This window comes from Amorphoplanes digitatis (assembly GCF_014205335.1).
GTDB lineage: Bacteria > Actinomycetota > Actinomycetes > Mycobacteriales > Micromonosporaceae > Actinoplanes > Actinoplanes digitatus.
The window spans coordinates 4,224,114-4,280,258 of the sequence record NZ_JACHNH010000001.1 but is presented as its reverse complement, the minus strand read 5'-3'; the positions used below and the strand labels follow the sequence as shown (position 1 = coordinate 4,280,258).

Sequence of the window (56,145 nt, the reverse complement as noted above, 5' to 3'; positions counted from 1 at the left end):
GACCGAACTACCCGGCCCGAACGTCTTCGCCGACCCCGCCGGCCACCCGTTCTGCCTGATCCCCCGCCCACACTGGGCACCGCCGATCCCCCACGACTGAACCGGTGGCAGTTGTCAGATGACGCGCTCGAACGTGACCAGTAGACCCTCGACACCGCCGGGCCCAAGACGTCCCTTGACATCCGCCGAGGTGATCGCCTTGAGCCGCCAGCCTTCGCCGGCGTGTTGATTGAGGAGCTTCTCCAACTTCTCACCCGACATCTTGCCGCCGAGCATCTTCTCCCGGAGCTCCAGAACCTTGTACTCATATCGCTCTGTCATGCACCCATGGTGGCCCGTCGCCCCGGCCCGCGCAGCACCTCCGCACAGGGCCGGCGAGCAGCGCGGCCTCAACGGCATCGACGTCCTCAGGACTCCGCCGGTTCGAACCCCGCTCGAAGACCCTCGGCCGGCCGCCGCCGGCGGACGGTGATCAACTGCTCGGCGGCCAGTGGGACCAGGCCCGCCGCCAGTCCGGCGGCTATCCCGGAGAAGAAGAGGAGCCGTGACGGGAGCGCGACATTTCGTCAGTCATCGGGGCGACAGTCGCCGGAGATTGCCGGGCCGGCCGAGGGCGAGGAGTCGAATCCCGTCGAGCACGGAGTAGACAGTGTCTACGCGTGCTGGTAGACATTCTTCATGGCCGATCAGTTGCGGGCTCGCCTCGTCGAGACCGGTGTCGCGCTGGTCGCCGCGGAGGGCACCGAGTCGCTGTCGTTGCGGGAGATCGCGCGGCGCGCCGGGGTGTCGCACGGTGCGCCGCGGCGTTACTTCCCCACGCACCGGCATCTGCTGGCCGCCGTCGCCCGGGTCGGCTACGAGCGGCTGAGTGCGCGGATCGGCGCGCTCGAGGTCGACGGCGATCCGCGGGCCGGGCTGCTCGCGCTCGGGGGGCTCTATCTCGACTTCGCGCGCTCCGAGCGCGGCATGTTCGAGCTGATGTTCCGGCACGAGCTGCTGCGGGGTAACCAGGAGGGGCTGCGCGCCGCCACCAAGCCGCTCTTCGCCGTACTCGTGGATCTGGTCGGCCGGGCGCGGCCCGGCAGCCAGGACGCGACCGTCGTGGCCGGGGCGCTCTGGGCCAACCTGCACGGGCTCGCCCAGCTCTGGCTGTGGGGCAGCCTCCAGATGACCGTCGACACCGATGACCCCTGGCCGCTGCTGTGCGCGGCCATCGACTCCTATGTGGAGCGCTGACATGCTGACGCGGATCGCCCGGGCGATGCTGGTGCCGCTGTCCCGGGTGATGTTCCGGCCCACCGTCGAAGGCCGCGAGCACGTGCCCGGCCACGGGCCGGTCATCCTGGCCGCCAATCACCTGTCGGCGATCGACAGCTTCCTCATCCCGCTGGTGTCGCCGCGGCCGGTGGCGTTCCTGGCCAAGGAGGAGTATTTCACCCGGCCCGGCCTCAAGGGCCGGCTGCTGAGCACCACGCTGCTTGCCGTCGACGCGATCGCCGTGCCGCGCGGCGCGCACCGGGCCGCGCAGGCGGCGCTCGAGACGGCCCTGGCGGTGCTGCGCGACGGGCGGGCGTTCGGCATCCATCCCGAGGGCAGCCGCTCGCGCGACGGCCGGCTCTACCGCGGGCGCACCGGGGTGGCCTGGCTCGCGCTCGCCTCCGGTGCGCCGGTCGTGCCGGTCGCCGTCCTCGGCACCGAGCGGGTCCAGCCGGTGGGTGCCCGGCTGCCGCGACCCGGGCGGGTGACCGTGCGGTTCGGCGCGCCGTTGCGCTTCGCGCCGCCGGCGGGCGGCGCGGCCCGGGCCCGCCGCGAGGCCACCGACGCCATCATGGCCGCGATCGGCGACCTCTCCGGCCAGGAACACGCGCCCGGCTACAACGAGCTCTCCACGCCTAACTGATCACCGCAGGGCCGGCAGGACCTTGGCGCCGAAGGCGTCGACGAACGGCAGGAGGTCCTGGCCGACGTGGTGCAGGTAGACGCGGTCGAAGCCCAGCGCGGCGTAGCCGCGCAGCCAGGCGGTGTGCTGCTCCAGGTCGGCGGAGACGTTGACGACCTGTCGCACCTGCTCGATCGTCACGTGCTCGGAGACCACGTCGAAGTGCTCGACCGTCTCGGTGTCCCAGCAGACCGGCGGCGCGAAGACGTTGCTGCGCCACTGGTCGTGCGCGATGGCCTCGGCCTCTGCCTGCGACGGCGCCCAGCTCAGGTGCGCCTGTAGGCACACCGGGCCGCGGCCGCCCGCGTCCCGGTACGCCGCGATCATCGCGCGCAGGTGCTCCTCGGGCGCGTTCACCGTGACCAGGCCGTCGGCCCAGCCCGCGCACCAGGCGGCGGTCCGGGTGCTGACCGCGGCGCCGATCAGCGGCGGCGGCGTACCCGGGCGGGTCCAGAGCCGGGCGCGGTCGACCGTGACCAGGCCGTCGCGGGTGACCTCCTCGCCGGCCAGCAGGTCGCGGATGACGCCGACGCATTCGAGCAGCCGGGCCTCGCGGACCTCCTTGCGCGGCCACGGCCCGCCGGTGATGTGCTCGTTGCTGTTCTCGCCGCTGCCCAGGGCGGCCCAGAACCGGCCCGGGTACATCGCGCCAAGTGTGCCGATCGCCTGCGCGATGATCGCCGGGTGGTAGCGCTGTCCGGGCGCGTTGACCACGCCGAACGACAGGCCGGTGGCCTGTAGCGCGGCGCCGAGCCAGGACCAGGCGAACGCCGACTGCCCCTGCCGGGCGCTCCACGGCGAGAAGTGGTCGGAGCACATCGCCGCCTCGAAGCCGGCGCGCTCCGCGGCGACGACCGCGGCGAGGAGCTCGGCGGGCGGGATCTGCTCGTGCGAGGCGTGGATTCCGTACTGCGTCATACGCGTGATAAGTACCCAGGGGCCCATGGCGTCAACCGCCGTCGGCCATCATCACCGGATGACCCCGTTCCATCTCGACTGCGACACCGGGATCGACGACGCGCTCGCGCTGGCGCTGCTGCTCGGGCGCCCGGGTGCCGCTCTGGCCGCCGTCGGCACCGTCAGCGGCAACACCAGCGCCGGGCAGGCGGCGCGCAACACCCTCGACCTGCTCGCACTGGCCGGCCGCGACGACATACCGGTCGGTGCGGGCGCGCACCACCCGCTCGGCGGCAGCTACGCCGGCGGCGCGGCGCGGGTGCACGGCGGCAACGGCATCGGCGGGATCGAGTTGCCGCGCGCGGCCCGGACGCCGGCCGACCGCGACGGCGCCGACCTGCTGATCGAGACGGCCCGCCGGCACCCCGGCGAGCTGCGGGTGGTGGCCACCGGTCCGCTGACCAACCTCGCGCTCGCGCTGCGCCGGGAGCCGGGGCTCGCCGAACTGGTGCGGGACGTGACCGTCATGGGCGGGGCGCTGCGGGTGCCCGGCAACATCACCGGGCACGCCGAGGCCAACATCGCCAACGATCCCGTCGCCGCGGCCGAGGTACTCGACGCGGCCTGGCCGGTGACGCTCGTGCCGCTGGACGTCACCATGCGGCACCGCTTCGGCGAGCGGGACCGGGCCGTGCTGGCGGCGCACGGCACCGCGCTGACGACGGCGCTGGCGGCGATGCTCGTCGCCTACCTCGACCACTACGAGACCCGGTTCGGCGAGCGCGAGGTGCCGCTGCACGATCCACTCGCGGCGGGCATCGCCACCGGCGACCTGCGGCCCCTAGACGCGCCGATGCTCGGGCTGCGGGTCGGCCCGGACGGGCGGGTGACCGAGGACGCCGCGGCGCGGCGGCGCACCCGGGTGGTCCTGTCGCTGACCGGCGACGCCGCACCGGTGATCCGCCGGCTCGCGCTCGGAGTGTGACCCGGGTCACCGGAACCGAGCGGCGCCCGCGGACAGGACTGAGTGTGGACCTACCGATGAGAGCGCGGCTGCGGGCCGGCGACGCCGCGGCCTTCGGCCGGCTCTTCGACGAGCACGCGCGCACGGTGTACCGCCATGCCGTGCGGGTGACCGCCGATTGGAGCACCGCCGAGGACGTGGTGTCGCTGACCTTCCACGAGGCGTGGCGGCTGCGCGCGCGGCTGCGGCCCGACGGCGACAGCGTGCTGCCCTGGCTGCTCGGCATCGCCACCAACGTGCTGCGCAACACCTCCCGCGCGGCCCGGCGGCACCAGGCCGCGCTCGCCCGGCTGCCGCTGCGCGACACCGTGCCGGACTTCTCCGACGAGGTCGTTGAACGGCTGCGCGACGCCGAGCAGCTGCGGGCCGCCGCGGTCGCGCTGGGCCGGCTGCGCCGCCGCGAACGGGAGGTCTTCACGCTCTGCGTCTGGTCCGGGCTGGACTACGCGGCCGCCGCCGAGGCACTCGGCGTACCGGTCGGGACGGTGCGGTCCCGGCTGTCCCGGGCCCGGGTCCGGCTGCGGGCCCTCGCCGAGACCGAGTTGCGCAACGCCCGGCAGTCCGCACCGATGAGGCGGGAGACCACCCCATGAACACCGCACAGCGCGACGAACTCGCCCGCCTGCTGCCGCCGCCCGGCGACCCCGAGCTGTCCGAGGCGCGCGGCCGGGTGCTCCGGGACGCCTTCCTGCGGGAGATCGGCCGGCCGCGCCGGGCGCCGCGCCGCGTGATGGCGCTGGTGCCGGCGGGCGCCGCGGCGCTGGTCACCGTGATCTTCGTGCTGGCGGGCCTCGTGCCGCACGGCGGGACGTCTCCCGTGCCGGCGCCGAGCGCGACGCCGGCGGTCATCGCGCTGCCGCCGGTGCACGCCGCCGGGGTCGTCGCCCGCGCCGACGCGGCCGCGGCCCGGGCGTCCCTCCCACCGGCGCCGGCCATCCGCCCCGACCAGTTCGTCTACATCCGGAGCAGGATCGCCTACCAGCACATCGCCTTCGGCGGCCGGCGCTTCGACGGCGGCGTGAGCTGGCCGTCGGAGGGCGTCGTCACGCCCGCGCTAGAGACCACGCGCATCCGGGAGATCTGGTCCCCGCAGCAGGGCGACCGGGCGTTCGTCCACGACGGAGCCGAGACCTTCGAGGTGTACGACGCGACGCCGAACGGCGCCTACGCTAACCTGCCCGTCGAGCCGAAGCTTCTGCTGCGCAGGATCTACGCCGAGACCGAGACCGAGGACACGGGGCCGGAGGCGGACTACTCGGCGTTCGACTGGATCGGCAGCGCGATGCACGAGACCATCCTCCCGCCGCGGACCTACGTCACCCTCTACCGCACCGCCGCCCGGATTCCCGGCGTGGTGCTCGTCGACGACGCGGTCGACGGCGCGGGGCGGCACGGCACCGCGGTGGCGTTCGAGCATCTCGGCGAGCGGCGCGAATGGATCTTCGACCCGCGGACGTTCGACTACCTCGGCGAGCGCAGCTACCTGGTCGAGGACGGTGCCGGCGGTACGGCCGGCACGATCACCGGCCTCAGCGCCGTACTGGAGCGTGCGGTCGTCGACGGCAAGGGCGAGCGGCCGCGGTAGCGCTCGGCCGGACCGTGCGATCATGGCGCCGTGCCGACCGAAGAGTTCAGCAACTCGTTCCACGTCCACGCGCCCGCCGAGAAGATCTTCGCCCATCTGGCGGAGCCGGAGAGCTACATCGGCCTGTCGCCGCTGATCGTCGCCGTGCGCGACGTCCGGCGCGACGGCGGCGAGGTCTCCTACGTCTCGGTGGAACGGTTCACCTTCGGCCCGTTCAAATACGACAACCACATCAAGGTCACCATGACCTTTCCCGAGCCCGGCCGCCGGATCTTCAGCGACGTGGTGAGCCCGGGCCGGGTGCGCCTGACCGCCGCCGTCGACCTGGTGCCGGACGGCGACGTCACCGCCGTCACCGAGACCGTCAACGTCACGTTCCCCGCGCTGCTGCGCTCCTTCGTCGTCGGGCAGGCCCGGTCCGTGCAGCGGGCCAGGGCAGCCGAGCTCACCAGGCGGCTGTCCGCGGCGTGAGGGACTTGAGGAACGAGACCAGCGCGTCCCGGTACGGCGCGACGGTCGTCAGGTCGGCGTACTCGTCCGGGCCGTGCTGGCCGTCGCCGCCGGGGCCGAAGATGACGGCGTCGACGCCGCGGGCGTAGTAGAACCGCGCGTCCGCCGCGCCGTGCTTGCGCAGCAGCTCGCCGGAGAAGCCCGCGGACCGGGCCGCCTCGCGCAGCCGGGCCACCTCCTCGCTCTCCGGGTCGGCGTGGTGCGACGGGCCGAGGCTGTCGACCTCGGCACGGACACCGGTGACCGAGCGCAGGTAGGCCACGATCTCGTGCGGCGTGCGCCCGCTGAAGTCGGTGTCCTCGGGCGGGAAGCGGATGTCGAGCCACGCCGTCGCGTCGGCCGGCACCTGATTGACGGCGAGGTTGGCGGTCTCGATCCGGGCCACGTTGACCGTCGTGGCCCACTGCTCGGTCGCCGGAACCGGATAGCGCCGCACCAGCGCCTGCACCGCGCCGATCAGCGTCAGCAGGGCGTTGTCGCCCAGCCAGGGGTACGCGGCGTGCGCGGCGGCGCCGGTGGCGCGCAACCGCACCTGGCACAGCCCCTTGGAGTCGGTGACGACGCGCAGGCCGCTCTGCTCGCCGATGACCACGAAGTCCGCGCTCACCCCGGCCTCGATCTGGTGTGCGGTGCCATCGTAGCCGCCGACCTCCTCGTCGGTGACCAGTTGCAGGCCCAGCGGGTACGGCAGCGTCCCGGCCAGCTCCCGGAACACGTCGGCCATGACCACCGCCGCGACCTTCATGTCCTGCGCGCCGCGGCCGTAGAGCCGGTCGCCGTCGCGGCGGGCCTCGTAGGCTTCGGCGGGCACGACGTCGAGGTGGGCGTTGAGCAGGACCCGGAACACCGGGCGCGGGCCGGGCGTCCGGACCAGCGCGCTGGGCTTGCCGCGCGAGGAGAAGCGTTCCACCGTGAAGTCCGTGCCGACGACGTCGAGCACCAGATCGAGCGCCCGGGCCAGCTCCTCGGGGCGGTCCGCAGTGGACGGCACGGCGATCAGCTCGGCGGCCTTGGCGACCAGATCCATGCCGCCGACCCTACGCGACACCCGCGCAATTCGGTTGCGGGCAACAGCGGGGGCGGATAGAACTGCGGCCGAACCGACGTCGGAAAGGAGGGCCCGGACATGTACGCCGCACACACCGCGCCCGTCCACCGGTGACGGGCGCCTCCGGACGGAGAACGCCTTGACCCCGCACGACCTGACTCTGCGCCCGATCACCGGGCCGGAGGAGATCGACCTGTTCAACCGCCTGCCGTACGTCCTGAACGCCGAGATCCGCGGCGACCTCGAGGCGGGCCGCCGCCGTACCCGATGGCTCTGGGTCGCCCTGCGCGGCGACCGCGTCGTGGCCCGGGCCGCCTGGTGGTCCCGCCCCGGCGACGAGCATCCGCTGCTGATGGACGTCTTCGACGTCACCGACGGCATCGAGGACGGCGTGCGCCTGCTGGAGGCGGCGCTCGCGGCCCTCGTACCGCCGGGCGGCACGCCGCCCGGGTACGGCCGCTTCGTCCCGCCCGACTGGCGCGCGCACGACGAGTCGCGCCGGGCGGTGCGGGACCGGATGGCCGCCCTCGAACGCGTCGGCGCCCGGCTGTTCGTGGAGCGGCTGCGCCTGCACTGGCTGCCCGGCACGCCGGTGCCCGCGCCGAGCGGGCGGCTGGAGTTCCGGCCGCCCCGGGACGCGGCCGAGCTGATCGGCCTGATGACGCTCGTGCTCGACGGCACCCTGGACGCGCACAGCCGCGACGAGCTGCGCAGCCTCACCGCCCGCGAGGCCGCCGAGCGGCAGTACCGCGAGGAGCTCGAGCGCTATGCGAGCCCGCGCGACTGGTGGCGGGTCGCGACCCTGCCGGGCGGCGAGCCGGCCGGTTTCGTCATCCCGGCGCACAACGGCTACAACGTGATCATCGCCTACCTGGCGGTGCTGCCGGCGCACCGCGGCAACGGCTACATCGACGACGTGCTGGCCGAGGGCACGCGGCTGCTGGCGGCCGAGGGCGTGTCCCGAATCCGGGCGGCGACCGATGTCGGCAACACGCCGATGGCGAGGTCGTTCGCCCGGGTGGGCTACACCGTGTTCGAGCGCGAGATCGACATGACCTGGGGCTGACCTCCGCCATGCGGGACGGGCTACCCATATATCCTATGGGTTAGATAGAGTCGCGCGCATGATTGGACGGCGCACGATCGCAGCCCTGGTAGCCCTGACCCTGTCCGCCGTGTCGGCCGGCTGCGGCGACGGCGACGACGCCGCGTCCACCGACAGCGGGACGCTCCGCGTCGGCTATCAGCGGTTCGGCGGCCTGAGCCTGGTCAAGGCGAAGGCCGCCGCGCCCGGCGTCACCTGGTCGCTGTTCGAGAGCGGGCCCGCGCTGACCGAGGCGCTCAAGGCCGGCGCGATCGATCTGGGCCAGACCGGCGAGGCGCCACCGATCTTCGCGGCCGCCGGCAAGATCCCGTTCAAGATCGTCGGCACCAGCGCGCCGGTGCCGAAGGGCGAGGCCGTGCTGGTCAAGCAGGCCAAGGGCTACCGGACGTTCGCCGACCTGCGGGGAAAGACGGTGGCGCTGAACAAGGGCTCCAACGTGAACTGGCTCCTGGTCAAGCTCCTCGAGGCGAACCGGATGACCCTGGCCGACATCAACGTGAAGTACCTCAAGCCCGCCGAGGGCCGGCCCGCGTTCGACAACGACCAGGTGGACGCGTGGATCATCTGGGATCCCTACTTCGCGCTGGCCGAGCAGCCCGGCGTGCAGGTGCTCGCCGACGCCACCGGCCTGGCCAACAACCGGGAGTACATCCTGGTCTCCCCCGAGGCGGTCAAGAGCAAGTCCGCGCAGATCAGCACGTTCCTCTCCGCGTACCAGAAGACCACAGCATGGGGGATCGCCAACCCCGAGGAGCGCACGAAGGTCCTCGCGCCGGAATTGAAGATCGACGAGGCGGTGACGGCGCGGGCGCTGGCGCGCAGCGCCCAGCCGCTCGCGGCGCTGACCCCGGAGATCGGCGCCGAACTGCAGGCGATCGCGGACGGCTTCACCAAGCTGGAACTGATCCCCGGCAGCGTCGACATGAAGGCGCGCATCGACGACCAGTTCTCCACGGAGCTGCAATGACCGCGGTCGCGGCGCCGGCGGCGGTCGAGGCCGCCGCTCCCGTCGCGGCCCGGCGCCGCAGGCTGCGCTGGCAGCGGATCGTCAGCCCGGTCGCGATCCTGGTGATCTGGGAGGCGCTGTCGCGCGGCGGGGTGCTGCCGGCGGAGAAGCTGCCGGCACCCAGCACGGTCCTGCGGACCGGCTGGCGGCTCGCCGCGGACGGCACGCTGGGCGCGCACCTGCTGGACTCGCTGACCCGGGCCGCGATCGGCCTGCTCATCGGCGGGGTGCTCGCGCTGGTGCTCGGCGCGGCCGCCGGCCTGCTGCGCCTCGGCGACGACGCCATCGACCCGCCGGTGCAGATGGCCCGGATGCTGCCGCACCTCGCCCTGGTCCCGCTGCTGATCATCTGGGTCGGCATCGGCGAGTCGATGAAGATCACCCTGGTCGCGCTCGGCGTGTTCTTCCCGCTCTACTTCAACACGTACGCCGGCATCCGCGACATCGACGAGCGCCTGGTCGAGGCGGCCCGCACCTGCGGCCTGGGCACCTGGGCCCGGCTGCGGCACGTCATCCTGCCCGGCGCGCTGCCGTCGCTGTTCCTGGGGCTGCGCCTGGCGATCGGCGCCGCCTGGCTGAGCCTGGTCGTCGGCGAGCAGACAAACACCCAGAACGGCATCGGCTTCCTGATGATGGAGGCCCGCGAGTTCAGCCAGACCGACGTCGTGGTCCTTGGCCTTTTCGTGTACGCGGGCCTGGGTCTGCTCTCGGACCTGCTGCTGCGGACCGCGGAGCGGAGGACCCTGGCATGGCGGCGCGGGCTGCGGGCGGCATGACCCCGGTGGTGGTCCGGGCTCGGGGGGTGCGCCGCGCGTTCGGTGACGCGGTCGTGCTCGACGGCGCCGATCTGGCCATCGCGCCGGGCGAGGTGGTGGCGCTGCTGGGCGGCAGCGGGTCCGGCAAGAGCACCCTGCTGCGCATCCTGGCGGGCCTCGACCCGGAGGCGACCGGCGACGTTTCGGTACCCCGCGAGCACGCGGTGGTGTTCCAGGAGCACCGCCTGCTCCCCTGGAAGCGCGTCGCCGACAACGTGGGCCTCGGCGTCACCGGCGGCGACGTCCGCGCCCGGACGGCGGCGGCCCTGGCCGAGGTGGGCCTTGCCGACCGCGCCCGCGCCTGGCCGGCCGAGCTGTCCGGCGGCCAGTCACAGCGGGTGGCGTTCGCCCGCGCCCTGGTCCGCGAGCCGCGGGTGCTGCTGCTGGACGAGCCCTTCGGCGCGCTCGACGCCCTGACCAGGCTGAAGATGCAGGACCTCTTCGGCCGCCTGCGCGCCCGCCACGGCTTCGCGGCGCTGCTGGTCACCCACGACGTCGACGAGGCGCTGCTGCTGGCGGACCGGGCGCTGGTCCTCGACGGCGGGAGGATCGCCGACGAGCTGCCGGTCCCGCTCGACCATCCTCGCGCGCCGGACGATCCGGGCTTCGGCGCGCTACGGCGCCGGCTCCTGGACCGCCTCGGCGTGCCGCTGCCGGGCAACCGCTGACCCGTTCAGCCCAGCCACTGCTTGGCCAGCAGCTCGTAGGAGTGCACCCGGTCGGCGTGGTCGTAGGTGACCGTCGTGACGAGCAGTTCGTCGGCCCCCGTCGCCCGTTGCAGGGTGCGCAGCCCTTCGGCCACGGCCTGCGGCGCGCCGACGAACTGCGTCGCCACCCGGTCGGCCACCAGCGCCCGGTCCTGTTCGGTCCAGGCGTGCGCGGCGGCCTGCTCCGGCGACGGGTACGGCATCGCGCCCGCGCCGGTGCGCACGCTGCGCACCCAGAGCCCGTACGGGGAGGCGAGGCGGCGCGCCGTCTCGTCGTCGGGGGCGACCACCACGTCGGCCGAGACCATCACGTACGGCTCGGCGAGCCTCGCCGAGGGCCGGAACGCCGCCCGGTACGCCTCGACGGCCTCGAGCACCTTCGCCGGCGCCACGTGGTAGTTCGCCGCGAACGGTAGCCCGCGGGCACCCGCCTCCCGGGCGCTCTGCCCGCCGCTGCTGCCGAGGATCCAGAGCTCCAGGTCGGCGCCCTCCCCGGGCACCGCGCGGGCCTCGTTGCCGTCGTCGTCGGTGACCGGCCCGGCCAGCAGCGCGTCGATCGCGTCGAGCACCTCCGGGAAGTCCGGCGGCTCGGCGCCGGGCAGCTGGAGGAGCCGCTGAAACAGCGCCGAGCGCTTGGAGGCCAGCAGCGGCGCGAACGAGAACGGCCTCGGTATGAGCAGGCCGTCCACGACCCGCTCCTCGGCGGGCGGCGGTGGCGGGCCGTCCAGCTCGGTCAGCGCCTCCTTGCGGCGCTGCCCGGAGCGGCCCAGCCCGAGGTCGAAGCGCCCCGGATGGAGCGCGTCGAGCAGGCCGAACTGCTCGACGATGGACAGCGCGCTCTGGTGGCCGGTCTGCACCGCGCCGGAGCCGAGCCGGATGTGCCCGGTCACGGCCGCGATCTGGCCGAGCAGCAGGGCCGGCTGCGAGCTGGCGACGCCGGGGGTGAAGTGGTGCTCGGCCACCCAGTAGCGGGCATAGCCGAACTGCTCGGCGTGCCGGGCCAGGTCGAGGGTGCGGCGCAGGGCGTCGCCGGCGGTGCCGCCGGACAGCACCGGGGCGAGGTCGAGGATCGACAGGGGTACGGGCATGGCTACTCCCCTCCCAGCGGTCGGCTGGGTAGGCTCCGGCGCAGGACGGGCGCGATGTCACTCTGGAACAGCTCGAGGGTGGCGCGGTGCTGCTTCTCGGTGAGTCCGTCGCCGTCGGCGTGCAGGTGCATGACCTCGTGGCCGAACTCGGCGTGGTAGCGGTGCACCTTGTCGACGATCTGCTGCGGGCTGCCGACCAGGATGGAGCCGCGCTCGATGGCGTCCTCCAGGGTGGGGAAGACCGGGGTGAGCCCGAGCCGGGTGAAGGCCGCGAGGCGGGCGTCGAAGACGGGCCGGTACGTCTCGAGCGCCTCCTGCGAGCTCCGCGCCGCGTAGTAGCCGGCCGATCCCGCGCCGACCAGGGCCTTGGCGGGATCGTGGCCGTGGTATGCCCAGCGTTCGCGGTAGTGGCGGATCAGTTCGGCGTACGGCTCGATCGGGTTGGTGACGTTGGCCGAGAAGAGCGGGTCGCCGTACCGCGCGGCGAGCTCGACCGAGGCGCGGCTGGTGGCGCTGCCGTGCCAGACCCGGATCGGCTGCTGCAACGGCCGCGGCAGGGCCTCGGCGTCCCGCAGCGGCGGGCGGAAGCGGCCCTGCCAGGTCACCCGCGGCGAGCGCCACAGCTCGCGGAACAGCTCGTACGACTCGCGGTTGCGGTCCCACTGGTCCTCGGCGGTCACGTTGAACAGCTCGGCCTGCGCGGTGCCGTTACCCTTGCCGATGATCAGTTCGAGCCGGCCGTCGGCGAGGTTGTCCAGCGTCGCGTAGTCCTCGAAGGCGCGGACCGGATCGAGCAGGCTCAGCGTGGTGACCGCGGTGAACAGCCGGATCCGCGAGGTCCGCGCGGCGATGTGGCTCAGCACCACCGGCGGCGACGAGGAGATGAACGGCCGCTCGTGGCGCTCCCCCACGCCGTACCCGTCGAAGCCCAGCTCCTCGGCGAGCACCGCGTTGTCGACGACCTCGCGGAACCGCTGGCGGGTGGTCTTCGCCGGGTCCAGATGGGTGATCAGAGTGATCAGCAGAAATTTCAAGCCAGCCCCAGGTGTCCGCGCAGCGTCCTCCCTATTTCCTATAGTCAAAGTGGGAAATAGGCAAGGGCTTACGCGGTCAGGGGTGTGTGACGACCATGACGGGCCGGGTCGACCTCTTGATCAGTTCGAGAGGGACGCTGCCGAGCAACCGCTCGGCGACCGCCGGGCGGGTACTGGCGCCGACGACGATCAGGTCGGCCTTCCGCTCGTCCGCGAACGCCATGATGCCCTCCAGCGTGCGGCCGGAGCGCACCGCCGCCTCCGCCGCGATGCCCGCGGCGCTCAGCCGCCCCGCCGCCGCCTCGGCCGCCTCGCGGGCGCCCTGCATGAAGACGGTGCGCGGCGCCGCGGAGAAGCGCTCGAGTTCGACGTGGTCGACGGCGACCACGGCCACCGAGGCGCCGGTCTGCCGGGACAGCCGGGCCACCGCGTCGGTGATCCACGGCTGGTCGGCGCCGGGCTTGGTGGCCAGCACGATGAGCATGTCGTCCTCCGGTGCTCGGCGCGCCGGGACAGCCTCACGAGCGGCGCGTACTCCGACGATCGCATACCGTGAGGCTCTGGGCACGTCGACGTGGAGGAACGCGCTATGGCGGACGCGGAAACACCGGCCGGCACGCTCGACCGCGACCAGCCCGCCCTCAAGCGGGTCATCGGACCCTGGCTGCTGCTGCTCTTCGTGGTCGGCGACATCCTCGGCACCGGGGTGTACGCGCTCACCGGCAAGGTCGCGGCCGAGGTGGGCGGCGCGGTGTGGCTGCCGTTCCTGCTCGCGTTCGTGGTCGCGCTGCTCACCGCGTTCAGCTACCTGGAGCTGGTCACCAAGTATCCACAGGCGGCCGGCGCGGCCCTGTACACGCACAAGGCGTTCGGGGTCCACTTCCTGACCTTCATGGTCACCTTCGCCGTGATGTGCTCGGGCCTGACCTCGGCGTCCAGCGCGTCGAAGGCGTTCGCCGGCAACTTCGCCGAGGCCTTCGACCTGTCCCTCGGCGAGGGTGCCGGGCTGACCGCGGTCGCGGTCGGCTTCATGACCCTCATCGCCCTGATCAACTTCCGCGGCGTCGGCGAGAGCGTCAAGCTGAACGTCCTGCTCACCTGCGTCGAGCTGACCGGCCTGCTGATCGTCATCTGCATCGGCGCGTGGGCGCTCGGCGGCGGCGAGGGCGACGTCTCGCGGCTCGTCGAGTTCAACTCGCCGCCCGGCGAGACCGCGTTCTTCTCCGTCACCGCCGCCACCGCGCTGGCGTTCTTCGCGATGGTCGGCTTCGAGGACTCGGTGAACATGGCCGAGGAGACAAAGGACCCGGTCCGGATCTTCCCCAAGGTCATGCTCACCGGCCTCTGCGTCACCGGGCTGATCTACGTGCTGGTCGCGGTCTCGGCGATCACGCTCGTCTCACCCGCCGACCTGAGCGAGGGCGACGCGCCGCTGCTCAAGGTGGTCGAGGCCGGCGCGCCCGGGTTCCCGCTGACCGTCTTCGCGTTCATAACAATGTTCGCCGTCGCGAATTCTGCACTGATCAATATGCTGATGGCCAGCCGGCTGCTCTACGGCATGGCCAACGAGCGGGTGCTGCCGCGCGTGCTCGGCCGGGTGCACCCCACCCGGCGTACGCCGTGGGTCGGCATCGTCTTCACCACGCTGGTCGCGTTCGGGCTGATCTGGTTCGCCGACCTGACGGCGCTCGGCGGCACGACCGCGCTGCTGCTGCTCTGCGTCTTCACCATCGTCAACGTCGCGGTGCTCATCCTGCGCCGCGACCGGGTGGAGCACCGCCACTTCCGCGCGCCGACCGCCATCCCGGTGATCGGCGCCGTCGCCTGCGCGTACCTGGCCAGCCCGCTGTCGGGCCGGGCCGCCGCCGACTACCGGGTGGCCGGGGTGCTGCTGCTCGTCGGCGTGGTCCTGTGGGCGATCACCTACTTCAGCCGGTCCCGCAGCCGGGCCTAGCCGCTGGTCACCTTCCACCCTTCGGCACGGCGGCGCTTGCGTGTTCGGGTCACGATGAAGGAGTTGCGGAGGTGAGAGACGCGTGGCCGAGCCGGATTCACTGCTGGACATCCTTCGGCGGCGGCAGCAGGCCGGGTTTGTGGGCCGGGACGGACATCTACGGCGTTCCCGAAACCATGGCGACGCTGGCGGGCCAACTGGGGAAACCCTTCAAAGACTTCGTGAGCAAGTACGAGTACTTCGATCGACGGCGCGAGCAGCGGTCGCACTCGATTCAGGACTGGCGGGCGACGCACCGTCGGCTGGCCGACGCGCACGAACGGTGGCGTGAGCAGATAAGTGCCGACGCTGACTGGTCGGATAGCGCATGGCTGCATCACCGACTCGAAGAGACCTGTCACCGCCTTTGCTCGGATCCATCGGGAAGCTTGCCGGCCGCGCTTGACGCGGCAGTCGATGCGGCGGTCGCCGGCGTCGCGATCATCCGCCGATGGGTCGAGATGATCCGAATGGCGGGACAGAACTCCGGCAACGACAGCCAAGTAGAGACTGGGGCAGCGACAGCGTTTACGAGGGGCCCGAAGCGCCGTAGTCGTGGGTAGGCTCGGAGCGCCAGATCGGTCGATGGAGGTCTGCGTGGGGCGTGCTGCCGGGACGCGACGTGCGATCGTCGGAGAGCTGCGGCGCCGGCGGGTGCGCCGGCTGTCGCTGGCCGGCGGGCTGGCCGCGGCGCTCGGGGCGGCGGCGGAACTGTCGGCCGTGGAGCATCCGAGCCTGCTCACGGTGCTGCTCTGGTCCGGCGTCGGCGTCGCGTTGCTGACCGTCGCGCTCGCCGGTCATCTCCTCGACCGGCAGGGCGGCGACGCGGAGGCCGGGGAGCCCGGCGAGCGGGCCGCGGGGGTACGCGGCTTCGTGGACGGCAGAACCGTCGACGGGCGGGTCAGCGGCGTGATCGCAGAGGTGGTGCCGCCCGGCGGGATAGACGGCGTGGTCAGCGTGGGTGACGTGGGCGCCGGCGGCGACGTGGCGGGCGTGCGGCTGGGCCGGGGCGCGGACGACGGCGAGCGGCGAGACCGGTCCTGATGCGCGACGGGGACGCGGCGCCGGACCTCCCGGAGGAGGTCGTCCGGGGCCTGCCGGAGTTCGTGGGCCGCGAGGGGATCTTCCGCACGGTCGGCACCTGGTTGGCCTCGGGCGGCCGCCGGCTCGTGGTCATGGGCCTGCCGGGCACCGGGAAGTCCCTGTTCTGCGGCCGGCTGATCACCGACTGGCACCGGGATCCGGCCGCGGACCCGGTGCTCGGCGCGTGGCACTTCTTCCAGGCGCGCAGGGACAGCACGCTCACCGCCGGCCGGGTTGTCGAGCGGATGGTCGATCACCTCGCCCGGCACGTCGACGGCTTCGGCGCGGCGCTGCGGGACGCGGCGGAACAGGAGCCGGCGCTGCCGGAGGTCTCGGGGGCGGTCGAGGTGGGCGGGTCGGTCGGCGCCTACGCGAGCGTGTCGGGCGTGAGCGTCCACGTCCACCTCGGCGACGGTCTAGCCGCCGCGATCGACGGCTTCGACCGGTGGGTCCGTAAGCCGCTGGCCGCCATGCTGGCGGCCGACACCCTGCCGGCGGCGGTCGTGCTGGTCTTCGACGGCCTGGACGAGGCCGTCTCGGCGCCCCTCGGCGACGCCCTGCTCGGCTTCGTCGACGCGATCTCGGGGCCGGACTGCGAGCTGCCCGAGCAGGTGCGCTTCGTGCTGACCTCGCGCCCCGACGGCCGGGTGGAGCGCCGCCTCGGGCAACCCGACGTCGTCTTCGACTCCTCGACCGACCTGGCGGACGTGACCGCGTACGCCCGGCGCGAGCTCGAGCGGCTGTACGGCGGCGCCCGCGCCGGCCGGGACGCGGCGCGGCTGGCCGCCTCCGGCGGGGCGAACTTCCTCTACGTCCACTACGCGCTCGCCGACCTCGGCGACCGCGAGATCGCCGACCTTCCGCAGGGGCTGGACGCGCAGTACCGCGAGTTCCTGACGCGCGAGCTCACCCGGGCCGACGAGGCGTGGGAGGAGCGGTACCGGCCGGTGCTCGGCGTGCTCTCGGCGGCGCAGGAGGAGGGCTTCACCGCCGCGGAGATCGCCGGGATCACCGGGCTCGCGGGCTCCCGGGTGGACGACGCGCTGCTGCGGCTGCGGGCGTACCTGCTGGCCACCGCCGACGGCCGGTGGTACGTCTACCACCGGTCGTTCACGACGTTCCTGGCCGGCGAGACCACGTACCCGGTCTACCGCGACGAGGCCGACGACGCCATCGTGGACTGGTACCGCCGGCAGCACGACGGCGACTGGCTGGCGCCGGGCACCCCCGCGTACGCGACCCGCGCGCTGGCGATCAACGCGAGCCGGGTGGGGCGGCTGACGGAGTTGATCAGCCAGCCGACGTTCCTGGTCGCGGTCGAACCCGAGGTCCTCGCGGCGGCGACCGCGCGGTACGACTCGGGCAACGGGGCGATCCACGCGCTGGTCCGCGCCGACCTCGGCCGGCTGCGCGGGCTGCCGGCGCCGGAGCGGCTGGCGTATCTCGAGATGACGGCCGACCAGGTCGGTGCCGTCGAGATGGCCGCCGGGCTGCGCCGGCTTCCCGCGCCGGCCCGGCCCTGGTCGGTGCGGTGGTCGTCGTGGAACCGGGCCGCCGGCTCGGTCGTCGGCGCGCACGCGGGCGCGATCCGCGACGTGGTCGTTGTCGAGCGCGACGGCCGGCCGACGGCGGTCTGCGGCGACGAGGCCGGCGAACTGCGGTGCTGGGACCTGACCAACGGCGAGGCGGGTTCGCCGGTGCCGACGGGCGCGAGCCTGTTCAAGTTCCCCGTCACGGAGCTCGACGGCGAGCTCGTCGCCATCGTCGGCGGGCCCTGGTCGAACCGCACCATGGAGGCGAGCGTCTGGAGCCTCGACTCAGGACGCCGCCTGGGTACGCACGTCATGCCCGGAAAGCCGGTCGCGGCCGTCGGCGCCCTGGTCGTCACGCAGGGCAGCTCGGGCGCCGTCTCGGTCGGGCACCTCGGCGGCGACCTGAGCGAGATCGAGCTACCGGCGAGCGAGTTCCGGCCGGACTCGACGCGGCAGGTGATCGGGAGTCTCGACGGGTGCCCGGTCGTCGTGCACCTCCGGATCGCCGGCGACAGGTTCGTCATCGACGTCGTCGACCTGCGGGACGGTCGGCTCCTCGAATCCAGGGCCTGCCGGCCCTACCGGGGCGGCGACGACGTGGAGTTCGCGGCGTTCGTGCACCTCGGCGGCGAACCGGTGATCGTGGCCGCGTTCACCGACTGGGACCTGGCGACCGACCTGAAGGCGTGGCGGCTGCGCGACGGTGAACTCGTGTGGGCCACCGGCTTCGGGAAGCAGCACGGATGGCCGATCGTCGCGGCCGGGGACACCCCGGACGGTTTCACCGTCGCGCTCGCGACGGAATCCACCGGATTCATGCTCTTCGACGTGGGTACCGGCCCGGTGCGGCAGCAGACGCTGCGCAACGACGGCGGATCCGTCGCCGCCATGGCGGTCGCGCGGGTCGGCGAGCGGACCGTCGTGGTCACCGGCGGGATGGACGGCAAGCTGCGGGTGTGGGACGCCGACTCCGGCGGCGATCCGGCCGGGGACACCGCCGCGACGGGCCGGGTACTCCGGGTGGCCCGGGCCCGCGACGCCCTCGCGGCCGAGCGGCTGCTCGCCGACGGCACCGCGACGCTGGAGAGCTACGCGCTGGCCGACGGCGTGCCGCGGCCCGCCATGGGCATTCCCCGGCCCGGCGAGATCTGCCCGGTACCCGGCGGCGGGCCGCCGGCCGTCGTGGTCGCCGACGAGGCCGGCGTCGCCGTCGCCCGCCCGCCCGCGCTGGAACAACGCTGGCGGTGGCTGCGGCGCGCCGACTGGCGCGGCGACCCGATCCCGATCCGGTACGCGGTCGGCGCGCCCGCCGGCCGTCCCGTCGTCGCCATCGGCCACCTGGGCCACGATGACAGCGTCGAGGGCGACGGACTCGGCGTCGAGGTCTTCGACCTTCGGGACGGCCGGCCGGTCGGCCCCGTCGCCGGGAACGGGCAGCCGGGCCCGATCGCGCTGGGCGGCCACGGCGGCCGGCTCGTCGTCGCGTACGAGTCGAACGGGTTCCTGGAGACTCCGCAGGTCTCGGCGTGGGACGTCGCCACGGGCGCGCCGATCGGCGGGCCGTTGCCGATGACCACGGGCAGGAGCCACAACAACTTCGGGTCCGAGGTGGTGCGGCTGGCGGTCGGCGCGGTCGGCGAGCGCCTCGTGCTGATCGCCGCGAACGGGTACGGCGAGGTGCGGCTCTGGGACCCGCACGAGCCGGACGGCGTCGTGGTGTTCCGCCCGCACATCGGCGTCGCGGCCGCCACCGAGCTGGTCGCGGTCGGCGGCGACACCTACCTGGTCACCGGCGACGGCGGTGGCGCGCTGCGGCTGTGGCGGCGCGACGGCGTACAGGTACGGCGCATCGACGTCGGCGCGCCCGTCACCGACCTGGCGCGGGTGGACGGCCGGGGCCTCGCGGTCGGCACCCGCGCCGGGCTGATGGTGATCGACCTGCACGACGCGCTGCTGGACGGGCCCGGTCAGTTGGTGGCCATGACGTACAGCTTCCAGTAGTTGATGGCGATCATCGTGCACACGAAGAGCAGGTAGCCGCCGCTGATGGCGCCGAAGGCCAGGTACATGCCGCGGCGGGTCACCGACATCGTCTGGTGCACACCCGGCAGCGGTAGCCGGAACAGGATGTGTCCCAGGTAGGTGAAGGCGCGGCCGCGCAGGTTCAGCTCGCCGAGGGCCGCCTCCATCGCGTGGTGCCCGTCGCTGACCGGCAGCAGCGGATTGAGGTTGGTGACGATCAGGAACAGCTGAAAGCCGAGCAGCCAGCGCAGTTCGGCGAACTGCACCGGGTCCAGAATGATCAGCAGGGCCGTCAGCCCCATGGCGGTCACGTCGATCAGCGGCCCGACCAGCGCGACGGCGGAGCGTGAGAAGCGCGACTTGAGCCGGTACGCGTCCGTGCGGTCCACATAGGTCATCGGGATGAGCAGGAAGAGCAGCTTGATGCCGGCCTCGCGCACCGGCACGCCCAGGGTCAGGCACACCGTGGCGTGGCCCATCTCGTGCACGGTGGCCTGGACCAGCAGCACGACGACGATCAGCACCCACGGCGGGCCCGTGTAGACGAACGGCGCCGGCAGCGTCATCGCGAGGACGACGGCGGTCAGCGCGGCGACGGCGAGCAACACCCCGGCGACGGTGGCGGTCCGGGGGAAGCGGGCGAGCACCATGGCCGGCGGCCGCAGCATCCGGTTCAGCTGCCGCACCGGGATCCGCACCTTCGGCGTCATGGCGATGGCCCGGGCCACCAGCAGCTGGCTGCCGCGCAGCGGCTCGGGCGGCTCCATCAGGACACCCGCCGCCCGCAGGTCGTTGAGGAAGGTCAGCAGGGCCGGCGCGCGGTCGCGCACGCCGTCCGGGCCGCGCGAGCGGCGCGCGGCCTCCAGCAGCGCCGCGCCGGTCCGGGAGCCGTCCAGCAGCGGCACCACGCGGGCGCCGGTCCGGCTCAGCCGCACGTAGATGCCGGTCTCGGCGTTGAACAGCATGGAATGGCCGTTGGCGCCGTCGACGAGGGTGACCTCCGGCGCCAGTTCCACGGGCTGGTCGAGCCAGGCCGGCACGGCCTCCGTCATGGATTCCGCGGACATCGGCGACTTCGTTTCCTTTCCTCAGGGGGAGGTACGACGGACCGGGGACGCGCCTTTCGGCACGCCCCCGGCCCTGATCAGCCCTACTTGCAGCCGCCGCAACCGCCGCCGCAGCCGCCACAGCCACCGCCACCGCAACCGCCGCAACCGCGGCATCCACGGCAACCGCGGCAACCGCGGCAGCCACGGCAACCGCCACAGCCACCGCCACAGCCGCGGCATCCGCGGCATCCGCCACAGCCACCGCAGCCGCCGCTACCGAGCAGCGAAGCGCTGACGACGGTCGGCAGCTGTTCAGCCGTCAGGTCGTCCTCGAGCCATAGGTCCAGTTCCTCGATTGCCTCAGGCCCGGTCAGTTCTGTGTGCATGCGACTCACTCCTTTGATGTGTCGTTTACATGCAGTTCCGATCGGCCGATGGGCCGACCGGCCGAGGCCCGTCGCGTCGTGAGCGCGGACCCCAGACTGGTGGCGTGCTGTCAGGTTCGTGCCGGTGGGCGACCGACGGCGAACGCGAACAGCGCGGCCCGGTGATATCCGTCGGCGGCCGCGCGTTCCCGGAGGACGTGCGGCAGAAGGCCCGCGAAGACCGTGCCGACGAGGTCGTGGCGCAGCGCGGCGAGCCACGCGGCGTGGCCGGCGGCGCCGGCCCGGGTGAGCAGCAGCCGGTGGCCGTGGCTGCCGTTGCGGGCGAGCGCAGCGGCCAGGTTGCCGGTGATGACGACGAGGGCGGCCGCCCGCGCGAACTCCCGCTGGATGACGAGCTCCTCGGCCTGCGGACCGTCCGGCAGGCTCGCCACCCGGCACAGCGCCGACCGCCCGGGCAGGTACCGGTACAGCCCGGTGTCCACGCCGGTGACCCGCCAGGACGCGCAGTACAGCTCCAGGTCGACCCCGGCGGCCCGCTCCGCCGGCCACCCGCCGGCGTCCATCCGATCGGCGGCGGACAGGACGGCGGACAGGTCCGCCGCGGACAGCGGGGTCTGCGCGTAGTCGCGGACCGCGGTGCGCTCCAGGAGCACGTCGTCCAGGGCCGCGCGCGGTGCGGCCGGCGGCGGCAGCTCGGTGAGCGGCCCGTCCTGCGGCGCCCGGCGCAGCTCCGCCGGCACCGGGTGCCGGGGCCGGGCGGACGCCGCGGCGTCCAGCCGGGTGTCGGCCAGCAGCCGTTCGAGCAGCCCGGGCACGACGGGTGTCTCAACGCTCTGTGTCATCGTCGTTCCTCCGGTTGATCGCGACCACCGCGGTGACCGGTTCGACGCCGTCCTCCAGGCGCAGGGCCGCGGCAAGGGCCAGGTCGTCCCACCGGTCGGCGATCCGCGCCGACATGCCGTACCCCGGCGCGAGGGCGGAGAGCTGGGCGAGCGCCACCCCGGCGTCCAGGCAGAGGAGCCGGTAGGAGAAGTCGTGGTACTTCGCCGCGACCACGCCGAGCGCGCCGGTGAGCACGACCAGGGCCGCGGGGCGCTCCCCCGCGAGCTCCGGGCAGACCGCGGCGGCCTCGCCGTCGTCCGGGCGCCGGGCGCGGATCCGCGCCAGGCTGTGGTCGCCGCGCTGGTAGAAGTACCAGCCGGGCTCGAGCCCGGCCACGTCGAGCGCGAGCAGGTACGCCTGCACCGAGCCCAGGTTCCCGCCGGTCGGCGCCCACCGGTCCACCTGGCCGGGTTCGGCCGCCGGACCGCCCTCGCGCAGTCCGGCGGTGCGCAGCAGCAGCGCCGACAGGTCCGTGGTGGTCAGGCCGGGCGCGGTTCCCGGCCGCCCGCCGTTGAGTGCGACGCGCGGCGCGCCCTGGTACTCCTTGTTGTACCGCTGAAGGGCCGCGTTCGCCGGCCGGTAGTGCACCTGATGGTCCTTGGGGTTGAGCCATTCGTGCGGCGGGAACGCCACCGACTGCTCGTACACGTACGCCAGGGCCGGGCCGTCCGCCGGCGCCCGGGTCGGCAGGCAGAGCAGGCAGCCGGGCCGGCGGTAGGCGCCGACCATCGACTGTGTCCAGTCGCCGAGATCGAACACGACGGCGCCGGACATCGACGAGGTCACGCCGACCCGGGACAGCAGGTGCACGATCTCGGTGCCGATCAGCGCCGCCCAGGCGGCGGCGCGGGCCGGCGACGGAACGCCCGCCGGACCGGGCCGCTCCGCGGCGAAGCACGCGTAGCAGCCGGTGTGCCGGGCGTCGAACAGCGGGCCCACCTCGACCGTGCGCTCACCCGCCGCGGTGCGCAGCCAGGCGACACCGGCGCGGCGACAGGCGTCGTCCAGCTCCGCCAGCGCGGCGGCGTCCCCGTCGTCGACGGCGACCACGAGGTCGCCGGCGCCGATGCTCTCGGCCGGACCGGTCCACGGGTGTGCGTCGACGCCCGACGCGGTCAGCTCGGCGCGCAGCCGGCCGGTGAGGGACTCGGGTCCGGCGATCAGCACCCGGGCCTGCGCGAGCCGCTCGCACGCCTCGTTGCGGTTGCGGTTGACCCGCGTCGTGTCCAGGTTCCGGCCCAGGTAGCCGACGACCTCGTTCGGGATCAGCCCGACCTCCGCGCCGGCCGGGCCGTCCTGGAGCAGCCCGCTGATGTACAGCAGGGACACGCAGGCGCGGATGGTGCGCTCGCTCACGTCGGTGTGCAGCGCGGCCAGCTCCTCGACGGTGCGGGTGCCGTCGAGCGCCGGCAGCAGCCGCGGTATGAGCGTGGTCGCGGTCCGCCCGCGCAGCGCCGACTGCCGGTTGCCGCTGCCGACGAACGCCATTCCGTCGTCCAGCGCTACGCGCACCAGGCCGGGCACCAGGCAGGGCCGCACCGGCACCTGGAACTGGGGGTCGGCGGCGACGACGTGCGCCATCGTCGCGGCGCTCATCCGGCCCTCGTGCCGGGTGGCCTCCTCGGTACCGATCATTTCCACACTCCGCTCAACAGCTCCGGAAGGCGCTCGTACGAGCGGGTGGCCTCGGGGCGGCCCAGGCCGCACCGCGGGCAGCCGTGCACGCCGACCACCCGGCCGGAGCGCACCTGCTGGGTCGGCACGTCGATCTGGCGCACCCGGCCGGCCTCGTCCTCGGGCGAGTTCCGCAGCCGGTCGACCACGTCGGCCGCCGCGGCGGCGGCGAACAGCGCGGTCGAGGGCAGGTATCCGGCCGGGCCGGCGACGGCGTCGGAGTCGTAGTGGTTCTCGACGGCCGCGCGCACCGCGCGGGCCGGGTCGTGCTGGGTGCGCCGGCGCAGGTAGCAGCCGTGGCAGGCGCCGGCTCCGGGCACCACCACCGGGCCTATCTCCAGCACCGGATGGTCCAGGACGACCGGCAGCCACGGCTGGCCGGACCGGAACGACTCCTCGTCGAACTCCCGCTCCATCAGCGGCACCCGCCGCCAGGCCACGAGCAGGTTCAGCCGCGGCCCGGACGGGCGCTCCGGGTCCGGCACCGGCGGCGGCGCGACGGATCCGGCGGGGGCACCGGCGACCTCGATGTCGTGGCACAGGTCGCGCAGGCGCTCGGCGACCGCGTACCCGAACGGGCCGACGGGGGTGACGATCAGGTGGTACATACAAGCTCCTGACATCAGGCGAACGGCTGCGGCCAGGCGTTCAGCTCGGCCTCGGCGCGGGTCGGGTAGCCCATCCGGGCGGGCGCCTCGTAGAGCCGGCGGTGGCCGAGGAAGCGGGCGCGGTAGTGGAAGGTCAGCGGCTGGAGCCCGGGAACGACGGCCCGCACCACGGTCATCCCGGCCCGCAGCGCCTCGTCGGTGGTCAGGTCCACGACGTACGCGTCCATTCCGCAGTCGGCCAGCCGGGAGCACACCAGGCGCAGGTCGGCGGTGGGATCGCCGGTGGACAGGTTCGGCATCTCCGAGAGCCGGCGGCGCGCGGGCGAGTTCAGCAGGAAGTCGAACGCCGCCGCCCGCTCCGGCACGCACATGTAGGCCGCGCCGTCCGACACGCCGGTGAAGGTCCGCACGTCATCGCTCGGCGGCCGCTCGTCCGTCAGCGCGATCCGCACCGACACCGTCTCGCAGATCGCCTTCGCGGCCGCGGTCTGCGGGTCGAGGCTTGTCGCGCAGGAGACCACCGTCCGGCAGTTGGGGTGGTCCGGCGCGACGGAGACGCCGTACACGGTGGGGATCCCGACGTCGGTGGTCGCGTCGAAGAGCTCGATCTTCATGTCCCGGTCGGCGTACAGGTCGAGGTAGCGCCGCAGCTGCGGGCCGACCTCGTCGAGCTCGATCCGCGGCAGGGCGAGCTGCTGGAGCCAGGTGAGGCTGATCGCGTCCCGCTCGATCACCTCGCAGAGCGCGCCGCAGACCGCCGTGGCCGGGTCCGAGTAGGTCGCCGCCCCGGTGGAGATGGAGTTGGTGATGCGCTCACCGGCGAACGGGGAGAAGTGCATGTACACCAGCACGGCGGGGATCCAGCAGGGCTCGCCGGTACGCATGCTCAGGCTGCGGATCCAGCGCATCGGCTCCGCCGGGTCGGGCAGGACGAGCGGGCAGTCGGGATCGGCCAGCTCGGTCGGCGAGCAGCGCGGCAGGGTGTCCAGGTCGAGCGCCTCGGCGCCGAGCTCGTCGGCGGTCGCCCGGCGGAACTGCCGTTCGTCGTACACGCAGTTCGCGTACCGTTCCAGCCCTTCGGCGATCGCGACGATCTCCGCCCGGTCCCGGTCCACGCCGGTTCCGGTGCCGTCGAGGTCACCGAGGCATTCCGGGCCGCACAGGTAGGGCATCACCGTCGACACGTCGCCGAGGGCGGCCGACTGCACCACCAGCGGCGGGCTCGACGGCTCGACCGGAAGTTGCAACACGTGATCGACCAGGCCGCCCAGGGGGGACACCAGATCCTGCAGCCGGGCCTTGCCCGTTTGTCGCTGCACCACTTCCGTGGTTACCGCACTCATTCAGCGCTCTCTCGTGTGGCCGGTTGATTTCGCGGACGAGAAAGTCGTCCGGCGGCGCAGTTTGTGAACTCAGCGCGTTCACAACTGTGTACCGACGGTCACCTGGTTCGCTGAGGATTGCGGAAACTGCGGGTTGTTGGGGTACGGCGCCATTCTTTGGGGTACATAACGGGGCCGACCGGGTGTAAAAACCCGATCGGCCCCCCGGTGTCGTGGTGGTGAACGATCACACGGACGAGCGTCGCGACGTCACCCGGTCGTGCAGAGGTAGCCGTTGATCCGGAACTCGGCGGGCCGCGGCCCCTTGGCGTCACCGGCGGCGTAGAAGCCCACCGGCACCGACGCCCCGCGGTTCACCTCGCTGTTGTACTTCAGGCTGTAGCCGGTCACGTCCTGTCCATCCACCTTGAAGTCCGCCGCGAAGCCGAGGCGGAACGTCTGCCCGGCCGGCAGCGAGAACTTCAGCGTCCATCCGTACAGGGTGGCCGGTCCGGTGTTCGTGATGGTGATCTTCGCGGTGAACGACGATGAATCACCATTCGTCTGATACCCGACATGGCAGACCGCCGGGTCCACGGCCGCGGCCGGCACGGCGGGCGTGAGCAGGGCCGCGGCGATGCCGGCCGCGACCGCCAGGAATCGATGCGTCACTATGGAACTCCCCGTCCTTGTGATATCAGATTGGGTCGACCTATGGTTCCTTGAGCAGGGTGGACCGCCCTACTGGATCCTGACTGGACGGTGACTGGACGACCCACCTTCACCGCCTTGCCCGGGGGTGAGAGCGTGCGGATTCAGGTGCTGGGTCCCGTCCGCGCCTGGCTCGGCGACGTACCGGTCGAGCTGGCCCCGGCCGGCCGGCGCGCGGTGCTCGGCCTGCTCGCCATGGCCGGCGGGCAGCCGCTGAGCCAGGCCGAACTCATCGACGCGCTCTGGGCCGACCGTCCACCGCAGAGCGCGGCCAACATCATTCAGACCCACGTCAAGCACCTGCGCCGGATGCTGGAGCCCGGGCGGACCTCCCGCTCGCACAGCGCCCGCCTGCCCCGCGTCGGCGACGGGTACGCCCTGCGGGTCTCGGCCGACAACCTGGACCTCCTGCGCTTCCGGCAGCTGCTCGCCGAGGCCGCGACGGCCCGGCAGAACGGGGACCCGCGGGCCGCGGCCGAGCTGTTCGCCGAGGCGCTGGGGCAGTGGCACGGCGCGCCGCTGATGGACGTGCCGCTGCTCGCCGGGCATCCGAAGGTCGTCGCCCTGGCCGAGGAGCGGCGTGCCGCGCTCGGCCGCTACGGCGAACTCATGATCACGCTGGGCGCGGTGTCCGAGGCGCTGCCGGCCCTGGAGGAGGCGGCGGCGGCCCAGCCGCTGGACGAGGCCGGGCAGGCCCGCCTGATCCGCGCGTACGCCGCGGCCGGCCGCCGGGCGAAGGCGTTCGCGACGTTCCACGACACGCGGCGGCGGCTCGCCGACGAGCTGGGGGTCGATCCCGGTCCGGCGCTGACCGCCGCGCACGCGGACCTGCTGCGGGAACCGGGCGACGCCGACGCCGCGCCGGCACCGGCGGCGCGCCCGGCTCCCCCGGCGCCGGCGCGGCCGACGCCCGCCCAGCTCCCCGCCGACGTGCCGGGCTTCACCGGGCGCGAGGAGGAGCTCGCCGCCCTCGACCTGCTCGTCACCGAGGACGACGAGCAGCTCACGGCCGTGGTCATCTCGGCGGTCTCGGGCATGGCGGGCGTCGGCAAGACGGCGCTGGCGGTGCGGTGGGCGCACCGGGCCCGCCCCCGGTTCCCCGACGGCCAGCTGTACGTGAACCTGCGCGGCTACGACACCGAGCAGCCGATGACGCCGGAGGACGCGCTCGCCGGGTTCCTGCGCGCGCTGGGCATGGCCAGCGGCGACATCCCGGCGGCGCGGGACGAGCGGGCCGCCGCGTACCGGAGCCTGCTGGACGGCCGCCGGATGCTCGTCGTGCTGGACAACGCCGCGTCGGTCGACCAGCTGCGGCCGTTGCTGCCCGGCACGGCGAGCTGCGCGGTGGTGATCACCAGCCGGGACACCCTGCCGGGCCTGGTCGCCCGGCACGGCGCGGGCCGGCTCGTCGTCCCGCTGCTGCCCCGCGACGAGGCGCTGATCCTGATCACCCGGCTGATCGGCGACCGGGTGCGTGACGACCCGGCGGCCGCCGACGACCTGATCGGCCGGTGCGCCCGGCTGCCGCTGGCGCTGCGGGTCGCCGCGGAGCTGGCGGCGGGGCGGCCCGGGGTGCCGCTGCGGGACCTGGTTGCCGAGCTCGCCGACGAGGGCCGCCGGCTGGAGCTGCTCAACGCCGGCGGTGACCCGCAGACCGGGGTCCGCGCCGTCTTCTCCTGGTCGTACCGGCAGCTCTCGCCGGCGGCCGCGCGCGCCTTCCGGCTGCTCGGCCTGACACCCGGTCCGGACATCGCGGGCTACTCGGCCGCCGCGCTGCTGGGCACCGGCGTCGCCGAGGCCGGCGACCTGCTGGAGGTGCTGGCCCGCGCACACCTGGTCCAGCAGGCCGCCGCCGACCGGTTCACGCTGCACGACCTGCTGCGGGCGTACGCGGTGAACCTGAATGCCGAGATCGGTGACGGCGACGGGGCGGCCGCCCTCGACCGGCTCTTCGACGCGACGCTGTTCACCGCGGCCGAGGCGATGGACACGCTCTACCCGGCCGAGCAGCACCGCCGGGCCCGGGTCGATCGGCCGGAGTCGCCGGTGCCGCCGGTCGGCGACGGCGCGGGCGCACAGTCCTGGCTGGACCGCGAGCGCGCCGGCCTGGTGGCCCTCGTCGCGCACGCGGCGACCCACGGCCGGCCCGGGCACGCCGTCCGGCTCACCCTCGCCCTGCTGCGCTACCTGGAGAGCGGCGGCCACTACCCCGAGGCGGTCGCCATGCACGAGCACGCGGTGCGGGCCGCGCGGCTCAGCGGCGACCTCGCCGCCGAGGCGCAGCTGCTGACCAACGTGGCGGTCATGGACGTGCAGCAGGGCCACTACGAGCAGGCGGACGGGCTGCTGCGGCGCGCGGTCGAGCTGGCCCGGTCCTGCGGCGACCACGCGGCCGAGGCGCGGGCGCTGGGCAACCTCGGCCACGTCGACCAGTGGCGGGGCCGCTACGACGAGGCCGCCGAACGGCTGCAGGAGGCGCTGGCGCTGTGCCGGCTCACCGGCGACCGGGCCGCGGAGGCCCGGGCGCTCGGCAACCTGGGCCAGGTGTACCGGCGTCAGGGGCGCGACGAGCAGGCGGCGGCCTACCTGAGCGAGGCGGTCCGGATCTGCCGCCGCATCGGCGATCCGGTCGGCGAGGGGTACGCGCTGGTCAGCCTCGGCGACGTGGCGCGGCGCCAGCGCGACGTCCGGCGGGCCGTGCGCTGCCACCGCGCGGCGCTGGAGATCTTCCGGCGTACCAATGAACGCGCCGGCACGGCGCTGGCGCTCGACGGCCTGGGCGCGAGCACCCACGACACCGTCTTCCTGCGCGAGGCGCTGGAGATCTTCCGGCAGCTCGGCGAGCGGGCCGGTGAGACCCGCGCCACCAACAGCCTCGGCGAGGTCCTCACCACGACCGGGCAGCCGAAGCACGGCCGGGACGAGCACCTGGCGGCGCTCGCCCTGGCGCGGGAGATCGGCGACCGGTACGAGTGGGGCCGGGCGCACGCGGGCCTGGCCCGGGTCGCCGAGACGCTCGGCGACGCGGACGCCGCCGGGCGGCACTGGGCGCAGGCCTGGAGCCGCTACGCCGAGATCGGCGCGCCGGAGGCCGAGGAGATCCGCTCGATCATCGACCGGCGGCAGTCGTCCGGGACGACGCCGCACTGAGCGTCACGGCGTGAGGCGGTTGCGCTCGCTGCCCTTCTCGAACCGGCTGGGGATCGGGAAGTACGCCGTCAGGAAGGCCTCGATGATCCGTTCCTGGTCCTCCTGCGGCACGTCGCCGTCGTGGTAGTCGTTGAGGCAGAACACGTCCTGGTTGCGGCGCTGCAACAGCGCCCGGAGCCGGGGGTGCTGCTCCTCGAGGCCGACGTTGACGAAGCCGCAGCGGATGCCGCCCTCGACGGCCCGCCCGGTGATCAGCCCGTAGTGGTGCGCCAGCGACGAGAGCATGGAGACGTCCGTCGCGGAGCGGGTGCGGTTGCCCGCGGTCTGCCGCACCGAGTCCGGGAACTCCGCCTCGATGGCGGCGAGGGTGCTGCGCCGGTGCGCGTGCGGGGTGTGCAGGAAGCCGTGCATGAGGGTGCGCCCGTACGCCTGCTCGAGCAGCGCCCGGTTGTTGCGGGCGGCCACCGCGAACGCCTCGTCGTCGCCGGTCGGCGACAGCGGGATCTGGGTCCGGCTGGCGAACGTGCGCGGCAGGCCGCCGGCGTTGAAGAACGCGTTCGGGCCGAGCAGCCGGCCGAAGAACACGTCGTCGTTGAGGTAGAGGAACTGCTCGGACAGGCCCTCGATGTGGTGCAGCTGGGTCTCGATGGCGTGCGAGTTGAACGTCGGCAGGTGTGCCGGCTCGGCGAAGATCTCGCGGTGGTCGACGATCCTGATCCGGGGGTGGTCGACGTCGAGCCAGTCGGGTACCTGCCGGTCCGTGACGATCCAGATCTTGTCGATCCACGGCGCGAAGAGGTCGATGGAGCGCAGCGAGTAGCGCAGCTCGTCGCGGCTCTGGAAACGCGCCCGGCCCTGGTCGGCCCCGCCGCCGGTGTAGCCTTCGCCGAGCGCGGCCCGCTTGCGCTCCAGCCACGCCGGGTCGTCGCCGTCCACCCAGGTGTACACGGCGTCGACCCCGAACGTGAGGTCGCTGACGAGCCGGCGGGTGAACGGCTCGACCGTCCGGTACGTCCGGTCGGCGATCGTGATGTGCGCGGGCGTCAGCGAGGACGCGGCCAGCGGGTTGCCGGCCAGCGTCGGCGCCGGCCCGGCCAGCTCGGTGCCGTCCTCGGACGGCGTCCAGAACTCCAGCTCGCATCCGTAGATGGCGCCGATCCGCATGGTGTGGCTGGTGGTGATCACCGGCTCGAAGATCCGGACGGAGGCGGCGGTGCGCAGCTGCTCGACGGTGTCGCTCAGCGCCGCCGGCCAGTTGCCCAGGGTGCGGTGGCGCACGTCGAAGCCCTCGACGTAGGCGGGGCGGTCGTGCGTGGTGCGGGCGATCGCGGCCAGCGCCGCCTCCCGCCGCTCCTCGCGGACGGCGACCCGGTAGGTCGGCGTGTCCTGGCGTACCAGGAAGTAGTCGATCTCCGCGGCCTCGAGCGCGGCGACGGTGAGATCGAGGTTGGCCCGCGCGGTCTCGTACGGGGCCATGTCGTCGCGGATCCTGGTCAGCTGGCCGCGGCTCCACACCAGATCCGGGTGCAGTTCCTGGGTCGCGGCGGTCCAGGCGGCGACGTCCGGCGCGGCGAACTCCTCGGCGGACTCCTCGGTCACCACGCCCGCGTCGGTGCTCTGCGCCTGGTGCAGCGCGAGGGCGAAGGTGCGCCGTTCCGCCCAGTTGGGGTTCTCCCGGCCGGTGAGCAGCTCGGCGTACAGCTCCTCCCACCGGGCCATCACCACGTCCGGCGCGAAGCGCTCGACCGCCGTGGCGGCCCGCTCGCCCATGCCGTGCCGCAGCTCCTCGTCCTCGATGAGCCGGCGGAGCGCGGCGGCCAGGGCGTCGGTGTTGTTCGGCGCGACGAGCAGGCCGGTCTTCTCCGACTCGATGATCTCCCGCGGTCCGTTCGGGCAGTCGTACGAGACGACCGGCACCGCGGCCGCCATCGCCTCGACGATCGTCAGGCCGAACGACTCCACCCGCGAGGTGACCATCGCGATCGCGGCCTTGGCCCATTCGTTGTCGATGGTGGTGGTGGAGCCCATGAGCTGCACCTGCTCGCCGAGGCCGAGCCCGACGATCTGGTTCTCCAGCTCGCGGCGGGCACCGTCGCCGAAGATGCGCAGGCACCAGTCCGGGTGGTCGGCGGCGAGCTGCGCGAAGGCGGTGATGGCGTGCCCGAACTGCTTCTCGCCGGTCAGCCGGCCCGCCATCACGATCGTCGGGTTGGTGCGGCTGGAGCGGGGCCGGTACCCGTCGTCGATCGAGTTGGGGATGATCGCCAGGCGCGGCGCGGCCGCGCCGAACAGGGACGCGAACCAGTTGCGGGTCGGCTCGGAGAGCAGCACGACCGCGTCGAGCCGCGCGGAGAAGAGCTTCAGCGGGTTGCCCGAGGAGCCGCGCAGCTCGGCGACCCGGTGCTCCTGGTGCACGGTGACGACCCGGCGCGGCACCAGCTCGGTCATCACGGCCATCAGCGCCGGGGTGGTGGACACCACGATGTCCGAGGTGCACTCGCGCAGCACCCGCTCCAGCTCGAGGTCGGCGAGCCGGGTGAACGCCTGCTCCCACTCCGGGCGCACGAGCTCGCTCGGCGTCGCGGACAGGACCCGGCAGACCTCGTCGCTCAGCTCCCGCCCGGCCGGGCGGTGCAGGGACTCACGGGTGTCCACCAGGTAGGTCATCCGCACCCGCGGGTCGACCGCGAACGCCGGGGTGTCCCGGGTGCGGAACACGCTGAGCACCTCGACGTCGTGCCGCGCGGCGAGCCAGTTCGCCTGGCGCAGCACGGCACGCTCGGTGCCGCCCATCGCGTCGCCCCAGGTGAGCAGGAAGGTGATTTTCATGATTCGCCGTTCGAGGTGAGAAGACCGATGGGGCGGCAGGCAAGGGTGAGGTTGCCGGCCGGGGTGTAGTACGGGCGCACGCTCACCGACAGGCCCGGTGCGACCCAGACGATCCCGGCCGGCGGCACCAGCACGGGCTTGGGGTTCACCACGTCGTGCAGGTAACGGCCGGCCCGCAGCCGGCGCTTGCCGGCACGCAGGTGCACGTCGAAGAAGGTCTCCTTGGCGCCACCGGTGCGGGCCAGGTCGCGCAGCGGGAGGTCGCACTTCGCGCCGTCGCGGGTCGCGACGGCGGCGGCACGCACCCGGCCCTCGCCGGTACGCGCGGTGAACTCCACGGCGGAGACCGGGCCGTCGCAGCCGAGCAGCCGCACGCGCAGGCCGGCGCCCAGCCAGTCGACGTCGATCACGGCGACCTCGGCGGTCGGCTCCGGGGCGAGCACGGCCAGGCACAGCCGGCCCGAGCGGGTGGTGCGGACCTGGTACCGGCGTCCGGTGACGGCGTCGGGCGGGGCGGCGAGCGTCGGGCCCGCCTCCGGCGTGTCCTGCTCGCCGGTCAGCACGGCGTACGACGTCGTGCCGGCGGCGGTGTGCACGACCGCCTCGAGCAGCCACGGCGATCCGGGCCGCAGGTCCAGCCCGTCCGGGCCCTCGGCCAGCAGCACGGTCGCGGCCAGGGAGCAGGCGCCGTCGGTACCCGAGCGGACCCGCGCCGGTACGGAGCGGACGGTGCTGCCGCGCACGACGCGCAGGGCCGCGGAGCTGACGTCCGCGGCCCGTCCCGGCACCGGGAACTCCACGTTGAGCGTGCGCCCGTCCAGCACCGCCGCGTAGCGCGCGGTCACCGCCGGACCGCGCCGCATCGCCCGGCTGATGGCGCGGGCCGGCGAGTCGAGCCGGACCACCACCTGCCGCACGCTCCGCATCCGCCGCAGCCGGCGCAGCGCCCTGGCGTGCAATGCCATGTCAGACACCGGCGGCTCCCGCCGACGGCAGGGCGACCCACTCGCTGAAGTCGTCGGAGCCGCGGGCGACCCGCAGAACTCCGTCGACACCGAGCGCGGCGATCACGAAGCGGGCGGCCGCGTCGGTGGCGATCGCGGGCGTGCGCACGAACATCGCGCCCGCGGCCGACCACGACTGGGACATGCCCTTGCCGGTCGGCTGGCGCGACACGCTCAGCGTCCCCTGGTCGTTGCGGTGGGCCAGCAGCGTCTCGCCGTCCTTGCCCGGCGCGGAGAACGCAGCGACCGGGCCGAAGCCGCCCTCGCCGTCGATGACCGCCGGAACGGTCGGCCAGGCGCCCTCCCGGGCCTGCCGCAGGATGGTGACCTCGCCGTGCCCGCCCGCCCGGTAGACAAGGAGCAGACGGCCGTCGTGCTCCCGCGCGACCGAGACGGGACCGGTGGCCTCGCGGCGCAGCAGGGCGGCGGGCGGCGCGAACGAGCCGTCCTCCTCCTGGTTCCACACCAGCACGCTGTTGTTGGTGCCGGCGAACAGGCTGAGCCGTCCACTGCGGCCGGTGGCGACCGCCAGTCCCTCCTGGACCCGCGACCCGCCCAGGTCCGACCACGGGCCCCAGCTCTTCGGGCCGGTCTGCGTGCGGCTGCTCACCCCGCGCCCGAAGTTACGGACGAAGACCTGGAGCATCCCGTCCGGGCGCACGGCGGCGACCGGCATGCCCATCTCGCGCATCCGCAGCGTGCGGTCCGCCGACCGGCCGGCCGGGTTGCCCAGCTCGGTCCAGCCGCCGAACGATCCGTTCGGCTCGGCCTGCGACGCCACCACGAGGGTCCGGTGCTGCCCGCGCGGCGACGGCGTGAGCGGCTGCCGCACGCCGACGAGGTGCAGGCGCCCGTCCGGCCCGGCGACCACGTCGAGGTGCGGCGCGAGGTCGCCGCCGCCGAGCCGGACCGGCTCGGTCCAGGTCCGGGCGCCCGGCTTGGTCTCCTGCCACAGGTGGACGTCGCCGGCGATCACGGCGAACGCCGCGAGCCGGCCGTTCGGTTGCAGGCGCAGCCAGGAGGCGCTGCCCGGGTACCGCTGGGTGGTGCTCTGCCCGTAACCGGTGGTGTGTGCCTGGTCGCCGACCAGGTAGTCGCCGCAGCCGATCTCCGCGGTGCGGTCGCCGTGCGTGCCGCCGTACGTGTCGAGGATCTGCCGCTTGGTGGCGAACGCCGCCTCGGTCAGGTTCCGCGGCCAGTGCCGGTTGTAGTAGCCGCGGTAGCTCTCGACCAGCGGGAACCGGCCGTTGCTGCGCTCGAAGCGGCGGACCGCGTGCAGCGCGAAGTGCGCCGCCGCGGTGTGCCCGGCGTGGTCGGAGTAGGTGATCTCGCCGCGGTCGTAGGTCTTGTGGTCGGGGTCCGGGTCCATGATCCGCACCACCGTCGGCCGCGCCTCGGCGAGGATCTCCTGCAACAGGTCGAGCAGGCCGTCCCGGGAAACCTTCTGCTTGCGGGTGACCGCGCCGCCGGTGGGCACCAGCGTCGCCAGGGCGGGGATCTCCCCGGTCCAGAGCGAGTCGATGGCCTGCGGCGGGTCGCCCGCCGTCGCGGCCTCCTGGCCCACGAGGCTGACGAAGACCAGCCGGATCCGCGGCACGGCGATGAGGACCGCCACGTCGACGTTCACGCCCGCGTAGCGGGCCGGCTCGGTGCGCCACGGGCTGTCCCGGTCACCGGTGGCCATCTCGGCGTACGCCGACCGGATGCCGTTGCGCCGCGCCGCCGCGTACCCGGCGTGGTCGACCGGGTGGCTGCTGCGGTCGGGCACGCCGTAGGCGACGTTGCGCCCGTCGGCCTCGCCCGCCGTCAGGTAGACCGACGTGATCGGCGCGCCGGCGCTGATCGCGTGGTGCAGGGCCGGATTCATGAAGTACAGGTCGTCGTCGCAGTGCGCGACGATCTGCACGTGCGTACCCGCCGCCCACGCCTTCGTGGATCGGCCAAGCACTTTGCGCCCGAGCTGCAACAACGGTCATTCTCCTAGGCAGGGTCGCCGGCGCCGTCCGGCCGGATCGGCGCCGCGGCGGTCACATTCCGCGATCAGTCTTGGATCAGTACGCCCGCGTCGGGCACGCGCTGCTCCGGCAGCCGGGTCCGCTCGGCCTGAGCGGCGCGGGCGAGCTCCGTCGCGCTGAACCGGGCGCGCTCCTCGGCCACCTCGTCGGGCAGCTCGAACGGCGACCGGAACGGGAAGTACTGCGGCAGGAAGTCGGCGAGCATCGCCGCCTGTTCCGTCAGGGCCACCGCGGCCGAGTCGGTGTCGTTGAGGCAGAAGACGTCGCAGTGCCGGCGGGCCAGCAGGAAGGCGAGCTGCACCGGCGTGGAGGCGTGCGCCAGGTCGGCGTAGGTGTACTTGATGCTGCCCGGCACCGCCCGCTGGGTCAGGTAGGCCCAGTAGTGCTGGAGCGACGACGGGATCGACAGGTCGTCCGGGTGACGGAACTGGTGCCGCGCGGTCTCACCGACCTCCTCCGGCAGCCACTTCTCGATCTCCTCGAGCACGCTCTTCTGCAACGGGTACGGCACGTGCTGCATCTTCTGCGTGACGGTGCGCTCGAAGAACTTCCGGATGAACTCCCGGTTGTTCTTGCCCGCCGCGGTGACCGGCGCGTCGAAGACGGTCGCCGGGCCGGCCTCGAGCTGGGCGGTCGACTGGAAGAACTTGGCGATCCCGTTGGCGTGGAAGAACGCGGTCGGCGGCACCGGCCGGCCGACGAACATGTCGTCGTTGAAGTAGATGAAGTGCTCCGCCAGACCGGGGATGCGGTGCAGGCGCGACTCGATCGCGTGCGAGTTGAACGTCGGCAGCACGCCGGTGTCGCCGAACAGCTCGCGGTGCGGCACCACGGTGAGCCGCGGGTCCGAGTCGTCCAGCCACGGCGGGACCTGGTCGTCGGTGACCAGGAAGATCCGTCGGACCCACGGCGCGAACGTGGCGATCGAGCGCAGCGAGTACTTCAGCTCGTCGCGGCTGATGAAGCGCGACTGGTTGGTGGCGATGGTGTTGATCTGCTGCTGGCCCATGGCCGCGAGCGCCGCGTTCTTGCGCTGCACCCAGTCCGGGTCGTTGCCGTCGACCCAGGTGTAGACCACGTCGATGGGGAAGCGGACGCTCTCGGCCGGCGCCTCGGCGAACTCCGAGCGGGTGCGGTAGCGCGGCCCGTCCTCGGTGGCCGGCATCAGCTCGCTGAGGGCGATCGGCGGCACCTGCCGGTACTCGGCCGCCGCCGGCAGCGTCGCCGCGACCCGGTTGCCGCGGGGCGCCTTGATGGAGTCGGGCGCGCCGTCGACGCCCCGTGCCGTGCGCCAGAACTCGATCTCGCAGGCCGAGCCGCTGCCGAGCACGGTGGTGGCGTGCGGGTCGGTGACGCAGAAGTAGACCTGGATCCCGGTCTTGCCGAGCCGGTGCTGGCGGAAGCCCGCGTCGGACACCTCGCCGGTGCGGATCTCGGCGCCGGAGAGCCCGGCGTCGGCGGTCAGGGCGGCGAGGGTCCGCTCCCGGTCCCGCCGGTGTACGGCGACCGCGCTGTGCGCGTTGCTCATCGGGCGGACACAGAAGTAGTCGATGCCGGCGCCGTCGAGCACGGCGGTGACCGCGTCGAGGTTGCGCTTCCAGGCCGCGGCGGGCGTCATGTCGACCGCCACCCGCGCACGCACGGTACGGCCGGCGTCACGCGCCTTGACGAGGGCGCCGGGCCGGGCCGCGGCCCGCAGGCTGCGCTGGCGGGTGAGGCGGCGGACCAGCCACAGCTGCCGGTGCGGCGGCAGCGCCTCGATCATCCGCAGCCGGTGGCTCTTGGGCAGAAGGCGGTAGAAGCGCAGCGCGATCATGCGGCGACGCTCCGTGCGACGGTGACCGCACGCGCCAGCCCCAGACGCGTGCATGGAGAAGTTCGTGGCATTTCTGGTCTTTCCCCCGTGTAAACGTGCGGCCCTCCGCCTAGAACCGGTCCGGACGCGCTACCGACCATGGCGTTAGAAGGTCTGGAGGGTAAATGATCAACCTTGCCGGAAACAAGTTAAGAGTCGTCTAATGCGTTATACACCACACGGACATTTGCTATTTACCAGAATAAAAGGCGGATTGCCCGATTTTTAGAGGGTGCCCGGTTTGACCGAATACCCTCACCGGCGCGCAACCACACCGACACGCTCAGCGTCCCCAATCGACCTCGACGCGCGTGACGGCGTGGCACAGCTCAAATCCCGGCCCATCCGCCTATAAGCTCATAAAGGTGGGTCGTTGAGCGACGCCTCAGCTACCTAGCGTAATCGAGTCGGAGAAATGGTCGCCCCGCGGTGACGCGAGGTCGCCGGCCCAGGTCGATCGGCACGAACAATCGTGAGCCAATCCTCAGCGTGACCAAAGGCAGACCAAAGGTAGCCGGGAATTGCGACGGAATTGCCACAGGAATTCATCAGCACGACGGAATTCCGGCCTTTGGCGAGCGCCTCAATTCGCCCGGTCGGCGAGTCCCGCTTCCCGGGCGGTGGCGTCGACGTCGACGGTGAGGTCGGGGTCCTCGGCCGGCTGGGGCACGCACAGCCAGAGCGCCCGCGGGGTGACCTCGACCGTCAACCGGTCACCGGCCTCGATGAGGTCGCCGTCGAGCTGGCGGGGCTGGGGCCGGTTGCTGATCACCTCGACCCGGGCGCCGCGGAAGACCTCCATCGACGGCACCCGTCCGCGGCGCCGGACGACCCCCCACCCCAGCGCGACCCAGTTGCGCAGCGTCCGGGGAGTCAGGATCGCGACGTCGAGGACGCCGTCGTCCGGCTGCGCCTCGCTCAGCAGCGCCACCCCGCCCTGCAGCCGGCCCACGTTGGCGATCAGGACCGAGCGGGCCCGCCGGCGCATCGGTGCGCCGCCGTCGACCCGGACCGTGACCCGCATCGGACGGTCCCTGAGATGCCGCAGCGCGCCGAGGACGTACGCAGGCCAGCCGATGTGCGCCTTGGCCGTGTCGGAGGTGGCGTCGAGCATCTGCGCGTCGAAACCCATGCCCGCCATCACGGCGAAGTGCCGGCCGTCGACGGCGCCGACGTCGAGGCGCCGCAGGCCGCCCTCCAGGGCGACGGCCAGCCCGGCGGCCAGGTCCGTCGACAGCCCCAGGTTCGCGGCGAGCAGGTTGCCGGTACCGGCCGGCAGGATCGCCATGGACGCCTCGGTACCCACCAGCGCCGAGACCGCCGACATCACGGTCCCGTCGCCGCCGCAGACGAAGACCACCTCGGCGCCCTCGGCGACGGCCGCGCGCGCCTGGCCCAGACCGGGGTCGTCCGGGGTCGTCTCGAACCACCGCGGCGCCGGCCAGCCGGCCCCCGACAGGGTCTCGTCGACGGTGCGCCGCAGCTCGTCGAGGTCACCGACCTTCGACGGATTGACGACGACCGCCGACCTGGGCGCCGGGTTGGTGCGGCTGTGACCGGTCGTGACCGTCATCGGCGCTACTCGCTCTCCATGGCTGCGTGCGTGGGCCACCTGCTCGTACCCACCAGAGGCCTCCGCGACTCCCCCGGTACCGGGTCAGCCTCGCCGGCCCGCCCGAGCGGCCCGGCACCACGCGGCGTTGGACCGGCCGGCGCGGCGGGTCGCGGCGTTCGCCCTCGCCGCCAGGCGGGACTGAAGGGGGAATCCCCGCCGATCGAATCCCCGGTTACGCGGGCCGGGCGGGCAGTGCTCCACGTGCCGCAGTGATCGCCGAGGGCTCCGGCGGTCGATCCCGCCGAGGTCCGGCAGCACCAGCGCGCCGGCGGGGAGGTCCCAGACCAGCCGGGCGTGCCGGAGCGTGTACCCGTCGAGCCAGTGCCGCCGGTGTTCCTGGATCCTCCCGAAGCGCGCCATGGTCCCGATTCTGGCGCGCGCATACCGGTGGACGCACCCGGTTTACCACGGCACCCTGCTCACATGCCGACGCCCGCCCACCTCGCCGCCCGGAACAACGCCGACTGGTGCGACCTGTTCTGCCGCGCCTCCGGCGTCGCCACCCGGTTCGAGCGGGACCGCTGGCTCGCCCTGCGCCGGTCACCGCCGCTGCACCCCGACGCCGTGACCCTCGCCGAGCACCCCCGGGATGTCCTCGCCGGCCTCGACGTCACGCCCGGCTGCTCGGTCAAGGACAGCTTCGCCGCCCTCGACCTGGCCCCGGCCGGATTCCGGACACTGTTCGAGGCCGAGTGGATCCACCGGCCGCCCGCCGCGCCGGCCGGCGCTCCCCCGGCCTGCCGGAGGGTGCGGACCCCGGCCGAGCTGGCCGGATGGGCGGCCGCGCACGGCGGCTCGTTCCCGCCCGTCCTGCTGCGCGACCCATCGGTGGTCGTGGTCGGCGTGTACGACGGCGACCGGCTCACCGGCGGCGCGATCGGTAACCGCAGCGCGCGCTGCGCCGGGGTGTCCAACCTGTTCGGCGACGTCTGGGACGAGGCGGTGGCCGCGATCTCCGCGTGCTTCCCCGGCCTGCCGCTCGTCGGCTACGAGACGCCGGAGGTGCTCCCGGCCGCCCGGGCGGCCGGCTTCGCCACCGCCGGGGAGCTGCGGGTCTGGCTGGTGCCCGGAGGCGACCCGCACGCACCCTAGGCGCCCTCACCGGCGCTGGTGAACACGAGGCGGTGCGGCGGCCTCCCGAGCTCCGCGGTGTCACGGCGGACGAGCTCACCCGGGCGCAGGACACCCGCGAGCGCCGCATGGACGCGGCCGACCTGCTCCGCACCGTACGCCCGGTAGTCAGCGGTGGCCTGGAGCCACACACCACCCGTCGCCAACGCACTGACCTCGGCGAACGCGCCGCTTGCGGACAGTGCGGCCACCCCGCCGAGCTGCTCCGCCAGTTCGGCGGGCAGGACGGTGAGCCACGAATAGCCGCGCAGGTACTTCCTGCTCTCGGCAACGGTGTACCGGGGACTGCGCTCGTGGCGGGGCAGATCGGGGCTGAGTGACTTCTCCAGCGCGGTGCTGCCGAACGTGTCGTACCCGTACTCGATCTGGCCGAAGCCGGGGTTGCACCGCTCAGCGAAGGAACGCAGCAGTTCCAGCCACAGCCGCTGCGCCGCGGAGCCATGCCGCTCGTCCAGGAACAGCGATTCCGCGACATAGGCGCCGATCCGCAGCCAGCCCGGCGACTTGCCGGGGCGGTGCGCGTACAGCGACGGCCACCACACATTCGGCGAGTCCGGCTCCTCGCCGGCGAACATGGCGAAGGTGAGATCGACCCGCTCGGGCCGACTCGGCATCCGGCTCTCCAACCACGACATGGACGTGGCGTCGAACGGCCTGGCCCGCTGGTCCGAGACCTCGAGCGTGCCGCTCAACCGCACGGCGGCACCGGCCGGGTTCCACGCCTCCGGGTCCACGAACCGCGGAGACGCGGGCACCGGCCCCAGCCCTTCCAGCGCGGCCCGCGGCTCGGTCAGTGCCGCGCGGGACGCCACGTCGAACCACTCGAAGCCCAGCCCGGCGGAGTCCGCCACCGCGCTCTCTTCCACATCCAGCTCGATATTGAGCCCGAATCCGGACATAAGCACCTTCCGCGATCGTGCCGGCGCCGACTCCGACGGCGACCACGAGCAGCGCTCCACCGCCGAGGATTCCCCAGTTGATGTCGTCATCGTTCTAGCTCACCGACTCACGCGGCAGCCCGCCCACGGCCGGCGAGGGTGCCCGCCTGGTGGGGCAGCAGCGCACCACCGCCGAGTTCCGGCCGCCGCCGGGGCGCACCGGCTCAGCCGAGGCGGCGTACGGGTGAGGTGCCGTGGCGGCGGGCCATGGCCTCCTTGAGGCCGCCCGGCAGGGCCTTGCTCTCGCGCTCGGCGCGCAGCACCGCGTGCTGCGCCGCGGCGTCGCGGTCCCAGGCGGCCAGGCATTCGTCCGGTACGAGGTTCGCCGCCGCCACGATCGCGCCGGCGGCGCCGAGCCAGCTCGCGTACCCGAGCAGCGCCGACGCGCCGGTGTAGACGGCGAGCTGGCCGCCGAGGCCGAGCTCGTGCCCGAGCCGGGCCGGGTCGCCGCTGGAGTCCTTGACGCCGGCGACGCCGAGGCCGGTCAGCGCGTCGACCGGCACCGGGCCGCCGGCGACCGGCGGGTAGTGGTATGCGAGCACGGGCGCGCCGACGGCGGCGTCGCACACCCGCCGGTAGTAGTCGGTCAGCGTGCCGCCGAGCCGCGGTGGCGCTACAAGCACGGCGTCCGCGCCGGCCCCCAGCGCGGCGGCGACCCGGGCCGCGGCCGGGCGCCACCAGTCACCGGAGGCGCCGGCGACGACCGGCACCGCGGGGCAGGCCTCGCGGACGGCCGTGATCAGCTCGACCCGTTCGGCGTCGGTGAGCGCGGCCGCCTCGCCGGTGCTGCCGTTGACGAGCACCCCGCGGATGCCGGCCGCCACCACGCGCGACGCGTGCTCCGCCGTGCGTTTCGCGTCGACCGCGCCGTCGCGGTCGAAGAGGTTGACGAGCGCGACGGCGGGGCCGGTCCAGAGCGGATGAGTCACCAGGAAAAGGCTAGTCCAGGTTCAGCTCGCAAGTGGAGTCGCCGGCGTCGAGGTTCACCACGGTGTCGCCGGCGCGGATCCGCCACGCGGCGGGGTCGCCCGAGCGCACCACGCGGATAGTCGCGCCCGAACGGGTCACCTCGAACGTGGTCGGGGCGGCGCCCGCGGGTCCCGGCACGGTCGTGGTCCGGGTGCCCTCGGCGAGCTCGAACAGCCGCAGCGTGACGCCGTCGCGGTAGTCGTAGTCCGGCCGGTCGTGGCGGGCGCCGATCGCCAGGACCGAGTCCGGCCGCACCAGCAGCGGCACGCTGCCGAAGCCGTGCGTCTCGCGTACCCAGCCGGGGCCCTCGACCACCTCGCCGGTCAGGTACCGGGTCCAGCGGCCGGCCGGCACGTAGTAGGTCGTGTCGCCCTGCTCGCTGAACACCGGCGCGACGAGCAGGCTCTCGCCGAGCAGGTACTGCCGGTCGAGGTGGGTGACGGCCGGGTCGTCGGTGAAGTCGAAGACCATCGGCCGCATCACCGGCAGGCCCTCGCGGTGCGCGCGGCCTGCGGCGCCGAAGAGGTACGGCATCAGCGTGTGCTTGAGCCGGGTGAACTCGCGCAGCACGTCGACGGCCTCCTCGTCGAAGAGCCACGGCACTCGGTACGTCTGGTTGCCGTGCAGCCGGCTGTGCGAGGAGAGCAGCCCGAACGGGATCCACCGCTTGAACACGGCCGGGTCGGGCAGCCCTTCGAAGCCGCCGATGTCGTGGCTCCAGAAGCCGAAGCCCGACGCCGCCAGGGACAGCCCGCCGCGCAGGCTCTCGGCCATCGACTCGAAGGTCGAGGAGTTGTCGCCGCCCCAGTGCACCGGGAACTGCTGGCCGCCGACGGTCGCCGAGCGGGCGTAGACGACGGCCTCGCCCTCGCCGCGGTGCTCGCGCAGCACGTCGAAGACCACCCGGTTGTAGAGCTGGGTGTAGTAGTTGTGCATCCGTTCCGGGTCGGAGCCGTCGTGCCAGACCACGTCGACCGGGATGCGCTCGCCGAAGTCGGACTTGAAGGCGTCGACGCCCATCTCGAGCAGGGCGCGCAGCTTGCCCGCGTACCACTCGCGGGCGTCCGGGTTGGTGAAGTCGACGAGCGCCATGCCGGCCTGCCAGCGGTTCCACTGCCAGACGTCGCCGTCGGCGCGGCGCACCAGGTAGCCGGCGGCCATGCCCTCGGCGAACAGCGGCGAGCGCTGGGCGATGTACGGGTTGATCCAGACGCAGGTGCGCAGCCCGCGGTCGGAGAGGCGCTTGAGCATGCCCGGCGGGTCCGGGAAGATCCGGGCGTCCCACTCGAAGTCGCACCAGCTGAACTCGCGCATCCAGAACGTGTCGAAGTGGAAGACGCTCAGCGGCAGGTCCCGCTCGGCCATCCCGTCGACGAAGCCGGTCACCGTCTCCTCGTCGTAGGAGGTGGTGAACGACGTGGAGAGCCACAGGCCGAAGGACCAGGCCGGCGGCAGGGCGGGCCGGCCGGTCAGCGCGGTGTACTTGCGCAGGATCTCCGCCGGGGACGGCCCGTAGATCACCAGGTAGGACAGCGTCTGCCCGCCGACGCTGAACTGGGTGCGCGAGACCAGCTCGGAGCCGACCTCGAAGGACACCCGGCCGGGGTGGTCGACGAGCACGCCGTAGCCGCGGTTGGTGAGATAGAACGGCACGTTCTTGTACGCCTGCTCGCTGCTGGTGCCGCCGTCCTCGTTCCAGATGTCGATCGACTGGCCGTTCTTGACCAGCGGCCCGAAGCGCTCGCCCAGCCCGTACACCGCCTCGCCGACGCCGAGGTCGAGCTGCTCGTGGACGTACCGTCCGCCGTCGGCGTCCTCGACGATGCCCATGCCCTTCCCGCCGCTGCCGGTCAGGCGCCGGCCGCCGGCGAGGAAGTCGAGCCGCCACTGGTCCCCACCGGCGAACCGCGCGGTCAGCGCGCCCGAGGTCAGGCTCATGTCGTCGACCTGAGGGACGAAACCCGGCTCGGCGGTGATCTCGAAGTCGGGCCGGCGCGGCACCCCGCCCGCGAAGTGGCAGATCGTGACCCGCACGACGTCGGGCGCGGGCGCGGTGCAGGCGACCGTGATGATCGGGGCGTCGAGGGTGTCCCCGCGCCCGCGCACCCGCTTGGCCGTCGCGTACGCGGTCAGCGAGTCGGCCCGCGCCGTGGTGTCCTGCAACTGCACCGGGTGCAGGACGGTCACGCCGTCGCGCTTGCTCCAAAAGCCGTCGGTGAACTTCATGGCGGTTCCTTTACTTGATGGCGCCGGCGGTGACGCCGCGGGTCAACGTGCGCTGGAAGATCAGGAAGAAGAGCATCGCGGGCAGGATGCCGATCAGCGCCGAGGCGCTGGTGGTCGTGGCATCCATCTGCCGGTCGCCCTGGAGCACGCCGAGCGCGACCGGGACGGTCTGGTTGGCGTTCGAGATCAGGAAGACAAGTGGCAGGAAGAACTCGTTCCAGGTCCAGATGAAGAAGAACGTGAACAGCACGGCCAGGGTGGGCCGGCTGACCGGGACGACCACCCTCCACAGGGTGCGCCAGCGCCCGGCGCCGTCGACCTCGGCGGCGTCGAGCAGCTCGGTCGGGAACTCGGCGTAGACCGAGGAGAGCAGGTACGTGCCGAACGCGCTCTGGATGACCGTGAAGATGATGACGATCGAGAACAGGCTGTCGTACAGGTGCAGGCCCTTCGACAGGTAGTAGAGCGGGTAGACCAGCACCTCCTGCGGCAACAGGTTGGCGACCAGGAAGAAGACCAGGAACCAGACCCGGCCGCGGACCCGGCCGATGCCCAGCGCGTACGCGTTGAGCACCGAGAGCACGACGGCGAGCACGGCCACCGCGGCGCTGGTGACGAAGCTGTTGAGCAGCTTGCGGCCGAAGTCGACGCGGTTCCAGAAGTCGACGATGCCGGAGAGGTGCAGCGACTCCGGGATGGACAGCGGCCCGTTGCCCGCGTAGTCCGCCGGGCTCTTGACCGCGTTGAGCGCCACCACCAGCAGCGGCGCCACGACGAGCAGCAGCAGGACGAGCAGTACGGCCAGGACGATGAAGCGGGCCGGGTACCGGCGGGCGGCGGTCACCTGTGCGGCTCCTGGTCGCGGGTCTGCAGGCGCAGGAAGACGAACGCCAGCACCACGATGAACACGGTGAGCACGGTCGAGATCGCCGAGCCGTAGCCGACCTGTGCCTTCTCGAAGAAGTTCTTGTACGCGAAGTAGGACGGCACCAGTGTGGCGTTGCTCGGCCCGCCCCGGGTCAGCACGAAGATCGGGCCGAAGATCTTCAGCGCGGCGATGGTGGTGGTCACCAGCACCACGTAGAACTCGGGCCGGATCAGGTACACGGTGATGCGCCGGAAGCGCTGCCACCAGCCGGCGCCGTCGAGGTCGGCGGCCTCGTAGAGCTCGGGGTCGATGCGCTGGAGGCCGGACATGAACATGACGATCGGGTAGCCCAGCTGGACCCAGATCATGATCGCCATGACGCTGTACAGCGCGTAGTCCGGGTCGCCGAGCCAGTTGCGGGTCAGCGAGGACAGCCCGATCGTCTCGAGGATCCGGTTCAGCGCGCCGTAGCTCGGGTGCAGGATCCAGCCCCAGACGATGCCGGTCACCGCGACCGGCAGCACCTGCGGCAGGTAGAAGCCGGAGCGGAACACGCTCGCCCAGCGGGCACCGAAGACCTTGGCGAGGTAGTCGAAGAGCACGGCCGCCAGCACCAGGCCGAGCAGCGTCGGTACCACCGCCATCGCCACGATCAGCAGCAGGATGTGCCCGAAGGAGGCCCAGAAGTTCACGTCGTGGAGCAGCCGGGTGTAGTTGTCCAGGCCGACCCAGTCCGGCGTGCCGATGCCGGGCCAGCGGGTGAAGCTGATCCCGACGGTCATCACCAGGGGAACGACGATCACCGCGAGGGAGGCCAGCACTCCGGGTATCAGGTACACCCCGTAGCCGGCGCGCCGGCCTCCCTGTCGCGGCCGGCTCATTTGCCGAGGTCGGCGAGGTTGTCGTTGTACGGCTTGGCGATCTCGTCGAGCATCTTCTCGGGAGTCTTCGACCCGTTGATCAGCCCCTGCACGCCGCCGACGAGGACGTCGTAGTAGCCGGGCGCGGGCCAGTCCGGATAGAAGGCCAGCCCGTCGCTGGAGGAGATCGTGGCGAAGTTCGCGATGAGCTCCTTGTTCTTCTCGTCGGTGATCTTCGACGGGTCCGCGGCCACCGGAACGCCGCCGGAGTTGCCGAGCAGGGCCTGCACCTCGGGCTGCATGGTGATGTCGATGAAGTCGTACGCGAGGCTCTTGGCCTTGGACTTCGTCGGCACCACCCAGAGGTTGCCGCTGGAGCCCGGGTGCAGGGTGTTGCCCGGGAACAGGAACGTGCCCCACTGGAAGTTCTTGATCTCGGTGGCGAAGCGCCCGTACCACCAGCTGCCGGAGATCAGGATCGGGAACTTGCCCTGGGTGAAGGCGACGCCCATGTCCTCGGCCTTGATACCGGCCGAGTTCTTGGCGATGTAGCCCTTGGCGACCCAGTCCGCGAAGGCCTGCGCGCCGAACGTCAGCTCGGGGCCGTGGAAGTCGACCTTGTTCTTGTAGAGCTGGTAGTCGTCGACGAAGGCCCGGTTCGCCTTGGACAGGGCCAGCTCGTAGAGGATCTGCTGCGCGGGGTACTCGGCGCCGCCGACCGAGAGCGGCGTGACGCCCGCCTTGGTGAAGGTACCGAGAGCGGTCTCAAACTCGGCCAATGTGGTCGGGACCGCGACTTTGTGCTTCGCGAAGAGGTCCTTGTTGTAGTAGACCATCACGTACTCGCCGTAGTTCGGGATGCCGAAGATCTTCCCGCTGCCCATGATGCCGTCGTCGTCGTACCGGGTGGTGGTCTGCAGGCTCGGGCTCAGCGCCTTGTCCCAGCCGCGCTTGCCCGCCTGCTCGGTCAGGTCGGTGAGCAGGCCCTGCTTGGACAGCAGGCCGGCGGTGGCGTTGCCCTTGTTGTACTCGAGGATGTCGGGTGCGCTGTCCGAGTTGAGGATCATGCCGGCGTTCTGCTGGATCTGCTCGAAGCTCTTCTCCTCGAACTTCACCTCGACGCCCGGGTGGCTCGCCTTGAAGAGCTCGATCGCCCGGTTCCAGGCGACGCCCATGGCGCTGGTCGGTCCCTCGTAGTGCCAGAGGGTCAGGGTCTTGGCCTCGGCGCCCTCGTCGCCGGAGCCGGAGTCGCTGCAAGCGGTAAGGCCGAGGGACGCCGCCAGAAGCAGCGCGCCTGCGGCGAAGCTCGTTCGTGGTCTGAACATGCCGTCCTCCAAAGGCGGTCGAAGCGCTTCGACGGTCGGCCTAGTCGAAGCGCTTCGACGGCAGGGTCTGGCCAGACGCTAGGTAACGATCGACGTGGATGTCAACCGGGTGACGCGGAGATTTCCTCGTGGTGGGTTGCGCAGCTGTCGCGTTCGATGATCGTCGGCGGTACCAGCCGGGTGCCGGGGGTCCGCCGGCCGTCGAGCAGGTTCATCGCCGTCTCGACCGCGATGGTGCCGACCTCGTGCGCGGGGATGTCCGCCGAGGTGAGCCGCACCGGCAGGCCGACCGCGACGTCGCGCGGGCAGACCGCGACGATCGACAGGTCCTGCGGCACCCGGCGGCCGTTGGCGCGCAGCTCCTCCAGCAGTGGGGGCAGCGCCTCCTCGTTGTGCACGACGAGCGCCGACACGCCCGGCAGCTCGGCGTCGATCTGCGCCAGGCAGTCGCGCACGCCCCGGACACCCGGCTCGCAGGGGTGCGCGACCGTCTCCAGGCCCAGCCGCTCGGCGGCCTCGGTGAAGCCGCCGAGGAACCGCGAGGCGTACGTGGTGCCGCGCTCGTAGACCGCGGGAGAGGGGCCGACCAGGGCGATCCGGGTGTGCCCGTGCCCGGCCAGGTGGCCGAGGCACTCGGCGGCGGTGGCGGCGAAGTCCAGGTCGACGCAGGCGATGCCGGCCGCGTCGTCGGGGAACCCGATAAGCACCGACGGCTGCTTGAGCCGGCCCAGCGCCGGGATGCGGACGTCGTCGCGCTCCACGTCCATCAGGATCAGCGCGTCGACCATGGTGGCGCCGGCGACCCGCTCCAGCCCGGCCGTGCCCTCGTCCTTGGTCAGCAGCAGCACGTCGTGGTTGTAGGTCCGGGCCGCGGTCACCACGGCGGTCACGAACTGCATGATGACCGGGACGCTGACGTCCACCCGCAGCGGCACCACCAGCGCCAGCACGCTGGTCCTGCTGCTGGCCAGCGCCCGGGCGCCGGCGTGCGGGTGGTAGCCGAGCTCGGCGATCGCCGCCTTGACCCGGGCCTGGGTCTCGGCGGAGATCGGCCGGCGCCCGCTGAGCACGTACGAGACCGTGCTCATCGAGACACCGGCCGCACGGGCGACATCGCTGATCGTCGGCATCGCCCCTCCCCCGGTCGCGCGGCTGCTGCTCAGCCGATCCTACTGATCAGCCGATGCTGAAGCTCGACAGCCGCACCCCCTCGCTCAGCACCAGGTACACGTCGTGGCGCCCGGCGGCCCGCGACAGCCGGGCGGTCGTGGTCGCGTAGGCGTACTCGTCGCCGGTGGAAGGGACCGCGGCGCTGCCGAGCAGCCGCCCGGTGGGCGAGCCGAGCCGGACCTCGACGGTGCCCGCGCCCGCGGTGGCCTTCGCGACCCGGGCGGTGAGGGCGGTGCCCAGGCGCGAGTCCTTGAACGCGATCCAGTCGCCGGCCCGGGCCGCGCCCACCGCCGTGCCGCTGGCCTTGCTCTCGTCCACCAGCCGGGCACCCGCGTACGCGTCGAAGCTCTCCGCCCGGGTGGTCCGGGTCAGGTCCCGGGCCGGGATCGTCTCGCCGGGCACGCGCAGCGTGCCGCGCAGGCGGATGTCGGCCGAGGACGCGCCGACCATCAGGTCGTGTGTGGACGCCTCGACCACCCAGCGGCCGCGGGTGACGTCCCAGTGCGCCAGGTCGGCGATCTTGAGGCGCAGCGTGACGGTCCGGGTGCGCCCGGCCGGCACGTTGACCCGCTGGAAGGCCCGCAGCTGCTTGACCGGCATCAGGTCGCGCGACGTGCGCTGGTGCGTGTACAGCTGCACCACCTCGTCGCCGGAGCGGGCGCCGGTGTTGGTGACGTCGACGGACACGGTCACCGTGCCGCGCTCGGCCCGCGTGCGCAGCCCGGAGTAGCGGAATTTCGTGTACGAGAGCCCGTGGCCGAACGCGTACAGCGGGGTCTTCGTGCCGTAGAGGTAGGTCTGGCCGGACGCGATGATGTCGTAGTCGAGCAGGTCGGCCGGGAGCTGGTCGTCCGAGCGGTACCACGTCTGTGTCAGCCGCCCGCCCGGGTTGCGCGCGCCGAAGAGGACGTCGGCGAGCGCGTGCCCGGTCTCGGCGCCGGCGTGGGTGGTCCAGAGGATCGCCGGCACGTGCTGCTGCTCCCAGGTGATGGTGTCCGGGTAGCTGGTCTGCAGCACCACCGTGGTCCGCGGGTTCGCCGCCAGCACCGCCTTCACCAGCGCCTGCTGGCCCTCGCCCAGCGCCATCGTGGTGCGGTCGTGCGCCTCGCGCCCGTTGATGAACGGGTTGCTGCCGACCACCACGACCGCGGAGTCGGCGCCCCGGACCGCGGCGACGGCCTGGTCGACGCCGCTGCTGAGCACCTCGCGGGCGAAGTGGGCGGCGCCGTCGGCGGTGGCCGAGCCGAGCGTCAGCGCGCCGTCGGCGCCGACGGTGACGTAGGTGTTCGCGCCGAACCAGCTCTCCTGCGTCTCGTAGCCCGCGTAGTGCAGCACGTAGCTGCCGTCGGCCTGCGCCTCGAGCTTGAACTGCTGCTGCACGAACCAGCCGTTGGGCTGCTCGTCGCGGGTCAGGAACGGGCCCCAGTTGTAGCCGAGGTACCGGCCGTTGGCGACGCTGCGCAGCGTGGCGACGCCCTGGCCCCAGTCGACCGCGTCGAACTGTGCGGCGGGCCCGGCGGTCTCGCCGGTGGCGGTGACCCGGTCGGCGTCGGTGGTGCCGGTCGCGGTCACGTACCTGCCGGTGGACACGTCCTTGAGCGCGATGCGGTCCGCGCCCTCGCTGCTGGTCACGCTCGCGGCGCGCTCCCGGATGCCGTCCAGCGCGGTGACCTCGTACGGCAGCTTCCCGCCGTACCAGTCGGTGTAGAGGGTGTCGGCCAGCGGGCCGACCACCGCGACCCGGCCGCCGGGCGCGAGCGGCAGCGCGCTGCCCGAGTTCTTCAGCAGGACCATCGCCTGGCCGGCGGTCTCCCGGGCCAGGGCGCGGTGCGCGGGGCTGTCGATGGTCTCCGGGCCGATTCCCGCGTGCGGGCCGCCGCCCGGATCGAACTCGCCGAGCCGGAACCGGATGCTCAGCGCGTGGCCGACCGCGGTGTCGACGTCGGCCTCGGTGAGCAGCCCCCGCGCGAGGGCCTCGTTGACCGCGGCGACGGTCGGCGCGCCATTGGCGTCGTTGACGGTGAAGCTGTCCAGCCCGGCCTTGAGCAGGGCCGCGTCGGCCTCGGCCTGGGTCGCGAAGTAGCGCTGGGAGCCGGTCAGGTTGGTCGGCGCCCAGGCGTCGGAGACGTTGAACAGCGGGCGGTCCGTCCAGCCGCGGACCAGGCCCGACAGGTCCGGGTCCACGGTGGCCGGGCGGCCGTTGATCAGGTTGTAGGACGCCATCACCCCGGTCGCCGCGTCCGCCGCGAGCGCCGGCCGGAACGCCTGGCGGTCGTACTCGTTGAGCACCCGCTGCGGCACGTTCGAGGACGTGACGTCGCGCCGGGTCTCGTTGTTGTATGCCGCGTAGTGCTTCAGCGTCGGCGCGGTCTTCAGGTGGTCGGGGTCGTCACCCTGCAACCCTTTCCCGTACGCGGTGGAGATCGCCCCGGTCAGCAGCGGGTCCTCGGAGTAGCCCTCCTCGTTGCGTCCCCAGCGCGGGTCGCGCAGTAGGTTGACCACCGGCGCCCACAGGTTCAGGCCCCAGACCCGCGGGTTCAGCGCGTGGTAGCCGCGCGCCTCGTCGCCGACCGCCGCGCCGACCCGCCGCAGCAACGCCGGGTCCCAGGTGCTGGCCAGGCCGACCGCCTGCGGGAACGCGGTGCCCTGCGCGGTGACCACCGCGCCGTTTGCGTCCACGTCGGTCGACCAGGCGACGCCGTGCAGCGCCTCGGTCCCGGTCTTGAAGAAGTCGATGCCGAGCCGCGGTATCGCCGGCTGGTACTGGTGCAGCAGCGAGACCTTCTCGTCCAGGGTGAGCCGGCCGACGAGGTCGTCGATCCGGGCGGCGAGGGGCAGCCGGGGGTCGCGGAAGTCCTCCGCCGGATCGGCGGCACGCGCGGCGGCGGACGCGCCCGCGAGCGTGACGAGAGCGACCGCGGCCACGGCGACAGCGCGCCGGAGATGCCTGTTTCGCATGGAATCCTCTCCTGTACGGCGCAATCGAAGCGCTTCGACGATCGGCTACGCGCCGTGATCGCGAGTCGGTGGGATGGTTACCGACCATAGATGTCGGGCGATGACGAGGCAACAGCCGCCCGCCGCGGTCCAGGAAATCCGCACGCAACACATCCGGCGTTCCGGTACCTAGTGGACGGGCGTTGCACCTACGCTTGCCACACCCGTTCCGAGATATGACGTACATACACGCGAGGGAAATGTAATGTCCTATGCGGTGGACTTCGGCACCGTTTCGACCGTCGGCCTGGAATCGTCGCCGGTCGCGACCGCGTTGGCCGGCCTGCGGGCGAACGAGGCCCGGTACTTCAAGAACAAGTACGACCACACCTTCACGGTCGAGCCGGCGAGCGACGCCACGTCGGCAATCGACTGGGTGAGCCGCATTCTCGAGAAGGAACGCGGCATCGTCATCTCCGCTCGACCGCTCGAGGCGACCGCGTTCCAGGTCGAGAACATCCGGATGGCGTACGTCTTCTACGAGGACGGCCTGTCGATCAACGTGATGTACACGATCGACGACGGCGGGAAACGGGCGGTCGGATTCAAGCTCTCCGACGGGATGGATGTTCCCGAGGAGCTCGGGTCGTTCAAGTTCGCCCGGCAGAAGTCGAAGCTGGCCGGCACGATTCGCGGCTCCTACTTCGTCATCAAGAACGAGTACTGATCCGCTGACCTCACGCCGGCAGGGTCCAGAGGCGGACCGTGGTGTCCGAGCCGGCGGTGGCGAGTCCGGCGCCGTCCGGACTGAACGCGATCGACGTGACCGGCCCGCCGTCGTGGGTCAGCCGGTGGGTCGGCGATCCGGTCACCGGGTCGCGGAGGTCGACCGTGCCGGCGGAGTCCGCGGTGGCGAGGCGGGTGCCGTCGGGACTGAACGCTACCGCCCGCAGGGCACCGGTGTGCCCGGTCAACTCGCCGAGCTCGTCGCCCGTCGCGGCGTCCCACAGCACGACCGACCGGTCCAGGCCGCCGCTGGCGAGCCTGGCGCCGGACGGGTCGAAGGCCACCGCGACAACGTAGTCGGTGTGACCGTGCAGCTGCCGCAGTCGCCCGGTGCCGAGGTGCCACAGGTGCACCGCGTAGGTACCGTCCTCGGCGCCTTTGGCCAGCCGGGTGCCGTCCGGACTGAACGTCATCGCCGACCGCCCGGCGCTGGTCGTCGACCGCGGGCCGGTGAGCCGCTGAAGCGTCCGGCCGGTCGACGGGTCCCAGATGACGATCGAGTGGTCGCCGAGCGCCGCCGCGAGCTTGCCGCCGTCCGCGCTGAACGCGAGGCTCGACACACCGATCATGCCGCAGTCCCAGTTCCGGACCTCGCGACCGGTCTCCGGGTCGACGAGTACGACCGTGGTGAGGCCGCGGGTGAAGGCGAACACGGCGCCGTCCGGACTCCACACCACGTCCGCGACGACGTTGGCGTTCCCGACCCCTGCGGCGTCGCCGTCACCGTCGAGCCGCCATACCCGTACGGTGCCGTCGTTGGTCACCAGCCGGCCGCCGTCGGGGCTGAACGCCATCGAGTGCACGTGGCTCGGGTGGCGCAGGACCCGCCGGTCGTCGGCGGGGACGGCGACGACGCCCGACGGCTCCACGTCGATCTCGCGGATCCGCCAGCGGCCGAACGACCTGTCGAACGAGCCGGGCGGCAGCCGGTGCCGGGCGCGACCGGCGACGGTGAGCACCTCCGTCCCGTCCGGGCTGAAGAACGCGGCGGACACGACGCCCATCCGCCGGCCGGTGAGCGAGCAGAGCTCCGCGCCGGTGGTGGTGTCGCAGAGCCGCAGGCTGCGACTCGGGCTGCCGAGCGCCAGCACCCGCCCGTCCGGGCTGAACGCCACGGTTTTCGGGGTGGCGCCGCGCCAGTCGACGACGGCCATTTCCCGCCCGGTCCGGGCGTGCCAGATCCGCACCACACCGGCGGTCGCGCCGGTGCCGGCCAGCCGGTCGCCGGCCGGGTCGAACGCGACAGTCGTCAGGCTCGCGGGGTGACCGGTGAACGTGCGGATGAGCTCTCCGGTCGACGGGTTCCAGAGTCGGATGCCGTCCATTCCGGCACTGGCCAACAGGTCGCCCCCGGCGTTGAAGGCGACGCCGTGCACCTGGCCCGTATGACCGGTCAGGTCCCGCACCGGCCGGCCGGTCGCCGGGTCCCAGAGCCGCACCGTGTCGCCGACCCCGGCGGCGAGCAGGCCGCCGTGGGGATGGACCGCGATCGAACGGACGTATCGCTCGCCGGTGGCGAACACGCTGAGCCGCTCGCCGTCGCCCGGACTCCAGGTGACCACCCGCCCGTCGTCGGTGCCGGCCGCGAGCACCGTCCGGAGACCACCCCCGAAGGCGACCGCCAGCACCCGGACGTCGTCCTCGTCCCCGACCTCCAAAGACCGGATCTGCCGGCTGCCGGCCGCGTCCCACAGCCGTACCACGCCATCCTCGCCACCGGTCGCCAGGAGGCCGCCATCGGGACTGAACGCCGCCGCCGAGACCTCCCCGTCCGGGCCGGGCATGGGCACCTGCTCAAGCACCAGTCTCGCGGTCATCGATCCACAGTAGTGTGCCCGCGCACCGCCCAGGCCCGGGCGGCGAGCCGGATCGACCCGTCGACCTCGGCGGGCAGGCGCTCGCGGAGCAGGTCCCGCAGCGCCGCCCGCCGCCCGGCCGGCAGCGACGCCACGTAGCCGGGTGCCGGTCCCTGTCCGCCGAGGAAGGGCAGCCAGAGGTCGTCGAAGCCGGCGAACACCGTCGGCACCTCGATCGCCCGGGTGCCCACCCCCTTCAGCCCGGCGTCCGCCCACAGCCGCGCCAGCGGGCCGGGCCGGCAGAGCGGGAACCGGCGGGCCTCGTCGAGCGCCGCGGCGCCCGGATCGAGCGCGACGGCGGCGTCCCAGAAGTGCCGCATCATCGCCATGCCCTCGGCGTAGTCCCAGACGTAGGCCGCGACCGTCCCGCCCGGCCGGCAGACCCGGCCGAACTCGGCCGCCGCCCGCCGCGGGTCGCCGACGAAGTTGAGTGCGAGCCCGCTGACGACGAGGTCGAAGCGGCCATCGGACAGTGGCAGCGCGCAGGCGTCCCCGGCGACAAACCCGGCGCGGGCGCCGGCGACGGACAGAAATCCCATGGAGCTGTCGACGCCGACGACACCGGCCGGCGCGGTGGCGAGCGCCGCCGCCGTGAGCGCGCCGGTTCCACAGCCGACATCCAGCCACGACCGGCCGGCGGGCACGTCCAGCCAGGCCACGAACTCGCGCGCGACCGGGCGGCTCCACCGGCCCACGTACGCCTCGTAGGCGTCGCCGGCCTGCCACAGCTCCTGGGCCACGCCCCGATACTATGCCGCGTGATCGTCCCGGTGGCGACCTCGAGCGCGGCGAACAGGGTGGTGGTGGTGCCGTGCCTGCGGAAGTCGTGGGCACGTCGTTCCGCCTGGTCGAAGCGCATCGGTAACAGCGGTGCGGTGCGGTCGAGGGCTTGGATCTGCGACTTCTCGTCTACGCAGACCACGACAGCGTTCTCCGGCGGGTCGAGACATAGGCCGACGACGTCGCGGATCTTGGTCTCCAACCGCGGGTCGGACGCTCCTTTTTCCGTCAAGGTCGACCGTTTTTGGTGTGAGGGGCGTGCATCTCCGCCCACTGGCGGAACGTGTGCAGGGCTTCGCCCAGATTCAGTGGGCCGCAGGCGGCATGGAAGTGGCTGTTTTCTTCCCACGTGATGACCCAGTCGTGTTGGCTGCGGTGAACCTGCTGACGTCCGTAGGGTTTGCCAGCAAGGCCGGTATGGGCGATGTCGATGTCCACCGACCATCCAGGGTTGTCAACAGTTTCGATCTTGACGCCGAACTCGTGCTCCCATTCACCGTCGCATTGCGTGACGTACCAGGCCTGCAGCCAGGTCCACACGTCAGGCGCTAGCTCGTCGTACTCGTCATGCATTCCGTGGCCGCCGCCGCACCCGTGAGCTGGATCTGAGTCAGGTAAGAGTAGGTCTCGCGGGCGATGTAGCGCTTGAGGCAGCGCATGATCTCGGTCTTGGTTTTGCCCTCGGTGACGCGGCGGGCGACGTACTCGCGGTGGATTGGTGGCAGCGCATGCGGACCAGGGCGACGCGCCAGAGGGTGCTGTTGGCGTCGCGGTCGCCGCCGCGGTGCAGCCGGTGCCGATCGGTGCGTCCGGAGCTGACCGGGATGGGCGCGGCGCCGCAGAGCCGGGCGAACGCCGCCTCGGAGCGCAAGCGGGCGGCGCTGCGCAGCGCGAGCTTGGTCGCAGCCGCGGGATCGGTGATTGGACCGGGCCGTAGGGCGGCGCAGCCACGGATGCGGTGCTTGCCGAGGTGTTTCATGACACGAACGTCGGCGTCGCCCAGCACGCGGTGATGAGGCCAGGGCGCGTCTGCGTGAACCGGGTCTGAAGGCGTATCCGGGTTGCGCCGGCGACCGGAACCGTGAAAGGCGACGCGGGCTGCCCGTAGGCGACGGTGACCGCCTCGGACAACGGTTTTCCGGTAACCGCGTTCAGAACGGAGAACGTCGCCTTGGCGTCGGTGTTCTTCGTGTGATCCTCTATGCCCACGGCGGCGGTCAGCGACAATGCGGTGGCCGGGACCAGAAAGTCGGCCGAGGCCACTTCCGCGCTGTTGAAGCATGCCACTGGCAGGCTCTCCGGATAGTCCACGCCGGCGATCCGGGCGGGGCCGATATTCCCCCAGCCGAAATTGCCGCAGGTCTTCGCATCGACCATCGGCCCCAAGGCCGTCGGACGCGGCGCGTCCGCGCCGACCGTCGATGAGGGCTCGGAAGTGGGTGACGCCGATGGTGGTGCCGAGGCAGCGGCCGCTGCGGGGGGCGGAGGATCTTCGCCGCCACAACCGCCGATCAGCAGGGAGGCGACGCTCCATGCCACGACGTTGAGCCGCACGGCCTGCCCCATTACGGGCTCAGCTCGCAGGTATCGGATTGATAGGTGAGCGACAGACTGCCCGGCGAGGCGTCGACGTCGAAGACCACCGCGGAGCGGCCATCGGATATTTCGATGCGATCACTGTCGAGGAAGGAGTACGTCACCGCAATGCCATCGGCGATCATCTTTCCGTCCTCCAGGAATTCCAGCTCCCCCACTCGCGTCGTGGTCCCCGCGACCTGAACCGATATGTAAGGCATGGTGCCGTCGCAGCC

The 56,145-nt window shown here is 72.7% G+C and carries 50 protein-coding genes and 2 pseudogenes (2 of these 52 running past the window's edge); 19 read left to right on the top strand and 33 right to left on the bottom strand.

All coding sequences use genetic code 11. The annotated features are described in order from the left end of the window. Positions 1-100, top strand: partial view of a VOC family protein gene (locus BJ971_RS18620; RefSeq protein WP_184994520.1) — the 3' end only. The gene continues 278 nt to the left of window position 1, outside the view; only the last 100 of its 378 coding nucleotides appear in the window; its start codon lies beyond the left edge, outside the window; its stop codon occupies positions 98-100. Positions 101-114: 14 nt separating this feature from the next. Here BJ971_RS18620 and BJ971_RS18615 read toward each other — a convergent pair whose 3' ends face one another. After that, positions 115-321, bottom strand: a complete 207-nt coding sequence (locus tag BJ971_RS18615) for a DUF4177 domain-containing protein (RefSeq protein WP_184994519.1) — start codon at positions 319-321, stop codon at positions 115-117. 357 nt (positions 322-678) lie between these two features. Here BJ971_RS18615 and BJ971_RS18610 point away from each other — a divergent pair, with 357 nt between their 5' ends. Next, the gene (locus BJ971_RS18610) at positions 679-1,236 is read left to right on the top strand and encodes a TetR/AcrR family transcriptional regulator (RefSeq protein ID WP_184994518.1); all 558 of its coding nucleotides are present in this window, start codon (positions 679-681) and stop codon (positions 1,234-1,236) included. 1 nt (position 1,237) lies between these two features. Next, positions 1,238-1,900 carry a lysophospholipid acyltransferase family protein gene (locus BJ971_RS18605; protein WP_184994517.1) on the top strand — a complete coding sequence of 221 codons (663 nt, stop codon included), beginning with the start codon at positions 1,238-1,240 and terminating at the stop codon, positions 1,898-1,900. Here BJ971_RS18605 and BJ971_RS18600 read toward each other — a convergent pair whose 3' ends face one another. Continuing rightward, positions 1,901-2,857 carry a TIGR03885 family FMN-dependent LLM class oxidoreductase gene (locus BJ971_RS18600; protein ID WP_184994516.1) on the bottom strand — a complete coding sequence of 319 codons (957 nt, stop codon included), beginning with the start codon at positions 2,855-2,857 and terminating at the stop codon, positions 1,901-1,903. A 58-nt stretch (positions 2,858-2,915) separates the two neighbouring features. Here BJ971_RS18600 and BJ971_RS18595 point away from each other — a divergent pair, with 58 nt between their 5' ends. The 4 genes from BJ971_RS18595 to BJ971_RS18580 are packed head-to-tail and all read left to right on the top strand — an operon-like array spanning position 2,916 to position 5,916. Continuing rightward, positions 2,916-3,821, top strand: a complete 906-nt coding sequence (locus BJ971_RS18595; RefSeq protein WP_184994515.1) for a nucleoside hydrolase — start codon at positions 2,916-2,918, stop codon at positions 3,819-3,821. A gap of 56 nt (positions 3,822-3,877) precedes the next feature. Then, positions 3,878-4,453, top strand: a complete 576-nt coding sequence (locus tag BJ971_RS18590; RefSeq protein WP_184994514.1) for an RNA polymerase sigma factor — start codon at positions 3,878-3,880, stop codon at positions 4,451-4,453. Continuing rightward, positions 4,450-5,445 carry a CU044_5270 family protein gene (locus BJ971_RS18585; RefSeq protein ID WP_184994513.1) on the top strand — a complete coding sequence of 332 codons (996 nt, stop codon included), beginning with the start codon at positions 4,450-4,452 and terminating at the stop codon, positions 5,443-5,445. The genes BJ971_RS18590 and BJ971_RS18585 overlap by 4 nt, the downstream gene beginning before the upstream one ends. A 30-nt stretch (positions 5,446-5,475) precedes the next feature. Continuing rightward, positions 5,476-5,916 (top strand): SRPBCC family protein, encoded by a 441-nt coding sequence (locus BJ971_RS18580; RefSeq protein WP_184994512.1) that lies wholly within the window; start codon positions 5,476-5,478, stop codon positions 5,914-5,916. Here BJ971_RS18580 and BJ971_RS18575 read toward each other — a convergent pair. Further along, positions 5,891-6,982 (bottom strand): M20 family metallopeptidase, encoded by a 1,092-nt coding sequence (locus BJ971_RS18575; RefSeq protein WP_184994511.1) that lies wholly within the window; start codon positions 6,980-6,982, stop codon positions 5,891-5,893. The genes BJ971_RS18580 and BJ971_RS18575 overlap by 26 nt on opposite strands. 160 nt (positions 6,983-7,142) lie before the next feature. On the opposite strand from BJ971_RS18575, the gene BJ971_RS18570 reads away from it, so the two are divergent. From BJ971_RS18570 to BJ971_RS18555, 4 genes are read left to right on the top strand one after another with little or no spacing between them, the layout of a single operon-like run. Continuing rightward, positions 7,143-8,069 carry a GNAT family N-acetyltransferase gene (locus BJ971_RS18570; RefSeq protein WP_239087229.1) on the top strand — a complete coding sequence of 309 codons (927 nt, stop codon included), beginning with the start codon at positions 7,143-7,145 and terminating at the stop codon, positions 8,067-8,069. Between the two features lie 58 nt (positions 8,070-8,127). Continuing rightward, complete coding sequence (locus tag BJ971_RS18565) at positions 8,128-9,075, top strand: aliphatic sulfonate ABC transporter substrate-binding protein (protein WP_184994509.1); 948 nt, start codon at positions 8,128-8,130, stop codon at positions 9,073-9,075. Continuing rightward, positions 9,072-9,890, top strand: coding sequence for an ABC transporter permease (locus tag BJ971_RS18560; RefSeq protein ID WP_184994508.1), 819 nt, complete (start codon positions 9,072-9,074; stop codon positions 9,888-9,890). Before BJ971_RS18565 ends, BJ971_RS18560 begins: the two co-directional genes overlap by 4 nt. Further along, positions 9,863-10,597 carry an ABC transporter ATP-binding protein gene (locus BJ971_RS18555; RefSeq protein ID WP_184994507.1) on the top strand — a complete coding sequence of 245 codons (735 nt, stop codon included), beginning with the start codon at positions 9,863-9,865 and terminating at the stop codon, positions 10,595-10,597. Before BJ971_RS18560 ends, BJ971_RS18555 begins: the two co-directional genes overlap by 28 nt. A 5-nt stretch (positions 10,598-10,602) precedes the next feature. On the opposite strand, the gene BJ971_RS18550 is transcribed toward BJ971_RS18555, so the two are convergent. From BJ971_RS18550 to BJ971_RS18540, 3 genes are all read right to left on the bottom strand, one after another. Next, positions 10,603-11,724 carry an LLM class flavin-dependent oxidoreductase gene (locus BJ971_RS18550; protein ID WP_184994506.1) on the bottom strand — a complete coding sequence of 374 codons (1,122 nt, stop codon included), beginning with the start codon at positions 11,722-11,724 and terminating at the stop codon, positions 10,603-10,605. A 2-nt stretch (positions 11,725-11,726) separates the two neighbouring features. Beyond that, positions 11,727-12,758: an LLM class flavin-dependent oxidoreductase gene (locus tag BJ971_RS18545; protein ID WP_184994505.1), complete on the bottom strand. Its 1,032-nt coding sequence runs from the start codon at positions 12,756-12,758 to the stop codon at positions 11,727-11,729. A 76-nt stretch (positions 12,759-12,834) separates the two neighbouring features. Continuing rightward, the gene (locus BJ971_RS18540) at positions 12,835-13,242 is read right to left on the bottom strand and encodes a universal stress protein (RefSeq protein WP_184994504.1); all 408 of its coding nucleotides are present in this window, start codon (positions 13,240-13,242) and stop codon (positions 12,835-12,837) included. A 105-nt stretch (positions 13,243-13,347) separates the two neighbouring features. Between BJ971_RS18540 and BJ971_RS18535 the strand changes: the two genes are divergently transcribed. From BJ971_RS18535 to BJ971_RS18520, 4 genes are all read left to right on the top strand, one after another. Next, positions 13,348-14,712, top strand: coding sequence for an APC family permease (locus BJ971_RS18535; protein ID WP_184994503.1), 1,365 nt, complete (start codon positions 13,348-13,350; stop codon positions 14,710-14,712). Positions 14,713-14,783: 71 nt separating this feature from the next. Then, entirely contained in the window at positions 14,784-15,314 is a 531-nt protein-coding gene (locus tag BJ971_RS18530; protein WP_184994502.1) for a hypothetical protein, read from the top strand. Between the two features lie 34 nt (positions 15,315-15,348). Further along, positions 15,349-15,795, top strand: a complete 447-nt coding sequence (locus BJ971_RS18525; protein WP_184994501.1) for a hypothetical protein — start codon at positions 15,349-15,351, stop codon at positions 15,793-15,795. After that, positions 15,795-19,367 carry a hypothetical protein gene (locus BJ971_RS18520; protein WP_184994500.1) on the top strand — a complete coding sequence of 1,191 codons (3,573 nt, stop codon included), beginning with the start codon at positions 15,795-15,797 and terminating at the stop codon, positions 19,365-19,367. Before BJ971_RS18525 ends, BJ971_RS18520 begins: the two co-directional genes overlap by 1 nt. On the opposite strand, the gene BJ971_RS18515 is transcribed toward BJ971_RS18520, so the two are convergent. Then, entirely contained in the window at positions 19,334-20,455 is a 1,122-nt protein-coding gene (locus tag BJ971_RS18515) for a PqqD family protein (RefSeq protein WP_184994499.1), read from the bottom strand. The two genes, BJ971_RS18520 and BJ971_RS18515, sit on opposite strands and share 34 nt — an antisense overlap. On the opposite strand from BJ971_RS18515, the gene BJ971_RS18510 reads away from it, so the two are divergent. Further along, complete coding sequence (locus BJ971_RS18510; protein WP_184994498.1) at positions 20,439-20,732, top strand: hypothetical protein; 294 nt, start codon at positions 20,439-20,441, stop codon at positions 20,730-20,732. The two genes, BJ971_RS18515 and BJ971_RS18510, sit on opposite strands and share 17 nt — an antisense overlap. Before the next feature lie 201 nt (positions 20,733-20,933). Here the strand turns inward: BJ971_RS18510 and BJ971_RS18505 are convergent, their stop codons facing one another. From BJ971_RS18505 to BJ971_RS18485, 5 genes are all read right to left on the bottom strand, one after another. Next, positions 20,934-21,665: a nitroreductase family protein gene (locus BJ971_RS18505; protein ID WP_184994497.1), complete on the bottom strand. Its 732-nt coding sequence runs from the start codon at positions 21,663-21,665 to the stop codon at positions 20,934-20,936. Further along, positions 21,649-23,340 carry a nitroreductase family protein gene (locus tag BJ971_RS18500; RefSeq protein ID WP_184994496.1) on the bottom strand — a complete coding sequence of 564 codons (1,692 nt, stop codon included), beginning with the start codon at positions 23,338-23,340 and terminating at the stop codon, positions 21,649-21,651. The genes BJ971_RS18505 and BJ971_RS18500 overlap by 17 nt, the downstream gene beginning before the upstream one ends. Beyond that, complete coding sequence (locus BJ971_RS18495; RefSeq protein ID WP_184994495.1) at positions 23,337-23,987, bottom strand: TOMM precursor leader peptide-binding protein; 651 nt, start codon at positions 23,985-23,987, stop codon at positions 23,337-23,339. Before BJ971_RS18495 ends, BJ971_RS18500 begins: the two co-directional genes overlap by 4 nt. 14 nt (positions 23,988-24,001) lie before the next feature. After that, positions 24,002-25,330 (bottom strand): YcaO-like family protein, encoded by a 1,329-nt coding sequence (locus BJ971_RS18490; protein ID WP_184994494.1) that lies wholly within the window; start codon positions 25,328-25,330, stop codon positions 24,002-24,004. Between the two features lie 249 nt (positions 25,331-25,579). Beyond that, positions 25,580-25,981: a cellulose binding domain-containing protein gene (locus BJ971_RS18485; protein ID WP_184994493.1), complete on the bottom strand. Its 402-nt coding sequence runs from the start codon at positions 25,979-25,981 to the stop codon at positions 25,580-25,582. Between the two features lie 135 nt (positions 25,982-26,116). On the opposite strand from BJ971_RS18485, the gene BJ971_RS18480 reads away from it, so the two are divergent. Further along, a complete protein-coding gene (locus tag BJ971_RS18480; RefSeq protein ID WP_184994492.1) occupies positions 26,117-29,170 on the top strand; it encodes an AfsR/SARP family transcriptional regulator in 3,054 nt (1,017 codons plus the stop codon). 3 nt (positions 29,171-29,173) lie between these two features. Here the strand turns inward: BJ971_RS18480 and BJ971_RS18475 are convergent, their stop codons facing one another. From BJ971_RS18475 to BJ971_RS18450, 6 genes are all read right to left on the bottom strand, one after another. Then, positions 29,174-31,999, bottom strand: coding sequence for a stealth family protein (locus tag BJ971_RS18475; protein ID WP_184994491.1), 2,826 nt, complete (start codon positions 31,997-31,999; stop codon positions 29,174-29,176). Then, positions 31,996-32,964, bottom strand: a complete 969-nt coding sequence (locus BJ971_RS18470) for a hypothetical protein (RefSeq protein ID WP_184994490.1) — start codon at positions 32,962-32,964, stop codon at positions 31,996-31,998. The genes BJ971_RS18475 and BJ971_RS18470 overlap by 4 nt, the downstream gene beginning before the upstream one ends. 1 nt (position 32,965) lies before the next feature. After that, positions 32,966-34,909 (bottom strand): DUF8189 domain-containing protein, encoded by a 1,944-nt coding sequence (locus tag BJ971_RS18465; RefSeq protein ID WP_184994489.1) that lies wholly within the window; start codon positions 34,907-34,909, stop codon positions 32,966-32,968. A 134-nt stretch (positions 34,910-35,043) separates the two neighbouring features. Continuing rightward, on the bottom strand, positions 35,044-36,834 hold the full coding sequence (locus BJ971_RS18460; protein WP_184994488.1) for a stealth family protein: 1,791 nt from the start codon (positions 36,832-36,834) through the stop codon (positions 35,044-35,046). 622 nt (positions 36,835-37,456) lie between these two features. Then, complete coding sequence (locus tag BJ971_RS18455) at positions 37,457-38,446, bottom strand: diacylglycerol/lipid kinase family protein (RefSeq protein ID WP_184994487.1); 990 nt, start codon at positions 38,444-38,446, stop codon at positions 37,457-37,459. 84 nt (positions 38,447-38,530) lie between these two features. Then, the gene (locus tag BJ971_RS18450) at positions 38,531-38,848 is read right to left on the bottom strand and encodes a hypothetical protein (protein ID WP_184994486.1); all 318 of its coding nucleotides are present in this window, start codon (positions 38,846-38,848) and stop codon (positions 38,531-38,533) included. A 63-nt stretch (positions 38,849-38,911) separates the two neighbouring features. Between BJ971_RS18450 and BJ971_RS18445 the strand changes: the two genes are divergently transcribed. Next, complete coding sequence (locus tag BJ971_RS18445) at positions 38,912-39,580, top strand: hypothetical protein (protein ID WP_184994485.1); 669 nt, start codon at positions 38,912-38,914, stop codon at positions 39,578-39,580. Here the strand turns inward: BJ971_RS18445 and BJ971_RS18440 are convergent. The 8 genes from BJ971_RS18440 to BJ971_RS18405 all read right to left on the bottom strand — a co-directional run bounded on the left by BJ971_RS18440 (position 39,577) and on the right by BJ971_RS18405 (position 50,933). Further along, positions 39,577-40,524, bottom strand: a complete 948-nt coding sequence (locus BJ971_RS18440; RefSeq protein WP_184994484.1) for a hypothetical protein — start codon at positions 40,522-40,524, stop codon at positions 39,577-39,579. The two genes, BJ971_RS18445 and BJ971_RS18440, sit on opposite strands and share 4 nt — an antisense overlap. Before the next feature lie 197 nt (positions 40,525-40,721). Continuing rightward, entirely contained in the window at positions 40,722-41,486 is a 765-nt protein-coding gene (locus BJ971_RS18435; RefSeq protein ID WP_184994483.1) for a dihydrodipicolinate synthase family protein, read from the bottom strand. Between the two features lie 10 nt (positions 41,487-41,496). Next, the gene (yicI, locus tag BJ971_RS18430; protein ID WP_184994482.1) at positions 41,497-43,752 is read right to left on the bottom strand and encodes an alpha-xylosidase; all 2,256 of its coding nucleotides are present in this window, start codon (positions 43,750-43,752) and stop codon (positions 41,497-41,499) included. Between the two features lie 10 nt (positions 43,753-43,762). Continuing rightward, complete coding sequence (locus BJ971_RS18425; RefSeq protein ID WP_184994481.1) at positions 43,763-44,596, bottom strand: carbohydrate ABC transporter permease; 834 nt, start codon at positions 44,594-44,596, stop codon at positions 43,763-43,765. Continuing rightward, entirely contained in the window at positions 44,593-45,501 is a 909-nt protein-coding gene (locus BJ971_RS18420; RefSeq protein ID WP_184994480.1) for a carbohydrate ABC transporter permease, read from the bottom strand. The genes BJ971_RS18425 and BJ971_RS18420 overlap by 4 nt, the downstream gene beginning before the upstream one ends. Continuing rightward, a complete protein-coding gene (locus tag BJ971_RS18415; protein ID WP_184994479.1) occupies positions 45,498-46,805 on the bottom strand; it encodes an extracellular solute-binding protein in 1,308 nt (435 codons plus the stop codon). Before BJ971_RS18415 ends, BJ971_RS18420 begins: the two co-directional genes overlap by 4 nt. A gap of 101 nt (positions 46,806-46,906) precedes the next feature. Further along, positions 46,907-47,935, bottom strand: a complete 1,029-nt coding sequence (locus BJ971_RS18410) for a LacI family DNA-binding transcriptional regulator (protein WP_184994478.1) — start codon at positions 47,933-47,935, stop codon at positions 46,907-46,909. A gap of 46 nt (positions 47,936-47,981) precedes the next feature. Continuing rightward, positions 47,982-50,933 (bottom strand): glycoside hydrolase family 3 protein, encoded by a 2,952-nt coding sequence (locus BJ971_RS18405; protein WP_184994477.1) that lies wholly within the window; start codon positions 50,931-50,933, stop codon positions 47,982-47,984. A gap of 244 nt (positions 50,934-51,177) precedes the next feature. Between BJ971_RS18405 and BJ971_RS18400 the strand changes: the two genes are divergently transcribed. Continuing rightward, entirely contained in the window at positions 51,178-51,639 is a 462-nt protein-coding gene (locus tag BJ971_RS18400) for a DUF8821 family protein (RefSeq protein WP_184994476.1), read from the top strand. A 10-nt stretch (positions 51,640-51,649) separates the two neighbouring features. On the opposite strand, the gene BJ971_RS18395 is transcribed toward BJ971_RS18400, so the two are convergent. The 7 genes and pseudogenes from BJ971_RS18395 to BJ971_RS18370 all read right to left on the bottom strand — a co-directional run. After that, complete coding sequence (locus BJ971_RS18395) at positions 51,650-53,515, bottom strand: WD40 repeat domain-containing protein (RefSeq protein WP_184994475.1); 1,866 nt, start codon at positions 53,513-53,515, stop codon at positions 51,650-51,652. Continuing rightward, the gene (locus BJ971_RS18390; protein ID WP_203709151.1) at positions 53,512-54,294 is read right to left on the bottom strand and encodes a class I SAM-dependent methyltransferase; all 783 of its coding nucleotides are present in this window, start codon (positions 54,292-54,294) and stop codon (positions 53,512-53,514) included. The genes BJ971_RS18395 and BJ971_RS18390 overlap by 4 nt, the downstream gene beginning before the upstream one ends. 17 nt (positions 54,295-54,311) lie before the next feature. Then, positions 54,312-54,557: pseudogene (locus BJ971_RS41410) on the bottom strand (IS630 family transposase); the annotation flags it as partial. 5 nt (positions 54,558-54,562) lie between these two features. Continuing rightward, entirely contained in the window at positions 54,563-54,907 is a 345-nt protein-coding gene (locus tag BJ971_RS18385) for an immunity 53 family protein (protein ID WP_184994474.1), read from the bottom strand. Further along, positions 54,883-55,208 (bottom strand): annotated as a pseudogene (locus tag BJ971_RS18380) (transposase); the annotation flags it as partial. The gene BJ971_RS18385 and the pseudogene BJ971_RS18380, both read right to left, overlap by 25 nt. A gap of 101 nt (positions 55,209-55,309) precedes the next feature. Then, positions 55,310-55,888, bottom strand: a complete 579-nt coding sequence (locus BJ971_RS18375) for an NPCBM/NEW2 domain-containing protein (protein WP_184994473.1) — start codon at positions 55,886-55,888, stop codon at positions 55,310-55,312. Between the two features lie 11 nt (positions 55,889-55,899). Further along, positions 55,900-56,145, bottom strand: partial view of a hypothetical protein gene (locus BJ971_RS18370; protein WP_184999372.1) — the end only. The gene runs 465 nt beyond the window's last position; only the last 246 of its 711 coding nucleotides appear in the window; its start codon lies off the right edge, out of view — the gene reads right to left on this strand; the stop codon is at positions 55,900-55,902.

Excerpts from the sequence above, each read along its gene's own strand:
- BJ971_RS18615 (WP_184994519.1), bottom strand. The coding sequence starts at position 321 with ATGACAGAGCGATATGAGTACAAGGTTCTGGAGCTCCGGGAGAAGATG.
- BJ971_RS18610 (WP_184994518.1), top strand. The coding sequence starts at position 679 with ATGGCCGATCAGTTGCGGGCTCGCCTCGTCGAGACCGGTGTCGCGCTG.
- BJ971_RS18605 (WP_184994517.1), top strand. The coding sequence starts at position 1,238 with ATGCTGACGCGGATCGCCCGGGCGATGCTGGTGCCGCTGTCCCGGGTG.
- BJ971_RS18600 (WP_184994516.1), bottom strand. The coding sequence starts at position 2,857 with ATGACGCAGTACGGAATCCACGCCTCGCACGAGCAGATCCCGCCCGCC.
- BJ971_RS18595 (WP_184994515.1), top strand. The coding sequence starts at position 2,916 with ATGACCCCGTTCCATCTCGACTGCGACACCGGGATCGACGACGCGCTC.
- BJ971_RS18590 (WP_184994514.1), top strand. The coding sequence starts at position 3,878 with ATGAGAGCGCGGCTGCGGGCCGGCGACGCCGCGGCCTTCGGCCGGCTC.
- BJ971_RS18585 (WP_184994513.1), top strand. The coding sequence starts at position 4,450 with ATGAACACCGCACAGCGCGACGAACTCGCCCGCCTGCTGCCGCCGCCC.
- BJ971_RS18575 (WP_184994511.1), bottom strand. The coding sequence starts at position 6,982 with ATGGATCTGGTCGCCAAGGCCGCCGAGCTGATCGCCGTGCCGTCCACT.
- BJ971_RS18565 (WP_184994509.1), top strand. The coding sequence starts at position 8,128 with ATGATTGGACGGCGCACGATCGCAGCCCTGGTAGCCCTGACCCTGTCC.
- BJ971_RS18560 (WP_184994508.1), top strand. The coding sequence starts at position 9,072 with ATGACCGCGGTCGCGGCGCCGGCGGCGGTCGAGGCCGCCGCTCCCGTC.
- BJ971_RS18555 (WP_184994507.1), top strand. The coding sequence starts at position 9,863 with ATGGCGGCGCGGGCTGCGGGCGGCATGACCCCGGTGGTGGTCCGGGCT.
- BJ971_RS18550 (WP_184994506.1), bottom strand. The coding sequence starts at position 11,724 with ATGCCCGTACCCCTGTCGATCCTCGACCTCGCCCCGGTGCTGTCCGGC.
- BJ971_RS18540 (WP_184994504.1), bottom strand. The coding sequence starts at position 13,242 with ATGCTCATCGTGCTGGCCACCAAGCCCGGCGCCGACCAGCCGTGGATC.
- BJ971_RS18535 (WP_184994503.1), top strand. The coding sequence starts at position 13,348 with ATGGCGGACGCGGAAACACCGGCCGGCACGCTCGACCGCGACCAGCCC.
- BJ971_RS18520 (WP_184994500.1), top strand. The coding sequence starts at position 15,795 with ATGCGCGACGGGGACGCGGCGCCGGACCTCCCGGAGGAGGTCGTCCGG.
- BJ971_RS18510 (WP_184994498.1), top strand. The coding sequence starts at position 20,439 with ATGGATTCCGCGGACATCGGCGACTTCGTTTCCTTTCCTCAGGGGGAG.
- BJ971_RS18515 (WP_184994499.1), bottom strand. The coding sequence starts at position 20,455 with ATGTCCGCGGAATCCATGACGGAGGCCGTGCCGGCCTGGCTCGACCAG.
- BJ971_RS18505 (WP_184994497.1), bottom strand. The coding sequence starts at position 21,665 with ATGACACAGAGCGTTGAGACACCCGTCGTGCCCGGGCTGCTCGAACGG.
- BJ971_RS18500 (WP_184994496.1), bottom strand. The coding sequence starts at position 23,340 with ATGATCGGTACCGAGGAGGCCACCCGGCACGAGGGCCGGATGAGCGCC.
- BJ971_RS18495 (WP_184994495.1), bottom strand. The coding sequence starts at position 23,987 with ATGTACCACCTGATCGTCACCCCCGTCGGCCCGTTCGGGTACGCGGTC.
- BJ971_RS18490 (WP_184994494.1), bottom strand. The coding sequence starts at position 25,330 with ATGAGTGCGGTAACCACGGAAGTGGTGCAGCGACAAACGGGCAAGGCC.
- BJ971_RS18475 (WP_184994491.1), bottom strand. The coding sequence starts at position 31,999 with ATGAAAATCACCTTCCTGCTCACCTGGGGCGACGCGATGGGCGGCACC.
- BJ971_RS18470 (WP_184994490.1), bottom strand. The coding sequence starts at position 32,964 with ATGGCATTGCACGCCAGGGCGCTGCGCCGGCTGCGGCGGATGCGGAGC.
- BJ971_RS18460 (WP_184994488.1), bottom strand. The coding sequence starts at position 36,834 with ATGATCGCGCTGCGCTTCTACCGCCTTCTGCCCAAGAGCCACCGGCTG.
- BJ971_RS18455 (WP_184994487.1), bottom strand. The coding sequence starts at position 38,446 with ATGACGGTCACGACCGGTCACAGCCGCACCAACCCGGCGCCCAGGTCG.
- BJ971_RS18450 (WP_184994486.1), bottom strand. The coding sequence starts at position 38,848 with ATGGCGCGCTTCGGGAGGATCCAGGAACACCGGCGGCACTGGCTCGAC.
- BJ971_RS18445 (WP_184994485.1), top strand. The coding sequence starts at position 38,912 with ATGCCGACGCCCGCCCACCTCGCCGCCCGGAACAACGCCGACTGGTGC.
- yicI (WP_184994482.1), bottom strand. The coding sequence starts at position 43,752 with ATGAAGTTCACCGACGGCTTTTGGAGCAAGCGCGACGGCGTGACCGTC.
- BJ971_RS18420 (WP_184994480.1), bottom strand. The coding sequence starts at position 45,501 with ATGAGCCGGCCGCGACAGGGAGGCCGGCGCGCCGGCTACGGGGTGTAC.
- BJ971_RS18415 (WP_184994479.1), bottom strand. The coding sequence starts at position 46,805 with ATGTTCAGACCACGAACGAGCTTCGCCGCAGGCGCGCTGCTTCTGGCG.
- BJ971_RS18410 (WP_184994478.1), bottom strand. The coding sequence starts at position 47,935 with ATGCCGACGATCAGCGATGTCGCCCGTGCGGCCGGTGTCTCGATGAGC.
- BJ971_RS18405 (WP_184994477.1), bottom strand. The coding sequence starts at position 50,933 with ATGCGAAACAGGCATCTCCGGCGCGCTGTCGCCGTGGCCGCGGTCGCT.
- BJ971_RS18400 (WP_184994476.1), top strand. The coding sequence starts at position 51,178 with ATGTCCTATGCGGTGGACTTCGGCACCGTTTCGACCGTCGGCCTGGAA.
- BJ971_RS18395 (WP_184994475.1), bottom strand. The coding sequence starts at position 53,515 with ATGACCGCGAGACTGGTGCTTGAGCAGGTGCCCATGCCCGGCCCGGAC.
- BJ971_RS18385 (WP_184994474.1), bottom strand. The coding sequence starts at position 54,907 with ATGCATGACGAGTACGACGAGCTAGCGCCTGACGTGTGGACCTGGCTG.